General features: G+C 63.5%; 45 protein-coding genes. 14 read left to right on the top strand and 31 right to left on the bottom strand.

Annotation, left to right across the window (positions count from 1 at the left end):
• The 3 genes from VG320_RS20025 to speB form a co-directional block, all read right to left on the bottom strand.
• Positions 1 to 819, bottom strand: an 819-nt coding sequence (locus VG320_RS20025) for an aldehyde dehydrogenase family protein (RefSeq protein ID WP_327201810.1), incomplete at its 3' end; no start/stop codon positions are given.
• Complete coding sequence (locus tag VG320_RS20030; RefSeq protein ID WP_327201811.1) at positions 816 to 1,262, bottom strand: nuclear transport factor 2 family protein; 447 nt, start codon at positions 1,260 to 1,262, stop codon at positions 816 to 818. The genes VG320_RS20030 and VG320_RS20025, both read right to left, overlap by 4 nt.
• An 82-nt stretch (positions 1,263 to 1,344) precedes the next feature.
• Positions 1,345 to 2,310, bottom strand: coding sequence for an agmatinase (gene speB, locus VG320_RS20035; RefSeq protein WP_327201812.1), 966 nt, complete (start codon positions 2,308 to 2,310; stop codon positions 1,345 to 1,347).
• Between the two features lie 138 nt (positions 2,311 to 2,448).
• Between speB and VG320_RS20040 the strand changes: the two genes are divergently transcribed.
• The 3 genes from VG320_RS20040 (at position 2,449) to VG320_RS20050 (ending at position 5,012) form a co-directional block, all read left to right on the top strand.
• On the top strand, positions 2,449 to 3,381 hold the full coding sequence (locus VG320_RS20040; protein WP_327201813.1) for a LysR family transcriptional regulator: 933 nt from the start codon (positions 2,449 to 2,451) through the stop codon (positions 3,379 to 3,381).
• 146 nt (positions 3,382 to 3,527) lie between these two features.
• On the top strand, positions 3,528 to 4,139 hold the full coding sequence (gstA, locus tag VG320_RS20045; RefSeq protein WP_327201814.1) for a glutathione transferase GstA: 612 nt from the start codon (positions 3,528 to 3,530) through the stop codon (positions 4,137 to 4,139).
• 168 nt (positions 4,140 to 4,307) lie between these two features.
• Positions 4,308 to 5,012: a glutathione binding-like protein gene (locus tag VG320_RS20050; RefSeq protein WP_327201815.1), complete on the top strand. Its 705-nt coding sequence runs from the start codon at positions 4,308 to 4,310 to the stop codon at positions 5,010 to 5,012.
• An 18-nt stretch (positions 5,013 to 5,030) separates the two neighbouring features.
• On the opposite strand, the gene VG320_RS20055 is transcribed toward VG320_RS20050, so the two are convergent.
• Entirely contained in the window at positions 5,031 to 5,684 is a 654-nt protein-coding gene (locus tag VG320_RS20055) for a DUF4410 domain-containing protein (protein ID WP_327201816.1), read from the bottom strand.
• 108 nt (positions 5,685 to 5,792) lie between these two features.
• Here VG320_RS20055 and VG320_RS20060 point away from each other — a divergent pair, with 108 nt between their 5' ends.
• Positions 5,793 to 6,071: a hypothetical protein gene (locus VG320_RS20060; RefSeq protein ID WP_327201817.1), complete on the top strand. Its 279-nt coding sequence runs from the start codon at positions 5,793 to 5,795 to the stop codon at positions 6,069 to 6,071.
• Positions 6,072 to 6,093: 22 nt separating this feature from the next.
• On the opposite strand, the gene VG320_RS20065 is transcribed toward VG320_RS20060, so the two are convergent.
• Positions 6,094 to 6,522, bottom strand: coding sequence for a cupin domain-containing protein (locus tag VG320_RS20065; RefSeq protein ID WP_327201818.1), 429 nt, complete (start codon positions 6,520 to 6,522; stop codon positions 6,094 to 6,096).
• Between the two features lie 126 nt (positions 6,523 to 6,648).
• Here VG320_RS20065 and VG320_RS20070 point away from each other — a divergent pair, with 126 nt between their 5' ends.
• A complete protein-coding gene (locus VG320_RS20070) occupies positions 6,649 to 7,479 on the top strand; it encodes a LysR family transcriptional regulator (RefSeq protein ID WP_327201819.1) in 831 nt (276 codons plus the stop codon).
• Positions 7,480 to 7,489: 10 nt separating this feature from the next.
• On the opposite strand, the gene VG320_RS20075 is transcribed toward VG320_RS20070, so the two are convergent.
• The 10 genes from VG320_RS20075 to VG320_RS20120 form a co-directional block, all read right to left on the bottom strand.
• Entirely contained in the window at positions 7,490 to 8,503 is a 1,014-nt protein-coding gene (locus tag VG320_RS20075) for a substrate-binding domain-containing protein (RefSeq protein WP_327201820.1), read from the bottom strand.
• 165 nt (positions 8,504 to 8,668) lie between these two features.
• A complete protein-coding gene (gene rbsB / locus VG320_RS20080) occupies positions 8,669 to 9,637 on the bottom strand; it encodes a ribose ABC transporter substrate-binding protein RbsB (RefSeq protein ID WP_327201821.1) in 969 nt (322 codons plus the stop codon).
• 122 nt (positions 9,638 to 9,759) lie between these two features.
• Positions 9,760 to 10,719 (bottom strand): ABC transporter permease, encoded by a 960-nt coding sequence (locus VG320_RS20085; protein WP_327201822.1) that lies wholly within the window; start codon positions 10,717 to 10,719, stop codon positions 9,760 to 9,762.
• A 60-nt stretch (positions 10,720 to 10,779) separates the two neighbouring features.
• On the bottom strand, positions 10,780 to 12,297 hold the full coding sequence (locus VG320_RS20090; RefSeq protein WP_327201823.1) for a sugar ABC transporter ATP-binding protein: 1,518 nt from the start codon (positions 12,295 to 12,297) through the stop codon (positions 10,780 to 10,782).
• Between the two features lie 7 nt (positions 12,298 to 12,304).
• On the bottom strand, positions 12,305 to 12,703 hold the full coding sequence (rbsD, locus tag VG320_RS20095; protein WP_327201824.1) for a D-ribose pyranase: 399 nt from the start codon (positions 12,701 to 12,703) through the stop codon (positions 12,305 to 12,307).
• Positions 12,704 to 12,730: 27 nt separating this feature from the next.
• Positions 12,731 to 13,636 (bottom strand): ribokinase, encoded by a 906-nt coding sequence (gene rbsK / locus VG320_RS20100; protein ID WP_327201825.1) that lies wholly within the window; start codon positions 13,634 to 13,636, stop codon positions 12,731 to 12,733.
• Positions 13,637 to 13,841: 205 nt separating this feature from the next.
• The gene (locus VG320_RS20105; RefSeq protein ID WP_327201826.1) at positions 13,842 to 14,840 is read right to left on the bottom strand and encodes a spore coat U domain-containing protein; all 999 of its coding nucleotides are present in this window, start codon (positions 14,838 to 14,840) and stop codon (positions 13,842 to 13,844) included.
• Positions 14,841 to 14,842: 2 nt separating this feature from the next.
• On the bottom strand, positions 14,843 to 17,314 hold the full coding sequence (locus VG320_RS20110; protein ID WP_327201827.1) for a fimbria/pilus outer membrane usher protein: 2,472 nt from the start codon (positions 17,312 to 17,314) through the stop codon (positions 14,843 to 14,845).
• 174 nt (positions 17,315 to 17,488) lie between these two features.
• On the bottom strand, positions 17,489 to 18,235 hold the full coding sequence (locus tag VG320_RS20115; RefSeq protein WP_327201828.1) for a fimbrial biogenesis chaperone: 747 nt from the start codon (positions 18,233 to 18,235) through the stop codon (positions 17,489 to 17,491).
• Positions 18,236 to 18,257: 22 nt separating this feature from the next.
• Positions 18,258 to 18,728, bottom strand: a complete 471-nt coding sequence (locus VG320_RS20120; RefSeq protein WP_327201854.1) for a spore coat U domain-containing protein — start codon at positions 18,726 to 18,728, stop codon at positions 18,258 to 18,260.
• Between the two features lie 550 nt (positions 18,729 to 19,278).
• On the opposite strand from VG320_RS20120, the gene VG320_RS20125 reads away from it, so the two are divergent.
• Both VG320_RS20125 and VG320_RS20130 read left to right on the top strand, forming a co-directional pair.
• Positions 19,279 to 19,902: a LysE family translocator gene (locus VG320_RS20125; protein WP_327201829.1), complete on the top strand. Its 624-nt coding sequence runs from the start codon at positions 19,279 to 19,281 to the stop codon at positions 19,900 to 19,902.
• Between the two features lie 142 nt (positions 19,903 to 20,044).
• Positions 20,045 to 20,548 carry a GAF domain-containing protein gene (locus tag VG320_RS20130; protein WP_327201830.1) on the top strand — a complete coding sequence of 168 codons (504 nt, stop codon included), beginning with the start codon at positions 20,045 to 20,047 and terminating at the stop codon, positions 20,546 to 20,548.
• A 16-nt stretch (positions 20,549 to 20,564) separates the two neighbouring features.
• On the opposite strand, the gene VG320_RS20135 is transcribed toward VG320_RS20130, so the two are convergent.
• Complete coding sequence (locus VG320_RS20135) at positions 20,565 to 21,341, bottom strand: helix-turn-helix transcriptional regulator (protein ID WP_327201831.1); 777 nt, start codon at positions 21,339 to 21,341, stop codon at positions 20,565 to 20,567.
• Positions 21,342 to 21,459: 118 nt separating this feature from the next.
• On the opposite strand from VG320_RS20135, the gene VG320_RS20140 reads away from it, so the two are divergent.
• Positions 21,460 to 22,425 carry a DMT family transporter gene (locus tag VG320_RS20140; protein WP_327201832.1) on the top strand — a complete coding sequence of 322 codons (966 nt, stop codon included), beginning with the start codon at positions 21,460 to 21,462 and terminating at the stop codon, positions 22,423 to 22,425.
• Positions 22,426 to 22,464: 39 nt separating this feature from the next.
• Here VG320_RS20140 and VG320_RS20145 read toward each other — a convergent pair whose 3' ends face one another.
• Positions 22,465 to 23,412: a LysR family transcriptional regulator gene (locus VG320_RS20145; protein ID WP_327201833.1), complete on the bottom strand. Its 948-nt coding sequence runs from the start codon at positions 23,410 to 23,412 to the stop codon at positions 22,465 to 22,467.
• Positions 23,413 to 23,544: 132 nt separating this feature from the next.
• Here VG320_RS20145 and VG320_RS20150 point away from each other — a divergent pair, with 132 nt between their 5' ends.
• A complete protein-coding gene (locus VG320_RS20150) occupies positions 23,545 to 24,426 on the top strand; it encodes an aldo/keto reductase family oxidoreductase (RefSeq protein ID WP_327201834.1) in 882 nt (293 codons plus the stop codon).
• Positions 24,427 to 24,554: 128 nt separating this feature from the next.
• Complete coding sequence (locus VG320_RS20155) at positions 24,555 to 24,998, top strand: hypothetical protein (protein WP_327201835.1); 444 nt, start codon at positions 24,555 to 24,557, stop codon at positions 24,996 to 24,998.
• A 168-nt stretch (positions 24,999 to 25,166) separates the two neighbouring features.
• On the opposite strand, the gene VG320_RS20160 is transcribed toward VG320_RS20155, so the two are convergent.
• Entirely contained in the window at positions 25,167 to 25,400 is a 234-nt protein-coding gene (locus VG320_RS20160; protein ID WP_327201836.1) for a hypothetical protein, read from the bottom strand.
• Positions 25,401 to 25,866: 466 nt separating this feature from the next.
• On the opposite strand from VG320_RS20160, the gene VG320_RS20165 reads away from it, so the two are divergent.
• Positions 25,867 to 26,508, top strand: a complete 642-nt coding sequence (locus tag VG320_RS20165; RefSeq protein ID WP_327201837.1) for a LysE family translocator — start codon at positions 25,867 to 25,869, stop codon at positions 26,506 to 26,508.
• A 312-nt stretch (positions 26,509 to 26,820) separates the two neighbouring features.
• The gene (locus VG320_RS20170; protein WP_327201838.1) at positions 26,821 to 26,976 is read left to right on the top strand and encodes a hypothetical protein; all 156 of its coding nucleotides are present in this window, start codon (positions 26,821 to 26,823) and stop codon (positions 26,974 to 26,976) included.
• A gap of 785 nt (positions 26,977 to 27,761) precedes the next feature.
• Here the strand turns inward: VG320_RS20170 and VG320_RS20175 are convergent.
• The 11 genes from VG320_RS20175 to VG320_RS20225 all read right to left on the bottom strand — a co-directional run bounded on the left by VG320_RS20175 (position 27,762) and on the right by VG320_RS20225 (position 38,075).
• A complete protein-coding gene (locus VG320_RS20175; RefSeq protein ID WP_327201839.1) occupies positions 27,762 to 28,553 on the bottom strand; it encodes an MHYT domain-containing protein in 792 nt (263 codons plus the stop codon).
• 265 nt (positions 28,554 to 28,818) lie between these two features.
• Complete coding sequence (locus VG320_RS20180; RefSeq protein WP_327201840.1) at positions 28,819 to 29,265, bottom strand: GNAT family N-acetyltransferase; 447 nt, start codon at positions 29,263 to 29,265, stop codon at positions 28,819 to 28,821.
• 122 nt (positions 29,266 to 29,387) lie between these two features.
• Positions 29,388 to 31,478: a methylmalonyl-CoA mutase gene (scpA, locus tag VG320_RS20185; RefSeq protein WP_327201841.1), complete on the bottom strand. Its 2,091-nt coding sequence runs from the start codon at positions 31,476 to 31,478 to the stop codon at positions 29,388 to 29,390.
• Positions 31,471 to 32,334: a Pnap_2097 family protein gene (locus VG320_RS20190; RefSeq protein WP_327201842.1), complete on the bottom strand. Its 864-nt coding sequence runs from the start codon at positions 32,332 to 32,334 to the stop codon at positions 31,471 to 31,473. The genes scpA and VG320_RS20190 overlap by 8 nt, the downstream gene beginning before the upstream one ends.
• Complete coding sequence (locus VG320_RS20195; protein WP_327201843.1) at positions 32,318 to 33,601, bottom strand: MSMEG_0569 family flavin-dependent oxidoreductase; 1,284 nt, start codon at positions 33,599 to 33,601, stop codon at positions 32,318 to 32,320. The genes VG320_RS20190 and VG320_RS20195 overlap by 17 nt, the downstream gene beginning before the upstream one ends.
• 34 nt (positions 33,602 to 33,635) lie before the next feature.
• Positions 33,636 to 33,917 (bottom strand): MSMEG_0570 family nitrogen starvation response protein, encoded by a 282-nt coding sequence (locus VG320_RS20200; RefSeq protein WP_327201844.1) that lies wholly within the window; start codon positions 33,915 to 33,917, stop codon positions 33,636 to 33,638.
• A 22-nt stretch (positions 33,918 to 33,939) separates the two neighbouring features.
• The gene (locus VG320_RS20205; RefSeq protein ID WP_327201845.1) at positions 33,940 to 34,950 is read right to left on the bottom strand and encodes a sll0787 family AIR synthase-like protein; all 1,011 of its coding nucleotides are present in this window, start codon (positions 34,948 to 34,950) and stop codon (positions 33,940 to 33,942) included.
• Positions 34,947 to 35,480, bottom strand: coding sequence for an MSMEG_0567/Sll0786 family nitrogen starvation N-acetyltransferase (locus VG320_RS20210; RefSeq protein ID WP_327201846.1), 534 nt, complete (start codon positions 35,478 to 35,480; stop codon positions 34,947 to 34,949). The genes VG320_RS20205 and VG320_RS20210 overlap by 4 nt, the downstream gene beginning before the upstream one ends.
• A complete protein-coding gene (locus VG320_RS20215; protein WP_327201847.1) occupies positions 35,477 to 36,598 on the bottom strand; it encodes an MSMEG_0568 family radical SAM protein in 1,122 nt (373 codons plus the stop codon). Before VG320_RS20215 ends, VG320_RS20210 begins: the two co-directional genes overlap by 4 nt.
• Positions 36,549 to 37,574: a Nit6803 family nitrilase gene (locus VG320_RS20220; RefSeq protein WP_327201848.1), complete on the bottom strand. Its 1,026-nt coding sequence runs from the start codon at positions 37,572 to 37,574 to the stop codon at positions 36,549 to 36,551. Before VG320_RS20220 ends, VG320_RS20215 begins: the two co-directional genes overlap by 50 nt.
• Positions 37,575 to 37,592: 18 nt before the next feature.
• Positions 37,593 to 38,075 carry an MSMEG_0572/Sll0783 family nitrogen starvation response protein gene (locus VG320_RS20225; protein WP_327201849.1) on the bottom strand — a complete coding sequence of 161 codons (483 nt, stop codon included), beginning with the start codon at positions 38,073 to 38,075 and terminating at the stop codon, positions 37,593 to 37,595.
• Between the two features lie 367 nt (positions 38,076 to 38,442).
• Between VG320_RS20225 and VG320_RS20230 the strand changes: the two genes are divergently transcribed.
• Positions 38,443 to 39,834: a PLP-dependent aminotransferase family protein gene (locus tag VG320_RS20230; protein WP_327201850.1), complete on the top strand. Its 1,392-nt coding sequence runs from the start codon at positions 38,443 to 38,445 to the stop codon at positions 39,832 to 39,834.
• 110 nt (positions 39,835 to 39,944) lie between these two features.
• Positions 39,945 to 40,148 (top strand): hypothetical protein, encoded by a 204-nt coding sequence (locus VG320_RS20235; protein WP_327201851.1) that lies wholly within the window; start codon positions 39,945 to 39,947, stop codon positions 40,146 to 40,148.
• Between the two features lie 66 nt (positions 40,149 to 40,214).
• On the opposite strand, the gene VG320_RS20240 is transcribed toward VG320_RS20235, so the two are convergent.
• Positions 40,215 to 40,505, bottom strand: coding sequence for a hypothetical protein (locus tag VG320_RS20240; RefSeq protein WP_327201852.1), 291 nt, complete (start codon positions 40,503 to 40,505; stop codon positions 40,215 to 40,217).
• Between the two features lie 144 nt (positions 40,506 to 40,649).
• A partial coding sequence (locus tag VG320_RS20245) for an NRAMP family divalent metal transporter (RefSeq protein WP_327201853.1) occupies positions 40,650 to 41,543 on the bottom strand: 894 nt, incomplete at its 5' end.

The raw sequence follows: 41,543 nt of genomic DNA on the forward strand, positions 1-41,543 counted from the left end.
GGCATCGTCAAAGACAATCAACGCCGATTTGCCGCCCAGTTCAAGCGAGACGCGCTGCATGCGGGCGGCGGCGGCGCGCATGACCGCCTGGCCCGCCGCCGTGCTGCCCGTGAACGAGACCTTGGCTACGCCGCGATGGGCGGCCAGTTGCGCGCCGACTTCACGGCCGCCCGCGACCAGATTGACAACGCCTTCGGGCACGCCAGCCGCCGTGACGATATCGACCAGCGCGCGTTCGGCCAGCGGCGTCAGCTCCGAAGGCTTGATGACCACTGTGCAGCCCGCCGCAAGCGCGGGCGCGAGCTTCCACGCCGCCGTCACGAGCGGGAAATTCCACGGCACGATCAGCGCGCACACGCCCACGGCTTCGTGGCGCACATCGGCTTCGAAGGCGTCATCGGGCAACGCGACCGGCGCGCGCTCGACCACGTCACCTTCGCGGCACAACTGCGCGTAGTAGCGGAAAGTGCCGGCGGCATCGCTCACATCGAGTTCGGCTTCGAAACGCGGCTTGCCGTTGCAACGCATCTGCAATTCGACCAGTTCACGAGCATGCGCTTCGATGCCTTGTGCGATGCTTTCGAGCCGTTCGCCCCGCTGCGCGACGCTCGCACTGCGCCAGCCGCGCAAGGCACGGGCGGCGGCGGCCACCGCATCGTCAACGTCGTCCGCAGACGCGCCCGACACGCGCGCATACGGCTGCGCGCTGCATGGATCGACGAGTTCGAGCGGTTCACCGGCGCCCTGACGCCACGCACCGTCGATAAACACGCCCGGCTCCGTCGCCAGCGCGACAGCGTTAATCGATTCGCGCTTCATGCGCACACCTCGCCTTCGGTTACTGCATCATGCACCGCTGCGCAGGCGTGCGGCGACAGGTGTTCGTGCACCGCCAGCCACTGGCCGCCGCGACGCGCGAACGCAATGGTCTCGCGTTCGTCGAGCGTTTCGCTGCCCGCGTGCGTCGCCACGCGAGTGCGCACGTTATGCACGAACAACGCCACGTCGCCGATGCATTGCACGCCGCGCGAGCGCGATTCGCAGCCCAGCACGCGAAAGCCGTCCTCGCGCTCCCATTGACGCCACAGCGCCTCGTAGGCCGCGCGCGTGGGCAGCGGCTCGCTGACGTGGTGAAAAACAAAGCTCGCGTCGGGCGCGAAAGCCGCGAAATAGGCGTCGCGATCGTGGCGCGCGAAGGCGTCGATCAGCGCATCGGCTGCGGCCAGCACCTGGGTTTCAGTATCGCGTTCGGTCTCGCTCATGAACACTCTCCGTGGAAATCGTCTGTTATGTCTTTTTAATTCGGATGGCGAATCATCTGGATTCGCCCAGGTTCATGCACGCTTAGGCGCGATACGCGACGCCCGGCAGTACGCACAACATTTCGAAGGCCAGATTCGCGGCGAGCAGCGCGGTGGTGCCCTGCGGGTCATAAGGCGGCGAGACTTCCACCAGATCCGCGCCAACCAGATTCAGCCCGCGCAGACCGCGAATGATTTCCAGCCCTTGCGGCACGGTCAAACCGCCGATCTCGGGCGTGCCCGTGCCCGGCGCGAAGGCCGGATCGAGCCCATCGATATCGAAGCTCAGATACACGGGGCCATCGCCCATCTGCTCGCGCACTTCCTTCATCAGCGTTTCGAGCGAGCGGTTCCAGCACGCTTCGGCCTGCACGACGCGAAAGCCCTGATCGCGGCACCAGTCGAAATCGTCAGCGTGATAGCCGGTGCCGCGCAGGCCGATCTGCACCACGCGATCGCAGTCGAGCAGGCCCTCTTCCACCGCGCGGCGAAACGGCGTGCCGTGAGCGATTTTCTCGCCGTACATGGTGTCGTTCACATCGGCGTGAGCGTCCACGTGAACCACGCCCACCTTGCCGTACTTCTTGTGCATCGCGCGCAGGATCGGCAGTGCGATGGTGTGGTCGCCGCCCAGCGTCACCGGCTTGCAGCCGCCCGCGATGATGCCGTCGTAGGCCGTTTCGATATCGGCGATCGCCTTGTGAATGTCGAAGGGATTGATCGCGACGTCGCCAATGTCGGCCACCTGCAGCGAATCGAACGGCGCGGCGCGCGTGGCCATGTTATAGGGCCGCAGCAGCACCGATTCAGCGCGGATCTGGCGCGGGCCAAGGCGCGCGCCGTTGCGGTTGGAAGTGCCCAGATCGAACGGCACGCCGACGAAACAGGCGTCCAGCCCCGCGCTCGTGGCGGCGATCGGCAGACGCATCATCGAGGCGATGCCGCCAAAGCGCGGCATCGCGTTACCCGAAAGGGGCTGGTTCAGCGTGGTGTTGTGGGAATCGTTCATATCCGTAAAAACCCTGTAAACATCGATCGGAACAGTGGGTTCAAACCCAATGCTGGCAATGCTAGAGGGAAATATTTTTGGATAAAATGATGCCCTGATGATGTTTACATCGACCCGCATCAATGTAAGAGGTGTCCGATGCTCGCCAACCTGACCGATTTCGACCTGCGGCTGATCCGCGTTTTCCTCGCCGTCGTCGATGCACGCGGCCTGACCGCCGCCCAGGCCGCGCTCAACGTGGGGCAATCGACCATCAGCACGCAGTTGTCGTCGCTCGAAACGCGGCTGGGCTTCCGGCTATGCGAGCGCGGGCGCGGCGGCTTCAAGCTCACGGCCAAGGGCGAGCGCTTCGCCATGTCGGCGCGGCGGCTGCTGGTGGCCGCCAACAGCTTTTGCGCCGAAGCCGCGAATATGGACCGCCAGCTCGTGGGCGAGCTGAATCTGGGCCTGATCGGCCATACTCCGTTCAGCCAGAATGCGCGTATCAGCGACGCGATCGCGCGCTTTCGTCAGCGCGACCAGGCGGTGCGCTTCAATATCCAGATCCGCTCGCCGGGCGAACTGGAGGAGCAGGTGCTCAACGGCAAGGTGGATATCGCCATCGGCTATTTCTGGCATCGCGTGCCGAGCCTCGATTACACCGCGCTCTTCATCGAGCGCCAGTACGCCTATTGCGGCGCACGCCATCCGCTGTTCGAGCGCGCGGGCGAAGCCGATGCCGTGGGCGCCGATGAAGCCGCCGCCTGCGAATGGGCGTGGCGCAGCTATCCGCTACCCGAAGCGCAGCACTCGACCCACGAGCGCAACGTCACCGCCATCGCCGACAACATGGAAGCCGTGGCGCTGCTGATTCTTTCGGGCCATCACCTGGGGTATCTGCCGGTTCACTTCGCCAAGCCGTATGTCGATGGCGGCTTGCTGCGCGCGGTGAATCCGGCGGCGCTGCGCTATGACGTGACGTTCCATATGGTCACGCGCCGCGCGCCGCATGCGGGCGATATCCAGCGCGCGTTTATCGACGATCTGCGCGCCGTGCATTTGAACGAGATGGCGCCGGAGGCGGCGGTGTAGCGTCGTCGCATAGGATGAGCCATATCAGGTCATGGCGACACACACCCGCGCTAACATAGTGCCCCCGCGCGTGCCTTGCGTTTGATTCGCAACCTATTCGCGACATGCGCGGTATTACGTGTGTGTATGTTCAACCAGGACTCACGATGAAACTCTATTTTTACCCGGGCGCCTGCTCACTCGCTTCGCATATCGTGGCGCGCGAAGCGGGCCTCGACATCGAACTCGACAAGGTCGACTTCGCAGACAAAAAGACGGCAAGCGGCAAGGATTTCCGCGCCATCGCCCCGAAGGGTGCGGTGCCCGCGCTTGAACTCGACAATGGCGAGTTGCTCACTGAAGGCCCGGCGATCATGCAGTATCTGGCCGATCGCAATCCCGCCAGCGGTCTCGCACCCGCTTACGACACGCTCGCGCGCTATCGTCTGCAGGAGATGCTCGGCTTCATCAGCACGGAAGTGCACAAGCGCTATTCGCCGCTCTTCGATCCGAATACGCCCGCAAGCGTGCGCGCCGATTCCATCGCCGCATTGCAGCGTCAATACGCCCTGCTGGAGAAGCGCCTGGCCGAACATCAATGGCTGGTCGGCGACCAGTTCACGGCGGCGGACGGCTATCTGTTCACCGTGACCAACTGGGCCTCGCACGTTGGCGTCGATCTGTCCGCGTTCCCGGCTGTGCTCGCGTTCCACAAGCGCGTGGCCGCGCGCCCCGCCGTGCAGAAAGCGATGGTCGCGGAAGGGTTGATTGCGCAGTAGTCAACCCGGCGCGGGACAGCGGCGCACGCTGCATCCGCACCGTCCAGGCGCCCTCTGCGCGCCTGCGCCATTTCCTCTACACTGTCCCGCCTGAGCGTGTTTCGCGCCGCGCGCATCGCCGCGTGGCGCGGGCCGCCCCCTCATTCAAGCCTCGTTACAGGACAGCCCATGAGCGATCTCAACGCCTTCCCCATTGCCGCAAAGTGGCCAGCGCAGCATCCCGAACGTATCCAGCTCTATTCGCTGCCCACGCCCAACGGCGTGAAGGTGTCGATCATGCTCGAAGAGACGGGCCTCGCCTATGAGCCGCATCTGGTGCGCTTCGACACCAACGATCAGCTCTCGCCCGAATTCGTTTCGCTGAACCCCAACAACAAGATCCCCGCGATCATCGATCCGCACGGCCCGGATGGCGAACCGCTCGCGCTGTTCGAATCGGGCGCGATCCTGATCTGGCTCGGCGACAAGACCGGCCAGTTCCTCGCGCGCGAAGGCCGCGAGCGTTACGAGACGATCCAGTGGCTGATGTTCCAGATGGGCGGCATCGGGCCGATGTTCGGCCAGCTTGGTTTCTTCCACAAGTTCGCGGGCAAGGAGTATGAGGACAAGCGTCCGCGCGACCGCTATGTGGCCGAATCGCGCCGCCTGCTGGGCGTGCTGGAGACGCGTCTGGAAGGCCGCGCATGGCTGATGGGCGAGCACTACACGATCGCCGATATCGCCACGTTCCCGTGGGTGCGCAATCTCGTGGGCTTCTACGAGGCGGGCGATCTGGTCGGCTTCAAGGATTTCCCGAACGTGCAGCGTGTGCTCGAAGCCTTCGTCGCGCGTCCGGCCGTGAAGCGTGGCCTGGAAATTCCAGCCCGCAATTGATACGGGCTTGATGCGCCGTCATGGCGCGGACTTCACGCGCGCGAGCACCGCATCGGATACTTCGCTTGCCGCGCGATCGACGGTCTTGCGCTGGTCGCCGCGCGCCATCACGAACTTCGCTGCGGCCACGTAGGGATTGAGCGCGATGGCAGCTCCAGCGCCCGGCTTCGACGCGCTCGAACGGCTCTCGACGACCTGATAAAGCGGCGCGGGCGTCTGCTTCGACAGATCGTCCACGGCCACCGCCAGATCGACTTCGTTCGCTCCCGCGCCGAAGCCCACTATCGCGCGCCGCAAGCGGTTGCCTTCATCGACATCGAGAAACACGCCGCGTACCAGCCAGCCCTGCGCAGGCGGCGTGGCGCCGGCGGGCAGACGACGTGCGTCGAGTCCCGCGCGGCGCAGATCGGCCACCAGTGCCTGCGCCATCTGCTCGACGATGTCGCTCGCGCGCGTGCCCGTTTTGTCCCGACGCAGTAGCGGTCGCGGCAGCAGCCCGCCCGCCAGGCGCCGGGCGTTGTCGACCGGGTTTTGATCGGCGGTGACGCTGGCATCGTCCAGTTCGAAATCGCTCACGTACACGATGCCTGCATTGCCAGCCGTCTGTTGGGCAAACACGGGCGATGCCGCCAATGCCAGCGTCGCCATGCAGAACTTTCTGCGGTCGTTCATCGCGCATGTCTCCGAAGTTTGGGATCTATCATAGCGGCCATGCCGCAAACCCTTGCCCTGCTTGATCGCGCCCCGAAAGCCCCAAGCGATTCCGGGTAAACTGAACGTATGGACACATGCCAATACTGCGGAAAAATGCGCGACGAGTGGGATTGCCACGGTCAGGCCTGCCGCAACGCGATTGCGCGTGCGCTGCGGCGTCAGCGTCAGGGCCTGCCGATGGTGGCCAACGTGATCCGCAACGAGATTCCCCCTCACGCCAGCACGGGTGAAGTCATCAGCGTGCTTTCGCGCCAGCGCAAACGCGCGCGGCGCGGCAACGAAGAGCGGCGCGAGCGCAAGGCGCTGGAAAGCGCGGATAACGTCGGCGGCCTGGACAACGTCTGAACCAGCGTGTGCACGTGGGCATTCACAGCCCCTCTATCTGCTGGCCGAACGCTGCGCAGATGCGCCTGACTGCCTCGATATCGTGTGGCACCGGCAGCGCCGCCATCGCCCGGAAGAAACCATCGTGACGGGCCGGCGACGCCACCAATAGCATGCGGGCGGGCATCGTCGTGCGATTCGTAAAGCCGTGCAGGTCACCACGCGCCACCGCGAGTGCCTCGCCCGCCGCTATCGCGCGCACGCCCTCCCCCAAGCGGAATTCGAGCGCGCCTTCCAGCATCACGAAGGTCTTGTCCTCATCGATCGAACGGTGTGCGGGTGCACCGCCTCCAGGCGCCACGCGCATGTCCATGATCGTATAGGGCGCCTCGCTGCTCATGCCAGCGATGACGCGTGACTCCATTCCTGCGAAGCACAGCACGTCCTGGCTGTCGATGATTCCGGTCTGCATTTAAAGGCTCCGTGTGTGTTGAGAGCCTTTAGTCTGCCCGCGCGCGGCGCGCACGATAAGCCCGCTAGAATGGCGAGTCCCGCCAACGGGATGGACAATACGACAACTCCGGGACAAAGCAGGACCATGGATATCAACGGCTGTCTTGCCTTCGCCGCGGTCGTGGAAAGCGGCTCGTTCGCCGCCGCGGCGCGCGAACTGGGCCTGCCGCGCTCGACCGTGAGCGCACGCGTTGCCGCGCTCGAAGCACGCCTGGGCGTGCGCCTGTTGCGCCGCTCGACGCGCAGCGTCGCGCTCACCGACGATGGCGAGGCCTGGTATGCGAGCGTGGGCGGCGCGATCGCCACGCTGCGCGAAGCCGAACGCCGCGGCCTGCCCGGTGCGCGCGCATTGAGCGGCACGATCCGGCTATCCGTACCGCTCGATTTCCCCGAAGCGCTGCTGGCCGAGGCCATCGCCACGTTTCTCGCGGCGCATCCTCACGTGCGTATCGACGTGCATCTGGGCAATGAAGTCGTGGATTTCGTCAGCGGGAATGTCGATCTGGCGATTCGCGGCGGCGCGCCGGGTGGCAACGAAGCCGTCGCGCGACGCATCGCCGGCTTCAGATTCGGGCGCTTTGCGAGTCCCTCAACCGCCGCGCAATCCCCTGCCGATACGCTGGCATTCGCAACGCAATTGCCCAAAGCGAACGGCAGCGCCGCGCGCGTGCAAGCCAACAGCTTCGCGCTGCTCAAGCAACTGGCGATACATGGCGCAGGCGTGGCGGAATTGCCCGCGCATCTGTGCGCCGACGCGCTCGCGTCAGGTCAGTTAATCGAAATGGGAACCAGCGCTGGCGAAGCGCAGGAAGTGGGCCTTTTCATCGTCTACCCCTCGCGTCGCGATATGAGCGCGCGCGTGCGCGCCTTTGCGCAGCATCTGATCGCCACGCTCGAAACACACTACTCAGGATAGCGAAGCAAATTTAGCGCTTGCGCCGATAGTGAATCTGCGCGGGCACCTGGAGCGACTCGGGCGGCGCGTCGCCTTCGAGCAGCGAGAACACACAGCGCAGGCTATGCGCGGCCAGTTGCGCGCTGTCCTGCACGATGGCGTCGATGCGCAGCGGCAGGCAGTCGAGCAATTGATGATCGTCGAAGGTCATCAAACGGCCCGGCGATTGCGCGAGCGCGTTTGCTTCGTTGACGTACTGCAGCACACCTTCGAGCAAGGTGATCGAACCCGCGAACAGCGCCTCGGGATAGCGGCCATGCGCCTCGAACCACGCTTTCATGAGCGCATAGCCCGATTCGCGCTGATAGTCGCGCTGGAACACCCAATCGGCCTGCTCTTCAAGACCATGCGTTTGCAGCGCCTGCCGATAACCCGCCAGACGGTCCCGGCTTGCCGACAGCTCGGGCTGGCCGCCGAAATACACCACTTCGCGTGCGCCCTGGGCGAAGGCCTCGCCCACCAGCGTCGCGACGGTTTCCGTGGCATCGGTAATCACAAAGGGAATCGCGCTGGTTTCCACGCGGCGGTCGGCGAAAACCAGTGGCAGGCGCTTGACCCATTTTTCATAGCGCGGCGCGTCGGCGGTGCATGGCACCACCACCAGACCGTCAACCTGATGCGAGACCAGATGCGCAATGCCCTCGGTCTCGCGCACGGGGTCTTCGTCGCTCGTCACGATCACCAGTTGATAGCGGTACTGCTCGCGGCATTGCGATTCCATCGCCTGCGCGAGCGCCGCGTGCGCCGAGTTGGTGAGATCGGGAATCACGAGTCCGATCGTGTTGCTGCGCCGCGAGCGCAACGACCGCGCCGACTGCGAAGGCGTGAAGTGATTTTCCCGCGCCACCTGCAGCACGCGTTCGACCGTCGCTGCCGATATGCGGTAGCGCTCGGCATTGCCGTTGAGCACCATGCTGGCCGTGGTGCGCGACACCTCCGCGAGGCGGGCAATGTCGTCGATGGTCAGACGCTCGAACTGGGACACGCGGGCTTCCTGGTGACGTGGGAGTGGATCGGGAACGCTAGGGGACGCGGCTGCGTGAAAGCGTACAACAGAATGGCGCGCCCCGTAATAAAAACGAGGCGCGCCGCGCTTATTGCCAGATTTACGGCGGCCGTATTACGGCCGCGTTGCTACTTTCCTGCCAGCTTATTGCTGCTTGTACAGGTTCAGCGGCACGGGGATGAACTTGTCGACCGTCTGGCCGTCCGCGAGCTTCTTCGCGGTCTGCACGCCATACTGGCCAATCAGTTCCGGTTGCTGCTGCACGGTCGCGGCCATCTGGCCGGCCTTGACGGCGGCGATCGCGTCGTCGGTGGCGTCAAAGCCCACCACGGCCACGTTCTTCAGGCCCGCTGCCTGCAGGGCCTTGACCGCGCCCAGCGCCATCTCGTCGTTCTGAGCGAACACGCCCTGGATGTCCTTGTTGCTCTGGATGATGTTTTCCATCACCGAAAGACCCTTGGCGCGGTCGAAGTCGGCCGGCTGCTTCGTGGCGATCTTCACGCCGCCCTTGGCTGCGATTTCATCGTCGAAGCCCGCGCCGCGCTCGTTGGCCGCCGACGAACCCGGAATGCCCTGCAGTTCAACGATATTGCCCTTGCCGCCGAGCTTGTCGGCCAGGAAGTCGGCTGCCATCTTGCCGCCTGCCTTGTTGTCCGAGGCGATATGCGAGCTGACTTCCGCACCGTTCACGCTACGGTCAAGCGAGATCACCTTGATGCCCTTGCTGGTCGCTTCCTTGACCACGTTGGCCACCGCCGACGAATCGGTCGGGTTGATCAGGATGACGCTGACTTTCTTCTCGATCAGGTCTTCGACGCTGGCCTGCTGTTTGGCCGGGTCGTTCTGTGCATCGACGGTGATGAGCGTGACGCCGTCCTTCTGCGCCTCGTCTTCTGCGCCCTTCTTGAGCGAGACGAAGAACGGGTTGTTCAGCGTCGAGACCGACAGGCCCACCGTGAGCGCGCCCGATGCCGGAGCCGCTGCCGATGCGCCGCTGGCGCCCGCGTCTGACGAGCTGCCCGGACCTTCCTTCGAGCAGGCCGCAAGGCCCAGCACGAGCGAGCCGGCGACAAGTGCCGAAAACAGTCGGGAAAGCTGGAAAGGCTTGTTCATAGTCTTCCTCCTCGTTTTTAATGTGTGGAGAGTGGATCGAAAATCATCAGGATTACTACCAAATCTGGATCGAAGCATCGCGCGAAAACGGCGCGCGATGCGGGAAAGCTATTGATGCGGTATTACGACGACTTCTTGTTGCCGCGGTCGATCAGCACGGCAAGCAGGATCACGCCGCCCTTGATGACCTGCTGGTAGAACGACGACACGTCCAGCAGATTCAAACCGTTATTGAGCACGCCGATCAGCAGCGCGCCCACCAGCGTGCCGAAGATCCAGCCGCGTCCGCCCGTGAGGCTGGTGCCGCCCAGCACGACTGCGGCGATCGCGTCCAGCTCATAGCCCGTGCCCGCGGTCGGCTGCGCCGAGTTCAAACGCGACGTCAGCACCACGCCCGCGAGCGCCGACATCACGCCCGAAATCGTGTAGACCCACAACTGGATGCGATCGACCTTCACGCCCGAAAGCTTGGCCGATTCCGCATTGCCGCCCGTCGCGTAGATGTGACGGCCAAACACGGTCTTGCGCAGCAGCACCCAGAACGCGGCGAACATCACCAGCATCAGCACGACCGGAATCGGCACGAGGCGCGCAACATAGCCGCCACCGAGCAGCGAGAAAAAGTCGCTGTTAAAGCTGCTGATCGGGCTGCCGTTGGAGACGACCAGTGCGAGGCCGCGCAGCACCGTCATTGAGCCGAGCGTGGCGATGAACGGCGCGACCTTGCCCTTGCTGATGACGATACCGTTGGCGAGTCCCATCAGGCCGCCTGCGGCAAGGCCCGCAACTGTCGCGACCAGCGCATTCGTGCCGGAACTAAGCAGCGTGGCGATGATGACGGACGACAACGCCAGCACCGACCCTGCCGATAGATCGATGCCGCCCAGCAGGATCACGAGCGTCATGCCAAAGGCAATCAGCGCGTTGATGGACGCCTGACGCATTACGTTAAGCAGATTGTCGAGCGTGAGGAAGTTGGGGCTCACGATCGACAGCGCCACTGCAATGATCAGCAGTGCGATGAATGGTCCGAGCTTTTGCAGCGTCGCCCGGCTGCCGGGGGTCATGGTGAGTTGCGACATGGAATGTCTCGCTTGGGTTGCCTGGAATGAGGTGTGAGCGCCTTGCGCCGTGCGGTCCGTTCAGACCGCTGCGGTTTCGGTTGCGGCTGCCGCTGCGTGACCGCCGGCTGCGGCGGTCATGATCTGTTCCTGGGTGGCCGTCGCGGCTTCGAAAAGCCCGGCCTGGCGCCCCTGATGCATCACGAGGATGCGGTCGCTCATGGCCAGCACCTCGGGCAGTTCGGACGACACCATCACGATGGCCACGCCCTGCTCCGCGAGCTGGTTGATGATCGTGTAGATTTCGGCCTTGCCGCCCACGTCCACGCCGCGCGTGGGTTCGTCGAGCAGCAGCACCTTGGGCGGCTTCGCGAGCCACTTGGCGAACACCACCTTCTGCTGGTTGCCGCCCGAGAGCGACTTCACGTCGAGTTCCGCATCGCGCGTGCGTACGCGCAACTGCTTGATGAGGCCGTCGACAGCGCTGCGTTCGGCCTTCTCGTTCACGAAGCCCAGCTTCGCGTAGCTGTCCAGATGCACCAGCGTGGCGTTCTCGCGCACCGACATGCCGAGCACGAGCCCCTGGCGCTTGCGGTCTTCCGTGACAAAGCCAATGCCTGCGCCAATCGCGCTGGACGCATCGCGCACGTCAAGCGGCTGGCCATCGAGCGTGACCGTGCCCGCCGTCCTGCGGTTCATGCCGAACAGCGTGCGCAGGATTTCGCTGCGTCCCGCGCCCATCAGGCCCGCGATGCCCAGCACCTCGCCCGCGCGCACGTCGAACGTGATGCCGGAAACGTGGCCTTCGTCGGCCAGGTCCGTCACGCGCATGCGCACGTCGCCCGGCGTATGGCTGCGCTTGGGAAAACGCTCACCCAGTTCGCGCCCGACCATCAGCCGGACGATCTCGTCGAAATTCGTTTCGGGAATGGCGCGCTCGCCCACGAAGTGCCCGTCGCGCAGCACGCTGATCCGGTCGCAGATGCGGAAGATTTCTTCCATACGATGCGACACGTAGACGATCGCCACGCCGCTCGACTTGAGCGACTGCATGATCTCGAACAGCGTGTCGATCTCGCGATTGGTGAGCGCGGCGGTCGGCTCGTCCATCACCAGCACCTGCGCGTTCAGCGACAGCGCCTTGGCGATTTCCACGAGCTGCTGCTGGCCGATCGAAAGATGACCCGCTTCGGTCTGCGGGTCGATGCGCTGCGCGCCAACCTTGTCGAGCCACTTGCGCGCTTCACGGCGCATCGTCGCGATATCGACCATGCCGAAGCGGTGCGGCTCGCGCCCGAGAAACAGGTTCTCCATCACCGTCAGTTGCGGGATGAGGTTGAGTTCCTGATGGATGATGGCGATGCCGGCGCGTTCGGCTTCAACGGTATTGCGGATCGTCGCCGCCCGGCCGTCGATGAGAATCTGGCCAGCGTCGGCCTGATAGACGCCGCTGAGGATCTTCATCAGCGTCGATTTGCCGGCGCCGTTCTCGCCCATCAATGCGTGGATCTCGCCCGCCTCGATATGGAAATCAACGCCTTCGAGCACACGCACCGGACCGAACGCCTTGCCGATGCCCTGCATCTTCACTTGCATCATGGACCTCCTAGAAGATCACGCCCGAATGCAGGATCACATTCGCATAGGGACTGCATTCACCGGTGCGGATCACCACCTTGGCCTCGCGGCAACGGCGCTTGAACTCTTCGTGCGGCACTTCTTCGATGGCGATCTGCGCGCCAGCCATTTCGCGGCTCTTCGCGACCACGGCCGCGTTGTGCGTCTGCGCTTCGCTTGCAAACACGGCACGCTCCGCCTTGAAATCGGCGAGGATGCTGTCGAGCACGTCGAAGAAGCCCGGCACGCCGAGCGTGAGCGAGACATCGATACATTCGACGCCCGCCGGAACCGGCAGACCGCAATCGGCAATCACGAGGCTGTCGGTATGGCCCATGCCGGCCAACACGCGCGCGATGTCGCGATTCAGGTGTCCTTGTTTTTTCATTACTCTTATTGCTTGAAGCGGTTTGCTTTACTGCGGCGACTGCGGGTCTTGCTGCGCCAGAAACTGTTCGAGTTCAGCGAGCGTGGGCATGCCGCCCTGCGCGCCTGCACGCGTCACGGAAAGCGCACCGGCCGCGTTCGCGCGCCGCACCGCCTCGCCGATGCCCAGATGCCAGAACGCCGCCATCGCGCCGTTGAAGGTGTCGCCCGCGCCGGTCGAATCGACGGCCTCGACCACGAACCCCGGTTGATGCACGAGCGCGCCGTCGGCGTGCGTGAAGTACGCGCCGTCCTTGCCATGCGTCATCGCAATGCGCCCTGGCATGCGCGCAAGCACTTCGGCCCACCAGCCCGCAGGTGTCTGCAACGCGGTAGCGAGTTCGTGTTCGTTCGGCGTGAGCAGCGTCGTGAGCGAAACGAGTTCGTCGCTCAGCGCAACCGCGGGTGCGGGATTGAGGAAAAAAGCCTTGCCGAGTTCGCGGGCGCGGCGTGCTGCGTGCAGCACGGTTTCCATCGGCACTTCGAGCTGGGCGAGGATGACGTCGGCTTGCGCGAAGGCGTCGCTTGCGCGGTCGATATCGGCAGGCGAGAGTTCGTTGTTCGCGCCCGGCACGACGATGATGGCGTTATCGCCGCCTGAGAGCGTGATCGACGCCACGCCGGTCGCTTCCCCGCCGGTGCGGATGTGACTGACGTCGATACCTTCGCGTGCGAGCGTTTGCTTCATCTGCTCGCCGAACGCATCGGCGCCCACGCAGCCGACCATCGTGACATCGGCGCCCAGACGCGCAGCGGCAACCGCCTGATTGGCGCCCTTGCCGCCAGGGAAGGTCGAAAACCGCGTGCCGAACAGCGTTTCGCCCAGACGGGGAAACGTATCGGTCGCGACAACCATGTCCATATTGATGCTGCCCACCACTACCACGCGCGCCATGGCACTCCTCGTCACCGCTTGCGGCCCGCCTTGCTTCTGCATTTTTAACCGTTTGGTTAGTACTGCGGCGGGCCGTGAATTTTTACCGTGCTAAAACGTACTCAGCTTTGGAGCGCAGTTATACCAGAGTCATAACGCATGGGAAATAGCCCCAGGGTATAACCCGATATGTCGGAAGAAATGGGGATCGGTGAAAGAAACGCGCCTAGAAACTGATGGTCGCGGTAACACTATCCGTGTAGTTGCCGGGCTGTGGCGTGCCCTGCGCAGGCACCACGCCGTACATCGTAAAAGAAGTGGTATTGCCGGAACCGGTTCCATTAACTGTGCTCGTGCCGCCCGTTCCATCGCCCCATGTCGTTGTGTGCTGCGAATCCGAGTAGATCTGATAACCGACCGTGGCGTTGCCGCCCGATAACACCATCGTGCGCGCACCCACCTGATTGCTCGTTCCGCCGTTCAGGCTGATCTTGAAGGCGTCGCCGCTGGTGCATTGCGCCGTGATCGTGCCGGTGGCGGACAACGCGCTGCTGAGCACGCCGGCGGTCGGGAACACGATGTTGCTCGCGCTGATGTTGCAGTTGTTGGTGACGTTGGCCGACGCGGTGAACACGAGCCCCCCGCCGCTCGTGGTCAGCGACGAGCAGCCCGGCGGCCCGAGAATCCCAAGCAGGTAATAGCCGTACATCAGCGAGCTGTCCGCGCTGCTGAAGGTGTGCGAATACGTGGTGTCGGCGTTATTCGTCGTTGGCACGGTGGGCTGGTTCTGCGCGATCTGCCCGTAATACGGTATCGACACCGTGGCGCTGGTGCCGAGCAACGGCTGCTGGATCGACACCGATATCGGCGTGCTCGCCGTCGACGTCGATCCCCATGAGATCGAACGCCCCTGGTCGCTATAAAGATCGTATTGCAGCGTCGCGGTGCCGCCCGCTTGCGTCAGAAAGCGCGGCTGCGTAGCGCTCAGGTTCAGGCACACGAGCGCAGTCGGAGAGAGCGACACCACGGTCCAGTAGCAGGTCACGTTGATCGTCCCCGAGCCATTCACGGCGGCGCGCGTAATCGGGCTGATGGTGCCAAAGTTCATTGGCGAAACGGTCGCCGTGCAGGTCTGCGCGTGCGCGCGGCCCGGCATGAGCGTGGTCAGCACGCAGAGCAGGATGCTGGCAAACAGCATCGCGAGACGATGGCGGGAACGGCTCATGGTCAATCTCCGGAAACGGTCTGGCACGCGAGCGGGCCGTAAGTCGGCAGCGAGCCGTCGGTCGGGCGCACGTAGCGGAAGTTCGTCGCGCAATGGATGGCGCCCTTGCTGCTGGTCGCCGTCACGCTCAGATGGTTATCGGTTTGCAGGTTTTCGATGAACGTCAGGCCGTCGTAGCCGACGATGGTGTCCGTGCCGCTTTCTTCGTGATGCACGCGCGCGCCGGGCGGCAGATACGCGCCGTCCGGCCCGCGCAGAATTACCGAAGCCGCGCGATACTGCGTGACCTTGAAACTGGCGAGCACGCCCGATTGCGATTGCGGCACGACGTTCGCGCGCGTGGCGGCGATATGGGCCTCGGCGGGCAGGCCCATGCTGTCCACACTGATGAGATTGTTCTGATACGCGTTGAGATCGGGCACCAGCAGATGGCCATGCGAATCCGTCGTGCCGATAACGCGGTTTTCATGCAGCACGGGCACGCCCGCCAGGCCATCGGTCGACACCAGCGCGAAGCCGTCGTCGATGCGGCGCGCGGGCAGCGCCGCGCCGTCCATCACCACCAGCGCACCGGTAACGTCGAGCGATCCGGCCACATGACCATCCAGTGCCTGGCCAAGCGCCGTGACCTGGCCGTAGCGGCCCAGATACTGCAATTGTCCCTGCTGATAGTGCGAAGCGTTGCTGCCGCCGTCCTGCACGGTCCAGCCCCAGCCGCCGTCGTAGTCCGGCGCGCGCGACGCGTTGACGTTCCAGGTGCCCTCGCCGTTCTGGCGGCCCGCACTGGCGTTGATCGAGGTCTTGTTGCCAAGCCCCATGCTCGCGCTCAGGAACACGCCTGACGAACTGCGCGACGAGAAATCGCGAAACGCCGATACGCTCAGCGACACCAGGTTACGCAAACTCACCGTGTAGGATACCGAACCAATGTGCGATGACACCACATCCGGATAGCGATAGCCGATGTAGCTGAGCGCGACCGTCTGACTGCCAGGCAAGGGCACGCTCAGCGTGGCGCGGTCGGTGGCGAGCGGCACCGGCGAGCCGTCGCGCGCGGCCAGATCGCCGTAATGACGCGTGGCGCGCAACGTGCTCAATTCCACGGAAAACGCCTGCGTGATGAACTGATAGCCCAGCCCCACCTGCGCGCCCGTGAGATGCCCCGTCGATCCCGCCAGCGAACCGTTGATCACACCCAGTTGGCCGATACGCACGAGCGCGCCTGCGCCTGCGTTATAAAGGCCGCCCGTGACTTCCGCGTGCGCCTCCACAGTCAGGCGGTCGCTGATGCCGTGCCGCATCGATGCGCTCGCAACGGGTTGCGAATCGTAGCTGAACGACTCCACGCCGTAATCGCGCCGCAGAAAGCCCGCCTCGGCGGAGTAGCTCGACAGCCCCGCCGCCAGCAAACGCGTATCGATATAAAGCGGCACCGTGGTTGCCACTGCGCGCCCCAATGGATCGCGCGTGATAACGGTGGCCTCGCCCGCGCCCGTGATACCGGGCACATTGCTGATGACAAACGGGCCGCCCGGCACGGAGCCGGAAAACTGCCTCACATTATTCACGTAGAGATCGACCGACGACGGCACCACCGCGGAACCCGCCAGCGACGGCACCGGAAAGGTGACCAGATCGGGCCGCAGCGCGAAGTTGCTGCGCCACTGCACACCGCCAATGCGCAGCGAGCGGCTCCAGTCCAGCGACGAGGAGATCGTGTCGCCCACCTGCGTGGTTGTGAGCGTGGTCGGGTTGGAGGTCTGCCACGAGGTATCGAAGCGCACGTAACGGTGCATCGTGTGATAGAGGTAGGCGGTGCCCGTGTTGCTAAGCACGCCGTGCGCGTCGAAGTAGCGCTCCTCCGACCACAGCGCGGACTGGGTACTACCGGCGTCTTCCACGTAGGCGTCGTAGTTGAAGACGAAACCCCGCGAAGCACTGGCTGGAGGCGCTTTTTCGAGCGCACGCGTATCGAACACATAGGCTTTGCGCAGGTCGTCGGGCGCTTCGATCGCAATCGACTGGGTGGTTTCGTCGTAGCGATAATGCAGGCCCGGCAGGCTGTCGAGCGCGATCTCGGTGTTGGCGGCTTTCGCTGGCGTACCCATGGGTAGGTCCGGCACGCGCAAACCGATCGTGTCGAGATCGGCGGCTTCGGCGTAGAGGCGGCCGTCGCGTTGGCGGAAATGTGCGATCAGCGCGGTGCGATCGCCATTGAGCGTGACTTCAAGGTAGAGGTCGCTTTGCGGCGGCAGCGCGCCCCCACGAGCATGACCGGCAAGCGAGGCATTGGGTTCGGCGGGCGGATTGAGCACGGTGTCGGGCAGGACGGCGGGGTTGCGGTTCGATGACGTATCCGTTGCGCTCGCCGCCTGCTGCGCGCGCGCGCACGTTTGCGCGACGAAGAACAGTGCGGCAGCGAGGGCAATCGCCTTGAACTCTTGAGCATTCCCACGCTTTAAGCGCCGCGTCAATTGATTGGCAATCCTTTTCGAGTGAATCAGGCCGATAGATACCGCATCGTAGGGAGCAGGCGGTGCGCAAGACATGATGGAACAGGAGGCAGGCCATACAACGCGCGCAGGCTCACTGCCCGCCCGGCACCTGAACGCGGGCAGGAAAGCCAGGCACGAACGCTATGAAGGCGCCTAGTGGCTCAACACAGCCGCCTCGACCTGCTGCGCGTTGACGGCGGCGCGGATCTTGAGCGGCCCGCTGAGATCGGCAGAAACGGGCAGCGCGAGCGGCCACTGATGCATCGACCCGGCCAGCGCATAACCGAGCAGTCCCTTGTTGATGGGGATAGCATGGCCCGCGCCATCGACGATCTCGACGCCCGCGATCTGCGCGCGGCGGCCGCCCGTATTCGCGACTTCGAGCGTCCAGCCCGCGTCGCCACGATGCAGACGCCAGGCGAGATTCGGCTGGCCAGTCGGACCGCTGCCCGGATCGATGAACACCGGCACCGAATAGCGCAGCCGGATCGCCACGCCGTTGGACGGCGTGGCGTCGGGTTCGGGCAACTCGTCGATCAGGATGCGATAGCTCTGCTCGACATTGCTCGCGGCCGGCGTCGTGCGCACGAGGCGCACGAGTTGCTCTGAACCCGCGGCGATCTCGATCAGCGGCGGACTGGCGACTACGTCCTGGGTGGGCGTCAACGCGTCCTCGCCGCCCGTCTGGCTCCAGCGAAACACACGCACCTGGCCGTAGATCGGCTTGCCGCCCGAATTGCGCAGAGTGAGGCCCGTAGCGTTGGCGTCGGCGGCCAGATCCACCATCACGGGCGAAATCTGCAGCGTGGCGGCCTGCGCGGCGCTAATGCCAGCAGCAACCGTAGTAATGGCAACCACGCCATACAACGCGAGATTCAGGAAGCGATTGAGCACGCGCATGGTGTCCCCCCGCGTTTAGCGTTTAGAAGTACACCGTTGCGGTGACCGTCGTCTGGTACGTGTCGGGACGCGGCGTCGCCTGGATGGGAATCTGCCCGTATACGGCGAGTGTCTGCACGCTGCCAGAGCCCGTGCCGCCCACCGTGTTGGTGCCCTGCGTATTGCCCCAAACGGTGGTGTGCCCCGAATCCTGATAGAGCTGGAAGCCCACCGTGGTCGAGGTATTGCCGCTCGCGGTGCCCGCCAGCAGACGGTTGGTCACGGTCGAGCCGCTCACCGTGCCGCCGTCGATACCCACGTTATACGGCGTGGTGTTGGTGCAATCGACGGCCACTGTAGTTTGCTGGTTGAGCGCCGTCGTCAGCACGCCATTGGTGCCGAAGTTCAGCGGATTCGCGCTGATCGTGCAGTTCGCCTGCAAGGTCAGCGATACGGTGAAGGTTGCCGTGGCGGTTCCGTTCGAATAAGTCGCGGCATCGGCGAACGATGGCATCGGCCCCGTAATCAGCGCGACGATCAATGCGCCCGTCAGGAGTTTGTGTTTCATTGCTTCGGCCCTCTCTCAGGCTTTCGCGCCTTTTAGCGACGCGTTGTGTTTGACTACTCCGGCTTTGATCGAGGTGGCCCTGCGAGACTCGTCCGGTTTTCAATACGCCCGCAAATCAAAACGATTGCTGACGCATCTATTCAAGGTTTACGGCGTGCGCAATTTTTTCCTGAAGAAAAGCGCATCTTGCTGCTCTGTTTTTTATGGAATTCTAAGGAGCTATCATCGATACGTTTCATCGATCAGACGTGATTTATACGGGCATATCGGCAAATTGCTTCGCAGTCCGCGAAAATGACTGAATATTGCAATATGCCGCGCGCATGGCGAGAACCGCACACCGCTTTGTTGAGCGCGAGATCAGGTCCTGAAAAGCCGGGTAAATCAGAAAAAGTTACTGTCCGGGAAAGCCCTGCGGCATGCGATTATCATGTCGCTTGAAAATGCATATCGAAGTCGCGCTATGCGCATTGCAACGCAAACGTGTGCGCAAAATATGGAGGTCGTCTTGAACGATGTGAATATGCTGATCGCGCTGTCCGGCGTGTTGTTTTTAAGTGTCGCGAGTCCCGGACCGAATTTCGTCATCGTCACGTCCACGGCTGTCGCTTCGCGGCGCGCCGGTTTGATGACGGGTTTCGGACTGGCCGCGGCGTCGGGCACCTGGGCATTGGCCGCGATTGCGGGACTCAGTCTGATCGTCGCGCAGGCCGTGTGGATCGCCGTCACGCTGCGGTTTGCGGGGGCGTTTTATCTGATCTGGCTCGGCATCAAAATGATTGCAAACGCGCGTAGTGCATTGCCCGTTGCGGCAATGAGCACGAGCTCGGGTTGGCATGCCGCGAAGAAGGGCTATATGGCCAGCATGACGAACCCCAAAGCCATCGCCTTCTACGGCAGCATTTTTGCGTTGATGGTGCCCACGCATGCGCCGGTGTGGTTCGACGTGACGGTCGTCGCGCTCGCCATCGCCATTTCGTGCGCGTGGTATTGCTCGATGGCGCTGCTCGCCTCGCATCCTGCCGTGCGCGGCGTGCTCGTGCGGCGCAAGGCCGTGCTCGACAGGGTGGCCGGCACGCTGCTGGTTGCGGTGGGCGGGCGCATGCTGGCCGGGCGTTAGGGCTCGTCCCCTCTCACATCGCGATCACGCCCCATCGCCAGTGCGCTCGGCAAAAACCCGCAAAGTGGCCTAAACTGGCGCCCTCGAACATCGCGGCGGCCAGCGCGTCGCCGCTCAATCCGGTTTTTTCAGGTATTCACCCATGTTTTCGCTTTCCGACGCCCTGCCCGCAGACAAATCCGCCCTCTACGAGACGCTCGCCGCCCAGGCGCGCTCGCTGATCGAGGGTGAAGCCGATGCGATCGCGAACGCGGCCAACTTCTCGTCGCTCGTGTTCAACTCGCTGGAAGGACTGAACTGGGCCGGCTTCTACTTCTTCGACGGCAAGGAACTCGTGGTCGGCCCGTTCCAGGGCAAGCCCGCCTGCGTGCGTATTCCGCTTGGCAAGGGCGTGTGCGGCACCGCAGCGCAGACGCGCGAAACCCAGGTCGTGCGCGATGTGCACGAATTCCCGGGCCACATTGCCTGCGATTCGGCTTCGCAGTCGGAAATCGTGGTGCCGCTCGTCGCGGCGGACGGCTCGCTGATCGGCGTGTGGGACGTGGACAGCCCGAACCTCGCGCGCTTCGACGAGGAAGACGCCAAAGGCATGACCGAACTCTGCCGCGTGTTTGTTGAATTCGGCTGGAACAAGGCCGCGCGCTAACCACCTTCCCGCGCCTTCAGCGATAAAACGCCGAAGGCGCGACGCCAAAATGCCGCCGGAACATTGCGGCGAACGCGCTCTGGCTCGCATAGCCGTGATCGAGCGCCACATTCACGATCTTCTCCCCGTGCGCGAGGCGCTCCAGCGCCAGGAAGAGCCGCGCATGCTGCCGACAGCGCCCGAGCGTCATGCCGGTTTCGCGCAGGAAGGCGCGGTGCAGCGTGCGCTCCGCCATGCCTAGATCGGCGGCCCAGTGCGCCACTTCGTGGGCGGCCTCGGGCGCGGCCACGATCGCATCGCACAGCCGCCGCAGACGCACGTCCGCAGGCCACGGCAGGTACAGCGGCAGGCGCGGAATCACCGCCAGTTCGGCCAGCAGCAGACGCATCAGCCAGTCGTGACGGCTGCCGGCCGCGTAGTCGAGCGGCACGTCCACGGCCGCAAGAATCAGTTCGCGCAACAACGGCGGCACATCCACCACGCAACTGCCCTGCGGCAGCCCGCCAACCGCGCCCGGCTCGACGAAAACGGTGCGCATGCATACGTTGCCACTCATGCGCACCGTATGCTCCAGGCCCGCATCGAGCCACACCGCCCGCGTGGGCGGCACGACCCAGCGGCCCGCCTGGGCCTCGATCAGCATCACGCCTTCGATCGCGTAAAGCAGTTGCGCGCGCCGGTGCCGATGCGTGGCAATAAAGGCGCCGTGCGGATAATCGGCGGCCATCGCCGCGACGGGCATGGGCGTGTCCTCGAAGGGAACATGGATGTCGGCGGGCGGCGTGGCGATCATGGCGCGAGTTCAGTAAGCATGGCATTTTTGCGATATCTTTTGCCATTTTAGCGCGCGACGGGCGCAGCGCTGCGCCCGCATCATCGTGGCTCTTTCAGCCATCGTGAGAACCGACGCAATGCCAGCGACGCCAACCGCCCCCGCCGCTCCCCACTTCGCCCCGCGCCACGCGCTGTTCCCCCTCGTCGCCATCCTGCTGTGGTCCGGCAACGTGATGGTGTCGCGGCTCTCGGCGCACACCATCGATCCGTACGCCATCACCTTCTGGCGGCTCGTGCTGGCCGTCGCGCTGATGAGCCTGTTCGTGCCCGCCGCCGCCTGGCGCAACCGCGCCGCGATCCTGCCACAACTGCCGAAGCTCGCCTTTCTCGGCCTGCTCGCCATGGCGCTGTTCCAGTGCCTGTCCTACGCGGCCGCCAAAACCACCACGGCGACCAACATGTCGATCATGACCGCGCTCGTGCCGCTGCTCACAATGCTGCTCTCGGTCGCCCTGCTCGGCGAGACGCCCACGGCCGGTATGGCCTGCGGCGGCGTGCTGTCGTTCGCGGGGCTGGTCTGGCTCATCACGGCGGGCCATCCTGCCGCGCTGCTTGCGGGCGGCGTCCATGCGGGCGATCTGCTGATGCTGGTCGCGGCGCTCGCTTACGCGCTCTACGGCGTGTTGCTGCGGCGCTGGCATGTGGGCCTGCCGTCGTGGCAATCGACGTATTTTCAGGCCATCGCCGCGCTGCTGTTCATGCTCTTGCCGCTCTCGCGCCTGCCGCTGGCCGAAGCGCTGCCGAACCGCGCGAGCCTGCCGCTGATCGCCTACGCGGGGTCGCTCGCCTCGGTTGTGTTGCCGTACTTCTGGATGCAGGGTGTCAAGCATCTGGGACCGAACCGCTGCAGCATGTTCATGAACCTGCTGCCCGTGTTCACGGCGGCGCTGGCCGTGAGTGCATTCGGCGAACGCCTGCATGCGTATCACCTGCTGGGCGGCGCCACGGCGCTCGCGGGCGTGATGCTCGCGCAGACGTGGCGCGCGCCGTTGGCATGGCGGCGCACGCAGCCGCGCGGCGTGATCGATACGAACGCGGGTTAGCGATCCGCCCCATCACGCGAAGCAGACCAATACAAAGGATTACGAAACATCCTTAGATTTCAGGAAATCGACGAAGGCCCTGAGCGGCGCGGGCACGTGACGGCGGCCCGGATAGTAAAGGAAAGGTCCGGAAAACTCAGGCCACCAGCCGGTTAGCAGCGGCACGAGCGCGCCGCTTTTGAAGTGCGGCGTGAGCATGTCCTCGAACAGCGCGACCACGCCCGCGCCGCGCAACGCCATTTCCATGACCAGATCGAGTGAAGCCGCGGGCTTCACCACCAGTTGGCCCGGCGGATCGAGGCGCAGAGTCTCGCCGTCGCGATGGTATTCCCAGAGCGCCATCGCGCCGCCCGCGAAGCGGATACGCAAACACGCGTGCCCGAGCAGATCGCGCGGATGCTCCGGCACGCCGCGCGCCGCGAGATAAGCCGGCGACGCCGCCGTGGCGAAGCGCTGCGTGCGCGGCCCGATCGGCAGCGCAATCATGTCCTGATCGAGCCGCTCGTCGTAGCGGATGCCGGCGTCACAACCCGCCTGCAGCACATCGACGAAACCGTCTTCCACGATCACTTCCACACGAATTTCCGGGTACGCCTGCGCGAACGGCGTGAGGATCGGCGGCAGCACGTTGCGCGCCACATTGGCCGGCACGTTCAGGCGCAGCACGCCGGCCGGGCGGTCGCGATAACCGTTGAGCACGTCGAGCGCGGCTTTCATCTCCGCGAACAGCGGCGTAATGGTTTCGAGCAGGCGCTGCCCCGCCTCGGTGGGCGCGACACTGCGCGTGGTGCGGTTCAACAGGCGCAGGCCGAGCTTCGTTTCGAGCCGCCGCACCGCCGTGCTCAGGCTCGACGCCGATACGCCGCCCGCACGCGCAGCATCGCGAAAGCCGCCCGCGCGCGCGACGGCGGCAAAGGCGGCCAGATCGTTCATCTCGAACGCGAGATTCGGCTGGGCGGGGCTTTCCGGACGATTTTCCTGATTCATGGCGGCAGAATTTTAGGCATGAAGCGACCCCCTCATTGTGCAAAATTTCGCACAACCCGTGCGGATCGACTGGGATTATCTAACAGCGCGACTGCGCCCATACTGGCGTCATCCCTTTTCGAGGAGAACGCAATGTCGCAACCGACAAAATCCCCCGCACGCACCTTCCCGCTGGCTGGCCGCACCGTCAACCGCATGGGCTATGGCGCCATGCAGCTTGCCGGTCCTGGCGTGTTCGGGCCGCCGAAGGACCGCGCGCAAGCGGTCGCGGTGCTGCGCGAGGCGCTCGCGCTGGGCGTAAACCACATCGACACGAGCGACTTCTATGGTCCGCACGTCACCAACCAGATCATCCGCGAGGCGCTGCACCCGTACCCCGCCGAGCTCACGCTCGTCACCAAGGTGGGCGCGGTGCGCGACGACAAGGGCGCCTGGCTGCCCGCGCTGGAACCCGAAGACATCGAGCGCGCCGTGCACGACAACCTGCGCAATCTGGGTCTCGAAGCGCTCGATGTCGTGAACCTGCGCATCATGGGCGACATCCACCAGCCGTCGGAAGGCCCGATCGAGCGCCAGATGGAAGCGCTCGCGACGCTGCGCCAGCGCGGTCTCGTGCGCCACATCGGCATGTCGAACGCGACGGCGAAGCAGATCGCCGACGCAAACCGCATCGCGCCGATCGTCTGCGTGCAGAACCATTACAACCTGGTCAATCGCGCCGATGACGCACTGATCGACGCCCTCGCCGCACAGGGCATCGCCTACGTGCCGTTCTTCCCGCTTGGCGGCTTCACGCCGATCCAGTCGTCGGCGCTTTCGGATATCGCGCAATCGCTCGACAGCACGCCGATGACGGTCGCGCTCGCCTGGCTGCTGCATCGCGCACCCAATATCCTGCTGATTCCGGGCACATCGTCGCTTGCTCACCTGCGCGAAAACATGCGTGCCGAGACGCTGGAACTGAGCGCGGACGTGCTCGCGCAACTCGACGCGATCGGCAAGACTGCGGGCTGAATAACGGGCTGAATTCGGGCTGAACGGCGAACTGAGCGCCGCCGCACACGCGGGTATGGGCCTTGCGTGCAGAATGGGGCCAGCGTGACTTCGAAGTGAATGTCGCGCGACTCGCGGAGGACCCGACGATGCCAGCCATCCACCTGCGGCGGCGTGCCCGTGCGGCGGCGCTCGCCGTGGCCTGCGTGGGCGTTGCGCCAGCCGTGCAAAGCGTCCACGCCGCCGGGAAGTTCGACGGCTCCTGGAGCGTCACGCTCACGTGCCAGACCGGCCCGGACGGCGCTTACAGCTACACCTTCCATTTCCCGGCGACAGTCGTGGATGGCGTGATGCACGGCGAGCGCGGCGACAAGGGCCGCGGCGGCTGGTTCATGCTCGACGGGAAGATCGAGCCCGACGGTAGTTCCATGCTGATCGGCCAGGGCCTGACAAGCGCGCCAGGCTATTCGGTCGGTCATCTGGACCCGCGTACGCCCTACGAGTACACCGTGAGCGCCCATTTCGACCCGACTTCGGGCACAGGCTCACGCACCACCACGCGTCAGTGCGACTTTGTGTTCGTGAAGCAGTGACGGCGCGTTCCCGCTGAACAAAAATCGACAGACGAAAAAAAGCCGCGGTTTTCAAACCGCGGCCTTGAAGTCCTGCCACTCTCATCCGACGCGCACCGCTCCCTCAAACGGCGCGCGCGGAAACCCCGTGTTTTTTCCTTTTTCCTGCTGATCAATGCGCCGCAGCGTTCAGGCCTGCGAATCCGCCGAAGCATCGCCGGCGTCGGCTTGCTGCGTACCGTCTTCGGCAGGCTTTTCGTCCTCTTTCTTTTCGACCAGATTTTCGAGAGCCCCGGCGCCCTCGAAACCGGCGACCGCTGCGGCCGCCTTTGTCAGAAAACCGGCGTTCGGATCGACCTTCTCCGTTGCTTCGACGGCCGCCACTGCGCCGGCGATTTCACCTACCTTGTCCAGAATGCCCATTTGACCCCTCCGGTTCGTCCCAGTTGACGCGTGAGGCACATCGCGCCCGACGCGCATACCCATCCCTGCATTTTTGCCTGTCGAGGCGCCGCCTTCAATGGATACCATCGCCGACGCACCACACTCCCATCGCCCGCACCGCAGCGCTTGGAAGCCAGGCGCGAGCGTTGATGCATTGTCGACTCGCGCGGCAGGCTCAGCAATCATAAATCGCCAAATCTGACAATGGTTAACGATTCAATACTCGCAACTTTATTGCGATGCATCAAAGACTTACCTATACTGAACTCGTCTCCTCCATGTCTCCTTAGACGTGGTTCAAGCCCGCCTCGAAGCGGGCTTTTTTCTTTTGCGCGACAGCTCATCACCGCGCAGCACCGCTTCCTGCCTTGATTGCGCACCGCCCCGCCGGCCCGCGCACTGGCATAATCCGGGTTCCTTTTTCGATCCCTGCCAGGCCGTTGCAATGAACCTCCATACCTGGTGGCTGTTCCTCGCCACTGTCTTTGTCGTCTGCGCCATCCCCGGTCCCAATATGCTGCTCATCATGTCGCACGGCGCGCAGTACGGCCTGCGCCGCACCAGCGCGACCATGGGCGGCTGCCTGTCCGCGCTCGTGCTGATGCTGGCCGTTTCCGCCGCCGGTCTGGGCGTGTTTTTGCAGGCCTGGCCGACGATGTTCAACGTACTGCGCTTTGTCGGCGCGGGCTATCTCGTGTATCTGGGCATCAAGGCGTGGAGCGCGCCCGTCGAGGCCAGCACCGCCAGCGACGACGGCACGCAGGCACTCGCCACCCGCCCGGCGCGCTCCGCGGCCACGCTGTTTCGCAACGGCTTCCTGGTGGCGAGCAGCAACCCGAAGGCGATCCTGTTCGCCGCCGCGTTGCTGCCGCAGTTCATCGACGCGAGCCGCCCGACGCTGCCGCAATTCGGCGTGCTGGTCGCGACTTTCGCGGTCTGTGAAGTGAGTTGGTATCTGGTCTACGCGAGCTTTGGCACGCGTATCGGCTCGACGCTGAAGAGCCAGCGCGTGGCGAAGGTGTTCAATCGCGTGACGGGCGGCGTGTTTGTGGGCTTTGGCGCGATGATGGCGCTGATGCGGCAGTAATCAAGACGCGGTTTGAAGAGGTGCTGCGCTGCCACCTCGCCAACGATTGACTCACGGTCGATATGACCCATTTGAGGGCCGGCCGCCTTGTTGCAGGCCACGCGATCAGCGCCTCTGGCACTTCTATGGCTGTGCGTTCTGCCGTTCGGACGCGGCCGCAGCGGCCTGAGCAACATCAGACGCACCAGTAACGGCAGACGCGGGCTGGGCCTGGCCTACAGTGGTCTGGACCGTCAGTTGTTCGGCCGCGAGACTCCGGATCTCCTGGGAGCAGTCATCCGACGGAACGACACGGGCTCGAGCCAATAGCGTTTGAAGTCCGCCAATCTTTCGCTGATCTTCAGCCAACACAGATTGGCACTGGGCCTGCACCTGTTCCAACCCCTCGTGATCCAGAATCGATTGGAGATGCTGGGCCATCCGCCCGCGGTCTTCCACATCGGGCGTCTGCTGACCGAGAACGCGTAGACTCTCCAGGACCGCTGGTTGGCACGCGCCAGTGTAGTTCAACACCTGATCGCAGACTTGAGGCAGAACCCACGTGGGAGCGTGTCGCGTCTGGGCGGCCCACTGTTCCTGAACGCTCGGCGCCGGTTGAACATGGTGGACCTCTCGTGGTGCCCATGGACCGTGGTGCAGCGGGTGTTTTTGAATTCGCACACGATGCGTATATCTGCGCCCCCCTGGATGGGCCATCGCCACTCGCGTGTGTTGCGTACGTTCCTCGTGTTTCGCTCGCCCGACGTGCTGTAAGTGCTCGGGCCTCCGGTGTTCGTGGGACCACGCTACGGCCATCGGATGAGGGGCTTGATGGACATGGTGGCCCCTGGCGTTATGGGCTTCGGCGCCGCGATTGACCTTGGTCTCCTTGCTCGCATGGGCGACCTGGGCTACCAACGAGCACCCCAGGAACATCACCATTGCGTTAATTCCCGTTCTTTTCTTGCTGCAATCCACTCCCCGCCCTCTCATTGCTTCGGCACAGTCGTCTGTTAACGGCAATATACGACCGGCCTTTAATCTTTATTCATTTCGAGGGGATATCCCTTCCGCGATCGATACGATTCGCGTTCCATAGGTTGGCACGCGCATAGGCGATTGCACTGCGCGAAATCACATCCCGGCAGCGTTGCGAAAGTTCGATCAGGTGAGAATCGCCGGCTGCAGGTGCAATCAGATAGGCGCCTGGCCCGTCGGTTTACCGTAAGGGATGCAGCGATCCAGAGCAGTTGAATCGGAAGGCGGGAAAACGCTCAACGTGCCGCGCCGCGGCGGTTCATATGTTCGTCGAGAATCGCGTCGGCGATTGCACGCGAACGCGCGCTCGAACGGGCGTCAAGCATCGCAATGGCAATCGACGCGCCGAAGATCAGCAGGCTGAAAGTGATCACGATGCCAGCCAGCCAGGGCACCGGCATATTGCGCAGATCGGACACCGAGTAACTACCCGCCTCGAAATGCGCAGCCGCCATGCCGCAGTAATGCATCCCGCACACCGCCACGCCCATCACCACTGCCGAGCTGATCTGGCGCGTGCGCCGCATTGCGCTGCGACGGCGCAGATCGAATGCCAGCAGCAATGCCGCCCCACTGGCAACAATCGCGATGATGACGGACAGCACCACTAACCAGGTCTGGTAGTGAATGGCGGGACAGATATCCATCGCCCACATGCCCAGATAGTGCATGCTGGCCACGCCGAGCCCCATCGCAACGGCGGCGCCCGCCAGCAGCGGCCAGCGCAGCTCATAACGGCACAGCGGCAGAAAACCGATTGCGGACGCAACGATCGCAATCAGGAGCGAAAGCAGCGTCATAGGAATGTTGTAGCCGACCGCAATCGGCAAATGAAACGCGAGCATCGCGATGAAATGCATCGACCAGATGCCGAGTCCCATGATGCAGCCGCCAAACGCGATCCACGGCAGAAGGGGGCGCTTGCCAATCACGTCCAGGCGATCGGATATATCCAATGCCGTAAATGACGCGAAGATCGCAAGCAGACAGGAAAGCACGACAAGCGAGGGATCGTAGTAGCCGGTCATTTTCGTTCAACTCGTGTGAACTGCGTGTGGCGAGGCTTGGCCAGGACGCGATAGACAACTTCCCCGGGCGCCCCTTTTCCTCTTAGGAATGCCGTCGAGTATACATAGAATTGCTTGCGCGCAATAGCAAGGCAGACCCCAATCTGCTGTCGACGACAAGATGAAAATCAGTATGAATGACCGGTGTATCAGGGGTATTTCGGAAATATTTAGATCTATCTATGCGACTCGCATTGATTATCTGCAAGTCGCATTCAGTCGATGCTTAGTTAATCAACAGGTTGTAGGTGTAGAACACGTCGTCGCGCTGCCAGCCGAGCGATTCGTATAACGCCTGCGCGTTGAAATTGTCTTTCGCGGTGGTAAGGTCCATGCGCACTTTACCGTCGCACTTTGCGCGCGCCGCGGCCGATTCCAGCAGGCGCTTCGCAATGCCGTTGCGTCGATGTTCCGGTGCCACGTACAAGTCGTACAGCACGTAAATGGGTGCTGCGGCCACGGAGCAGAACGAGGGATACAACTGGCAGAAACCGGCGAGGCTGCCCTCGCCTCCCGGCGCGACCAAAATCGCCGAATCGCCGCCTCGCACGCGCGCTTCAATAAAACGACTGGCGAGTTCGAGATCCGCGGGCTGCGCATAAAAGACGCGATAGTCATTGAAGAGCCGTGCCAATTCGGCAAGATCGCATGCTTCGTAGGGTCTGATTTGCATGGAGTGTAAGTGCGCCAGCACAATCGCGTAAATGAAGATGCGCGACTATAAGGCAGCGGCGTCCATGCGCAGAAGAGCCACGACGTTGGCCGTTGCTGGAGCCAGCGAATATCGTGAGCGTGTCACGACACCAGGCACGGCTTTGCCACCGCAGCCGCCTCGTTCAGGATATTCGCGAGGTCAAGGGTAATCCGCTCGATCGGCGTATCGGGGCCAAAAACCTTTATCACGCCGCAGGCGAACATCGCGCCGCAATGCGCTTCGGGCACGATGCCGCCCAGCACCACCGGTGCGTGGCAATCCCGCGCCCTCAATGCGCCGATCAACGCAGGCACAAGTGTCGCGTGCGCCCCCGCGAGCGTAGAAACGCCCACGATATCCGGCTCGAACGCGCAAGTCCAGCCGGCCGCCTCGTTGGGCGCTGCGAATAACGGCCCCAGGCCGACGTCGAAACCTGCGTCGCCAAGCGCTGCCGTCACCACCCGCGCGCCACGGTCGTGGCCATCCTGACCGAGCTTCACGAGCGCCATGCGCGGCTTGCGCCCATGCACTGCGCGCCATCGCGAAACAGCGTCACACGCGGCCTGCCACGTCGCATCGCCGTTACGCGCACCGGCATAGACGTGCGCCTCGCACCTGAGCCCTGCGTGCCAGCGCGGCCACTCGCGCTCCAGTGCTGCCGTGCATTCGCCGATGGTGGCGCGCGCACCCATCGCTTCGATGGTCGCCGCGAGCAGATTGCCCTCGCCCGTGCGCGCACAGTGCATCAAGGCATCGAGCGCGGTCTGCACGCGTCGAGCATCGCGTGTCGATTTCAGTTGCCGCAAACGTTCGCACTGCCTGGCTCGCACTCCAGGACCGTCGATCTCAAGCCCTGCGTGCGGTGCAGTATTGGTCTCGCGATAGCGATTCACGCCCACCACCACGCGCTCGCCTGAATCGATCTGCGCCTGCGTGTGCAGCGCGCCGCGATGCAGGCGCGCCTGCACCCAACCCGTTTCGATAGCGGCGATCACACCGCCTTGCGCCGCGATTTCCTCCAGCGTGTTCTTTACCGCATCGACGGTACGAGCAGTCAGCGACTCGATCGCATACGAGCCGCCCCACGGATCGACCACGTCGCACAGGCCCATTTCGTGCTGCAAGATCAACTGGGTGTCGCGCGCGAGCGTGGCGGCCGCTTCACCCGGCAGCGAGAGCGCTTCGTCCCAGGCGTTCGTATGCAGCGACTGGGTGCCGCCGAACACTGCCGCCATCGCCTCCACCGTGGTGCGCACGATATTGCCGTGCGCGCCCTGCGCATGCAGGCTAGAGCCCGCCGTCTGGCAATGCATGCGCAGTTGCATCGCCCGCACCGACGCTACGCCAGGCGAGCGAGTGAATTCGGCGCACAATTCGGCCCACAGCACGCGCGCGGCGCGCAGCTTCGCGATCTCGCCGAAGAAGTCCGGCCCCACGGCGAAAAAGAAACTCAACTGCTCGCACACGCGCTCGGCATCTGCGCCCTCTTCGACCAGACGCTGCACATAGGCGCGCGCGTTGGCAAACGTGAGCGCGAGTTCGAGCACGGCATCGGCGCCCGCTTCGTGCAGGTGATAACCCGAAACCGACATGGCGTTAAAACGCGGCATATGCGCGAGCAGGTAATGCACCACATCGGTCGCGATACGCAACGAAGGCTTGGGCGCGAAGATATACGCGTTGCGCGCCATGAACTCCTTGAGGATGTCGTTCTGGATCGTGCCGCGCAACTGCGCGGCGTCGTAGCCCGCTTCCTGCGCAGCAACAATGAATGCTGCAAGCACGGGCAACACCGCGCCGCTCATCGTCATCGACACGGAGACGTCGTGCAGCGGCACGCCGTCGAGCAGCCGTTTCATATCCTCGACCGAGTCGATCGCCACGCCCGCCATGCCGACATCGGCGGCCGCGTGCTCATGATCCGAATCGTAGCCACGATGCGTGGGCAGATCGAACGCGATGGACAAGCCCTGCGCGCCGCGTTCAATTGCCCGCCGATAAGCGAGATTCGACGCGGTCGCATCGGCATAGCCCGCGTACTGGCGAATGGTCCACGGGCGCTGCGTGTACATCGTCGCGTGAATGCCGCGCTGGAACGGGTAGTCGCCGGGACGCGCATCGAGCCACGGCACATCGGGCAGATCGGCTTGCGTATAGAGCGCCTGACGCGGCACTGCACTGGCTTCACTCATGCGACCACCGTTTATGTGTGACGATATCGGCAATGCGCACGCCGTCTGCGGCGCGCGAAATAGCGCACCAGTGTGAAAGGCCGTCATGCCCCGCATAGCGGGCGCCAAACGAAAGCGTGAGCCGGTCGCCGACATTCGCGTTGCCATAAAAGGCCATGTCACGCTCGACGAGCGTGGGCGGCGCCGAATGTGGCGCGGAGCGCCAATGCCACTCGGCGCGCTCGACCATCGACTGGAAGCTCGCAAAATACAGCAGATGCGCACCGTTGAAATCGAGCGACGGACACGGCAGATAATCGACCACATGCTCTGTGGCATGCGTCGCGCGGTCGAGTCGACCGTGTTGCGTCCAGTCGCCCGAGCGCAACTGCTTTGCCAATGCGATCAACGCCTGCGCGGCAGCCGGTGTTGTGGGCGAACTCGCACCAGCAAACATCGCTTTGCATACCGAACGGTTATCGCCCGCCTGTTCTCGTCGCACGAAAGTGGACAGCATGTCGACATTCGCCACCGCGCTTTCCGTCGTGAACACACGAAACTGCCCGAAATGCCGCGCACCGGCCACACGTTTCACATCGGCTTCAATCGCAAAGCGCTGATTCTCGCCCACGTCATCGAGCCGCGCTTCGCGCACGCGTATCGCCGTGAAAGCCGCATACGATTTGCGGCCTTCGTCGTCGTAGAAGTCCGGGGCGCCCTGCTGCGCCTGCACGGCCAGAGCGTTCCAGTGCAACTGCCCGCAGGTGCGCAAAAGCCACTGTTCGGACAGCCCCGCAAATGCAAGTTCCGGCATGCCCGCAACGTAATGCGTGCGCGTTTGCGCGGGCGCACGCTCGCTGTCACGCCGCGCGCGCATCGAGCCTCGCGCTTGAGCAGATGCAGTCGGCCAGATACGCGGCGTCGCGCGCGACGCCCGAAAAGCGTCCCGATCCCCACGTATGTAGCCACGGCAGGCCCAGAAAATAGAGCCCTTGCTGTGCCGTAACGCCGCGAGTGTGTCCCGGATAGCCGCGCCCATTGAAGATCGGCAGATCGATCCAGCTAAAGTCGGGCCGAAAGCCGATGCACCAGACAATGCTGCCGATGCCGCTCGCTTCCAGGTCGAGTGAAGTGCGTTCCTGCTGCGGCGTCCACAGGGCGCGATACGGTTCGCCCGCCGGCGCGTCAATGCCGTTTTGCGCGATGAAGCGATCGATCGAGGTGTTAATGCGGTTGTATGTGTCGTCTGCGCTATCCAGATTGGCGCTCAAATTGGGCTTGAAATGCAGCGCGCCATCGACGAAGTCTTCCAGCGCGCCATAGAGTTGCATGCCTTCGCTCGCGAATTTACGCAGGTCGATATCGCGTCCGCCATCGCGGCCAGTGACGTAATGATTGGTGTTGTCACGCACGCCCTCACGCAACGGATGCTCTTCAACAGGCATGTCGTAATACTTCATATCCGCGAGCCAATCAACCACATCGCGACCACGATAAAAGCGCGCGCAGCGCGGCGCTTCGCCCACCGCCAGCACGACATCGCGCCCGCATAGATGCAGGTCTTCGGCGATCTGCGCGCCCGACTGACCGGAGCCCACCACCAGCACCGCTCCCTTTGGCAAGGCGGCCGCATTGCGATATTCGGACGACTGCATCTGCACGATCGAGGCAGGCAAACGCTCAGCCATACGCGGCACGATGGGCGTGTGATAACCGCCCGACGCCACCACCACCTGATCGGCACTCAAAGGGCCAGCGCTCGTCTGCACCAGAAAGCCGCCATTGGGCCGCGTGGCGACGCGCGTCACGCTCACGCCTTCACGCACGGGCGCATCGACATGACGCACGAAGCCATCGAGCCACGCGACGATCTCGTCCTTTTTCATGAAGCCATGCGGATCGTCGCCGCGATACGGATAACCCGGCAGCGCGCATTGCCAGTTCGGCGTGACGAGCGAGAACGCGTCCCAGCGCTGCTCGCGCCACGTATGCGTCACGCTGCGCTTTTCGAGCACAACGTGGTCGATGCCGCGCTGCTTGAGGTAATAGCTCATCGACAGCCCGGCCTGGCCGCCGCCGATGACCGCCACGCTGAAATGCTCTTCGGAACCCGGCGGGTTGGCCGTGAGTGTCTGGGTGGACATGCGATTCTCCTGTTGACTTCAATCCTGATGGGTTTCAATCGACGCTCACGACGGTCACTTCAGCCGCCGGTTGAAAACGGTATGGCTCGGCGGCGCGCTCGATCGACGCCCACTGATCAAGCGCCGATGAACAGGCATAGCCGAATTTCTGGCGCACGCGCTCGGATGCCGCTTCGAGCGCCGCGTGCGCGTTGGCGAGAAACAGGTCGAGCGGGTAAGCGCCTGGGCGCAGATACTCGCGCACGACCGTGGATGGGGAATAGCAGCGCTCTTCGTGGCCATCGGGCCAACGCACCACGAAATGAGTAACAGGCATGGTTTTGCTCCGCGTGTGGCGTCTAGTTTGCAGATTGAGGCATGGCCGGATGCTCGAACGCGCGCGTGGCGCGCCGGTCGGCTGGCACGATGAACGGCTGCGCGTCGAGGCGCCACACGCAGCGTTTCTGGCCGTCCAGTTGCAAATCGATGGTGGGTTCCGCATGAATCTCGCCGATGGCGGCGCAAGCAATCTCGCGCGCTTCGAAACGTGCGATCACCGTATCGACATGTTCGTCGCGCACGCTCAGCAGATAGCCGAAGCTCGGGAAAATCTCGAGCCAGCGCACAAGCGGCACGCCCTCTGGCTTGGGCAAGCGATCCAGGTCGATACACACACCCACGCGCGAACACTCCGCGAGCATCATCGCTGTACCGGCGATGCCCGCCATGCTGATGTCTTTTGCAGCAGCGCACAGTCCGCTTTCGGCAAGTTCGGCCAACAATGCCAGATCGCCGCGCAGGCGCTGCGCGGGGGCCTCGGTCGCCGCGTTCCAGTACGGATATGGCTCCACGAACGCGCCGCGCAGATCCACGGCCATCAGCAGCTTTTCGCCGGGGCGCGCAGCGAAGCTCGAAAGTAATTGCTTCGCATGACCAAGTATTGCCACCGCGAGTTGCGTGCGTTCGCTGCGCGCGTTGCTATGACCACCCACGATCGGCACGCCCAACTGGCGCGACGCCGCCGCCATGCCTTCCAGCACCGGCGCGGCAGGCTCTACGCCATCGCTCCAGATCACATCGACCACGGCGATTGGGCGGCCGCCCATCGCGCACACGTCGCTCACATTCACCAGAACCGAGCAATAACCCGCGAACCACGGCATCGCTTCGATCAAATCGCTCACCATGCCTTCAGCGGCGAAGAGCAGATAGCCATCGCCGTCCGGTATGACGGCGCAGTCGTCGCCCGCCGCCATCATCGCGGAATCTGCGCCGCCCGCATCCAGCGCCGCGAGCATCGGCGCGATATCAGACTTATGCGCGACGCCGCGGCCTGCCTGCAACTTCGCGACGATTTCATCGAGCGTCATGCCGCCCTCCGTTGTTCGACGACGAAACCATCGAATGGCGTGGCGCACGGCGGATAGTGCGCAAGGTCGGCTTCCATGATGTGATGGGCACGGCCAAAGAACATCGCCTCCTCGACCGTACGCCAATGCAGGCGACGAAACAGTGGCGCATTCTGCGCCTGCACATGCGCGCGAAACGTATCGCAACCAAACGCGTGCGCGCTACTCACTGCAAGCTGGATCAAGCTCGCGCCAATCCGGCCATGACGTCGATGCAACGCGCTCACGGCTAGTCGCGAGCCGTACCACGTCGCCTCGGTCGAATGGTCGCGATGAATACGCACGGTGCCAACGACCTCCCGCGCCTCGCTGTGCGGATCAAGCACGGCCACCAGCAGTTGAGCGTGCGCGTCGATCTCGTCGCGATCATCGTATTCAAATACGCCCTGCTCCTCGCAGAACACCGCGCGACGAATCGCGAAAGCCGCCTCGCGCTCCCAGTCGTAACGCGCCCAACGTACCACGACGCCACCGGCATCGATTGCAGTCATGCCGCCACCTTTTCGAATGAGGATAACGACGAGCACGCGCCGCATTTTCCGCAACCCGCCTTGATATCCGATGCGCGCAACCCAGCCTCGCGCACCATCGCGCCAAGCGGCGCGAGAATCGAGCGCATGAATTCCGGCGTGGGCGGCGCGTGATCTTCGAGCGGCGTGCCGGAGATCGGCACGAATGGCACGACGAAGGGATAGACGCCGATCGCCAGCAATTGCCGCGCGACGTCGAGCACGCGCTGCGGCGGGTCGCCCAAACCGGCCAGGATATATGTGCTGACCTGGCCGCGCCCGAACACTTCCACAGCGGCCGCAAACGCACTCATGTAGCGGCTCACCGGCACCGTCGCCTTGCCCGGCATGATGCGCGCGCGCTCGGCCTCGCCCAGCACTTCCAGATGCATACCGAGCGTGTCGATGCCCGCTTCGCGCATGCGCGCAAACCACGCATCGTCGTCAGGCGGCTCGCATTGCGCCTGAATCGGCAGATTCACGGCGCGTCTGATCGCACGCGCGCTATCGCACAGAACAGCCGCGCCGCGATCGGGCGTGGGCGGCGTACCTGTGGTCAGCACCATATGCTTCACGCCGTCGAGCAGCACGGCCGCGCGCGCCACCTCGGCCAGTTGTTCTGGTGTCTTGTGCGCGACGGTGCGCCCAGCCGCAAGCGACTGGCCAATCGCGCAGAATTTGCAGGCCTTCCTGCGGCTCTCGTAGCGGATGCAGGTCTGCAGCACCGTGGTGGCGAGCACATCGGTGCCGTGCAGCGTCGCGATATGCGAATACGGCACGCCGTCGAGCGTCTGCAGCTTGTAAAAGCGCGGCTGTTTCGCAAAAGCGATCTGCGCGATGGGGATGCTTGCGCGCGTGAGCACGCTCAGGCCATTCGCATCAGGTGCGTTCGCAACGAATTCGGATGCGTGCGCGCCGTGCGTATGCACCGGCACCATCAGCGTGACGCCGTCGATCACAACCGCCTTGTGATCGGACGGCCCCGCGCCGCCACGCCGCGACAGGCCCCCGGAATCCGGCGTGGCGAGACGCAAACCGCTCGACTGCAGCTCAGTCAAGAGTTGCAGGCTCGATTCCGGCAGATTGACGCTGGCATTCATCGTGGAAGCTCCATGAAGCGGTGACGGGCGTGTCGTCGAAAGAGAAAACCGGCGTGGCAGGCCGTTCGTTGATCGCGAGACTTAGCAACTCGGGCCGCGCGTAGTGGCCGACCGAATCCATCATCCGTTTGCGTTTGGTGATAAGCGCCATGTCGAGATCGGCGATCACCATGCCCTCGCCTTCGCGCAGCGGCGCGGCCAGATGCTGCCCTTCGGGCGAGACGATGGCGGCGTTACAGCCGCCGCGCAGCGCTTTTTGCAGCTTCGGATCACTGGTGACAGATTCGATCTGGGCGTCGCTCAGCCATCCCGTTGCGTTCACAACAAAACAGCCTGACTCCAGCGCGTGATGGCGGATCGTCACTTCGATCTGCTCGGCGAAGATCGGCCCGACGAGCGAGCCCGGGAACTGGCTGCAATGAATCTCTTCGTGCTGCGTCATCAGCGCGTAGCGCGCGAGCGGGTTGTAGTGCTCCCAGCAGGCGAGCGCGCCCAAGCGACCCACGGCTGTATCGGCAACCTTCAGCCCCGCCGCATCGCCCTGCCCCCAGATCATGCGTTCATGAAACGTGGGCGTGAGCTTGCGGCGCTTGACCTTGATCTGGCCATCCGCATCGAAGATCAACTGGGTGTTATAGAGACTGCCGTGATCGCGCTCGTTGACGCCCAGCACGATCACCATGCCGTGCTCGCGCGCGAGCGCACCGACGGTTTGCGTAACCGGCCCGGGTATCGTCACTGCCTCCTCATACAGGCGCAGATGCTCGGCGCCCGACTGCACCGGCGGCAGCACGAACGAAAAGTACGGGTAGTACGGCAGGAACGTTTCGGGAAACACGGCCAGTTGCACGCCTTCGCGCGCGGCACTGACTATGGCGTCGCAAACACGGGCGAGCGTGCCCGCACACGATGCGAGATCCGGCGCGATCTGCACGGCGGCTGCGCGCACAACGCGCCTGGAAGATAGAGTCGACATGGCGATACCCGCGCGAAATCAAACGGTCCAGGTGTCGATCACGAGCGCGTTCGACTTGCGATGCAGCAGTTTCAGGTCGAGCACGTCGAGCGGATTGATCGCGCGAACGCCTTCGATCAGCGCGCTTTCGGTCTGACCGTAGAGCGCCTGCAACGCGAAGCGGCAGGCGTAGACCTTGCCGCCTTCGGCCATGAATTTCATCAGTTGATTGTTGAAATTCAGATGCCCCGGAAACGCTTCGGCGCCCAGCGTCGGAAAGCCGCGCTGCACGCCCAGCATGACGCCCGGGCCGTAGAGCAGAATCGACGTTTCGAAGCCCTTGCGCTGCAGCCGCGTGGCCTGAAGCATATTGACGAAGCCGATGGAGCCTTCGAAAGCGACCGTATGAAACGTGACGAGCGCTTTTTCGCCGGCTTCGGCCTTGACGTCCTCGAACACCTTTTCTTCGTAATCGACGAGAAAGTCGCCGGTCTTGTGCAGGGGTGTGGTGATGGCGGGCATTGCGTGACTCCGTTCATGGGTTGAGGACTTTGACCGACCGGTGGCCGGCGTCTGTCTTTTCGCAACGGTCGTACCATCGAGCGGTACGCGTCATGCAATCAATCCGCAATCAATGCGGCGTGTCGCGAATGATCCCGATGATTATTTTTTGTGCAGCCTGGGCACGACGGGCATGCGGGCCGTCTCTGACGATCTGCGCAAATTCGCGCGCGCCCCGGCGCTGGGCAAGATGCATTCAATCGCGGTGCACGCATGCATCATTTCGGATCATTCAATGCAATCTCATGCGATCAATTGATTTATTTTTCGGCGCGCATTCTCACTAGAATGAATGCGTCCATGTCGAAATCGCTCGCGCGCACGCCTTATGTCGAACGTCACTGCTCACTGGCTCAAACGGCTCGCCGAAAGCGACAAACCCGTTTATCAGACCATTCCCGATCTCATCGAAGAAGACATGGCGAGCGGCCGTCTGCGACCACGCGACCGGCTGCCCGCGCTGCGCGATCTGTCCGACGCGCTCAAGATCAACTACACGACGCTGGCGCGCGGCTACGCCGAAGCCCGCAAGCGCGGCTTGATCGACTCGCGCGCGGGCAGCGGGTCGTATGTGCGCGGACGCCCGCCCGCAGTGCCGTTGCGAGCGGGCACGGCGCTGGAAATGACCATGAACATGCCGCCCGAGCCGCCCGAGATGGCGGCGCTGCTCGCGGAATCGGCGGCGCAGATCATTGGCGCGGCTGATCCGTGGTCGATGTTGCGTTATCAGGATTTCGGCGGCTCGCAGTTCGAGCGCAGCATGGCGAGCCAGTGGCTGCGCCACACGCTGCCGTCTCATCGCGCGGATGCGCTGCTGGTTTGCCCCGGCATTCATAACGCGCTCGTGGCATTGCTGCTGCGGCTGGTAAAGCCCGGTGAAGCTATCTGCACCGATTGCCTCGCGTATCCGGGCTTGAAAGTAATCGCCAATCAATTGGGGATGCCGCTCGCGCCATTGCCGCGCGATGACGAAGGGCTCAGCGCCACAGCATTCGAAGCTCTCTGCAAGACGCGCAAGCCCGGCGTGCTCTATTGCAATCCGACGCTACAGAATCCGACCACGCGCACGCTCTCGCAGAATCGCCGCGAGCATATTGCCGATATCGCACTACGCTACAGCGTGCCCATCATCGAAGACGACGCCTACGGCATGCTGTGCGAAGCGCCGCCCGTTGCGCTCGCCACCCTCGCGCCCGAACTCACTTACTACGTGACAGGCATGTCCAAATGCTTCGGCGCGGGCTTGCGGGTGGCCTTTGTCGTCGCGCCGGGCGCACGTCACGCCGAGCGGCTTTCCGGCGCGCTGCGCGCGACCACCGTGATGGCCAGTCCGTACATGTCCCATCTCGCGGCGCGCTGGATCGAAAACGGCGTCGCGCAGCGCATGCTGGAGACCATCCGCAACGAGTGCGCGGTACGCCAGCACATTGCGGCGCAGGTGTTCGCTTCGCGCGAAATCGAAACGTCGAAGGAGTGCTTCCATTTATGGCTTACGGTGCCGCCTGAAACGGGCTGGAGCGCATCGGAGCTGGCTTCCCATCTGCGTACCAAACAGATTGGCGTGGTCTCCGGCGCGGCCTTCAGCACCGACGGCAATCCGCCCAACGCTGTGCGGATCTGCCTGGGCGGCCCGGGCGACGCCATCGAAATGGAAGAATCGCTGCATCTGGTGGCGGATATGCTCGATCATCCGGATCATCTGCATTCGCCGATGCTGTGAAGGACTGTCGGCTGCATTTCCCTACAGAATCGCAGGGCTTATTCTTTCATTCATGAAAGCGTTTATGATAATCAGGAAGCCGAAATCATTTGCACCGGTACGGAGACGCGATGCAGTTTTCGATGACCCGCCTGATTCTTTACGTCTACGACGTAGATCTGCTGCGTTCTTTTTATCAGAAACACTTTGAATTAGGCGTCACGGCGAAACTGAATGCCGAGGGCGTGCCGATGCGCTTCGATGGCTTCCCCTGGCTGATGTGCGATGGGTGTGACCCGGAGGGCAACATTTTCCAGCTTTGCCAGCCGGATTGAGTGCCCAATCGATCGGAGTGTCGAACAGATCATCGAACCGCTCGCACTCGATCTTGCGCTTTGCTATCAGGTGAAAGCGACTTCTTCAAGGAAGGTCGCAAAGTAGTCGTCGTCCAGCCATCCAGAAAGATGCTTTGACGCCTCAATGCGCTGGATTTCTTTCTCCCCTTTGTCGGTCACGGTGGCAATCTGCAGTGGCGGGAGATACTTCGTGCTGGGGGGCGGCTTCTGGCTGACGATCTGGATAAGGCCTAGCGTGCGCATCGACGTGAAAATGGCCGGTCGCTTGTGCCACGGTATTTGTCGATACTGGGCAAGTCGGAGAGCTTCAAGTACAGCACCATTGTTGAATTCCATAAGCATCCCTCTGGTGGTCGGCTGAAACGTCCTGCTAGCGCATTGCCCTCACCCTAGCACATGTAACGGCTTTCTACGATGACAGAAACTACGAACTTGCCACCTCCAGCAGCGAATAGCTCCAAAGTTCTTACCCTGCATCGGTTAGACCGCCATCAGCACAAACATTGCCGCGACCGCTACGCCCATCACGCCCGTGGCCAGCCACCCGACGATCCTGACACTGCCCGAGATAATCAACTCCCCCATGACCCCGGGATGCACGGCCATCTTCATCACCAGCACCATGATGGGCACCGACGTCACGCCGTTGATGACGGCACTCCAGAAAAGCGCCTTAATGGGGTCAATAGGCGTAAATCCCAGCGCCAATCCAACCACGGTCGCCAGCACGATGATGCCGTAAAACCGTTTCGCAAGACGCGGCTCCAGCTCCAGGCTGTTTTTCCATTGGAACGCGCCAGCCATTGCATAAGCAGCCGAACCGGCAAGAACCGGCAATGCGAGCAGCCCGGTGCCGATAATGCCAAGACTAAAAAGCAGGAATGCGAACTGTCCGGCGATCGGCTTAAGCGCCGTCGCGGCCTGTGCTGAGGTCTGGATATCCGTGACGTTGTGCGCATGGAGCGTTGCGGCAGTGGTCAGGATGATGAAGAAGGCGATCAGGTTGGAGAAACCCATGCCGAGCCAGGTATCGGCCCCAATCCGTCTAAGGTTCGTCAATACCAGCCACGGCGCCTGCTTCAAGGCATGTTGCTCATCGGCGGCTTCCAGTTCCTCGACCTCCTGGGAGGCCTGCCAGAAGAACAGATAAGGGCTGATAGTCGTACCGAAGACGGCGACAATCGTCGTCACATAGGCCGCCTTCCATGTCGGATGTGGGAATACGGTACGGGCCGCCACGGTCAGCCAAGGAATCTTTACTGCGAATATGATGCCCACATACGCAAACAGTGCAAGCGTGAGCCATTTGAGCACCTTGACGTAGCGCCGGTAGGGCACAAAAACCTGCAAAACAAGGGAAAGCGCTGCGAGTAT

Source organism: Paraburkholderia sp., from assembly GCF_035948235.1.
In the GTDB taxonomy this organism is placed as follows: Bacteria; Pseudomonadota; Gammaproteobacteria; order Burkholderiales; family Burkholderiaceae; genus Paraburkholderia.

Bases quoted from the DNA above. Each gene is read 5' to 3' on its own strand.
- VG320_RS20030 (WP_327201811.1), bottom strand. From the start codon at position 1,262: ATGAGCGAGACCGAACGCGATACTGAAACCCAGGTGCTGGCCGCAGCC.
- speB (WP_327201812.1), bottom strand. From the start codon at position 2,310: ATGAACGATTCCCACAACACCACGCTGAACCAGCCCCTTTCGGGTAAC.
- VG320_RS20040 (WP_327201813.1), top strand. From the start codon at position 2,449: ATGCTCGCCAACCTGACCGATTTCGACCTGCGGCTGATCCGCGTTTTC.
- gstA (WP_327201814.1), top strand. From the start codon at position 3,528: ATGAAACTCTATTTTTACCCGGGCGCCTGCTCACTCGCTTCGCATATC.
- VG320_RS20050 (WP_327201815.1), top strand. From the start codon at position 4,308: ATGAGCGATCTCAACGCCTTCCCCATTGCCGCAAAGTGGCCAGCGCAG.
- VG320_RS20055 (WP_327201816.1), bottom strand. From the start codon at position 5,684: ATGAACGACCGCAGAAAGTTCTGCATGGCGACGCTGGCATTGGCGGCA.
- VG320_RS20060 (WP_327201817.1), top strand. From the start codon at position 5,793: ATGGACACATGCCAATACTGCGGAAAAATGCGCGACGAGTGGGATTGC.
- VG320_RS20065 (WP_327201818.1), bottom strand. From the start codon at position 6,522: ATGCAGACCGGAATCATCGACAGCCAGGACGTGCTGTGCTTCGCAGGA.
- VG320_RS20070 (WP_327201819.1), top strand. From the start codon at position 6,649: ATGGATATCAACGGCTGTCTTGCCTTCGCCGCGGTCGTGGAAAGCGGC.
- rbsB (WP_327201821.1), bottom strand. From the start codon at position 9,637: ATGAACAAGCCTTTCCAGCTTTCCCGACTGTTTTCGGCACTTGTCGCC.
- VG320_RS20085 (WP_327201822.1), bottom strand. From the start codon at position 10,719: ATGTCGCAACTCACCATGACCCCCGGCAGCCGGGCGACGCTGCAAAAG.
- VG320_RS20090 (WP_327201823.1), bottom strand. From the start codon at position 12,297: ATGATGCAAGTGAAGATGCAGGGCATCGGCAAGGCGTTCGGTCCGGTG.
- rbsD (WP_327201824.1), bottom strand. From the start codon at position 12,703: ATGAAAAAACAAGGACACCTGAATCGCGACATCGCGCGCGTGTTGGCC.
- rbsK (WP_327201825.1), bottom strand. From the start codon at position 13,636: ATGGCGCGCGTGGTAGTGGTGGGCAGCATCAATATGGACATGGTTGTC.
- VG320_RS20105 (WP_327201826.1), bottom strand. From the start codon at position 14,840: ATGAGCCGTTCCCGCCATCGTCTCGCGATGCTGTTTGCCAGCATCCTG.
- VG320_RS20115 (WP_327201828.1), bottom strand. From the start codon at position 18,235: ATGCGCGTGCTCAATCGCTTCCTGAATCTCGCGTTGTATGGCGTGGTT.
- VG320_RS20120 (WP_327201854.1), bottom strand. From the start codon at position 18,728: ATGCCATCGTTCGCCGATGCCGCGACTTATTCGAACGGAACCGCCACG.
- VG320_RS20125 (WP_327201829.1), top strand. From the start codon at position 19,279: ATGGAGGTCGTCTTGAACGATGTGAATATGCTGATCGCGCTGTCCGGC.
- VG320_RS20130 (WP_327201830.1), top strand. From the start codon at position 20,045: ATGTTTTCGCTTTCCGACGCCCTGCCCGCAGACAAATCCGCCCTCTAC.
- VG320_RS20135 (WP_327201831.1), bottom strand. From the start codon at position 21,341: ATGATCGCCACGCCGCCCGCCGACATCCATGTTCCCTTCGAGGACACG.
- VG320_RS20140 (WP_327201832.1), top strand. From the start codon at position 21,460: ATGCCAGCGACGCCAACCGCCCCCGCCGCTCCCCACTTCGCCCCGCGC.
- VG320_RS20145 (WP_327201833.1), bottom strand. From the start codon at position 23,412: ATGAATCAGGAAAATCGTCCGGAAAGCCCCGCCCAGCCGAATCTCGCG.
- VG320_RS20150 (WP_327201834.1), top strand. From the start codon at position 23,545: ATGTCGCAACCGACAAAATCCCCCGCACGCACCTTCCCGCTGGCTGGC.
- VG320_RS20155 (WP_327201835.1), top strand. From the start codon at position 24,555: ATGCCAGCCATCCACCTGCGGCGGCGTGCCCGTGCGGCGGCGCTCGCC.
- VG320_RS20160 (WP_327201836.1), bottom strand. From the start codon at position 25,400: ATGGGCATTCTGGACAAGGTAGGTGAAATCGCCGGCGCAGTGGCGGCC.
- VG320_RS20165 (WP_327201837.1), top strand. From the start codon at position 25,867: ATGAACCTCCATACCTGGTGGCTGTTCCTCGCCACTGTCTTTGTCGTC.
- VG320_RS20175 (WP_327201839.1), bottom strand. From the start codon at position 28,553: ATGACCGGCTACTACGATCCCTCGCTTGTCGTGCTTTCCTGTCTGCTT.
- VG320_RS20180 (WP_327201840.1), bottom strand. From the start codon at position 29,265: ATGCAAATCAGACCCTACGAAGCATGCGATCTTGCCGAATTGGCACGG.
- scpA (WP_327201841.1), bottom strand. From the start codon at position 31,478: ATGAGTGAAGCCAGTGCAGTGCCGCGTCAGGCGCTCTATACGCAAGCC.
- VG320_RS20190 (WP_327201842.1), bottom strand. From the start codon at position 32,334: ATGCGCGCGCGGCGTGACAGCGAGCGTGCGCCCGCGCAAACGCGCACG.
- VG320_RS20195 (WP_327201843.1), bottom strand. From the start codon at position 33,601: ATGTCCACCCAGACACTCACGGCCAACCCGCCGGGTTCCGAAGAGCAT.
- VG320_RS20200 (WP_327201844.1), bottom strand. From the start codon at position 33,917: ATGCCTGTTACTCATTTCGTGGTGCGTTGGCCCGATGGCCACGAAGAG.
- VG320_RS20205 (WP_327201845.1), bottom strand. From the start codon at position 34,950: ATGACGCTCGATGAAATCGTCGCGAAGTTGCAGGCAGGCCGCGGCGTC.
- VG320_RS20210 (WP_327201846.1), bottom strand. From the start codon at position 35,480: ATGACTGCAATCGATGCCGGTGGCGTCGTGGTACGTTGGGCGCGTTAC.
- VG320_RS20215 (WP_327201847.1), bottom strand. From the start codon at position 36,598: ATGAATGCCAGCGTCAATCTGCCGGAATCGAGCCTGCAACTCTTGACT.
- VG320_RS20220 (WP_327201848.1), bottom strand. From the start codon at position 37,574: ATGTCGACTCTATCTTCCAGGCGCGTTGTGCGCGCAGCCGCCGTGCAG.
- VG320_RS20225 (WP_327201849.1), bottom strand. From the start codon at position 38,075: ATGCCCGCCATCACCACACCCCTGCACAAGACCGGCGACTTTCTCGTC.
- VG320_RS20230 (WP_327201850.1), top strand. From the start codon at position 38,443: ATGTCGAACGTCACTGCTCACTGGCTCAAACGGCTCGCCGAAAGCGAC.
- VG320_RS20235 (WP_327201851.1), top strand. From the start codon at position 39,945: ATGCAGTTTTCGATGACCCGCCTGATTCTTTACGTCTACGACGTAGAT.
- VG320_RS20240 (WP_327201852.1), bottom strand. From the start codon at position 40,505: ATGGAATTCAACAATGGTGCTGTACTTGAAGCTCTCCGACTTGCCCAG.